The sequence below is a fragment of the Nitrospirillum pindoramense genome, assembly GCF_007827955.1.
Classification (GTDB): domain Bacteria; phylum Pseudomonadota; class Alphaproteobacteria; order Azospirillales; family Azospirillaceae; genus Nitrospirillum; species Nitrospirillum amazonense_B.
Genome location: NZ_VITR01000019.1, coordinates 1 through 57,671 on the forward strand (window position 1 = coordinate 1; position 57,671 = coordinate 57,671).

General features: G+C 67.4%; 38 protein-coding genes, 1 pseudogene and 1 riboswitch (1 of these 40 running past the window's edge). Of the genes and pseudogenes, 6 read left to right on the top strand and 33 right to left on the bottom strand.

Features of this window, described 5'->3' with window-relative positions; all coding sequences use genetic code 11:
* The 10 genes and pseudogenes from FBZ90_RS24455 to FBZ90_RS24495 form a co-directional block, all read right to left on the bottom strand.
* A pseudogene (locus tag FBZ90_RS24455) lies at positions 1-568 on the bottom strand (N-acetylglucosamine-6-phosphate deacetylase); the annotation flags it as partial.
* On the bottom strand, positions 568-1,617 hold the full coding sequence (locus tag FBZ90_RS24460; RefSeq protein ID WP_145735778.1) for an SIS domain-containing protein: 1,050 nt from the start codon (positions 1,615-1,617) through the stop codon (positions 568-570). The gene FBZ90_RS24460 and the pseudogene FBZ90_RS24455, both read right to left, overlap by 1 nt.
* 244 nt (positions 1,618-1,861) lie before the next feature.
* A complete protein-coding gene (bcsD, locus tag FBZ90_RS24465; protein ID WP_145735784.1) occupies positions 1,862-2,413 on the bottom strand; it encodes a cellulose biosynthesis protein BcsD in 552 nt (183 codons plus the stop codon).
* A gap of 5 nt (positions 2,414-2,418) precedes the next feature.
* Positions 2,419-6,105, bottom strand: coding sequence for a cellulose biosynthesis protein BcsC (locus FBZ90_RS24470; RefSeq protein WP_145735794.1), 3,687 nt, complete (start codon positions 6,103-6,105; stop codon positions 2,419-2,421).
* Positions 6,106-6,115: 10 nt separating this feature from the next.
* Positions 6,116-10,558: a UDP-forming cellulose synthase catalytic subunit gene (gene bcsA / locus FBZ90_RS24475; protein ID WP_186456022.1), complete on the bottom strand. Its 4,443-nt coding sequence runs from the start codon at positions 10,556-10,558 to the stop codon at positions 6,116-6,118.
* Positions 10,555-11,370: a cellulose synthase operon protein YhjQ/BcsQ gene (locus FBZ90_RS24480; RefSeq protein ID WP_186456023.1), complete on the bottom strand. Its 816-nt coding sequence runs from the start codon at positions 11,368-11,370 to the stop codon at positions 10,555-10,557. Before FBZ90_RS24480 ends, bcsA begins: the two co-directional genes overlap by 4 nt.
* Before the next feature lie 79 nt (positions 11,371-11,449).
* Complete coding sequence (locus FBZ90_RS27975) at positions 11,450-11,851, bottom strand: hypothetical protein (RefSeq protein ID WP_186456024.1); 402 nt, start codon at positions 11,849-11,851, stop codon at positions 11,450-11,452.
* A gap of 740 nt (positions 11,852-12,591) precedes the next feature.
* On the bottom strand, positions 12,592-13,575 hold the full coding sequence (locus FBZ90_RS24485) for a family 8 glycosyl hydrolase (protein ID WP_145735800.1): 984 nt from the start codon (positions 13,573-13,575) through the stop codon (positions 12,592-12,594).
* Between the two features lie 355 nt (positions 13,576-13,930).
* Positions 13,931-15,823, bottom strand: a complete 1,893-nt coding sequence (locus tag FBZ90_RS24490; RefSeq protein ID WP_145735801.1) for a TonB-dependent receptor plug domain-containing protein — start codon at positions 15,821-15,823, stop codon at positions 13,931-13,933.
* A 149-nt stretch (positions 15,824-15,972) separates the two neighbouring features.
* A riboswitch (cobalamin riboswitch) is annotated at positions 15,973-16,161 on the bottom strand.
* 58 nt (positions 16,162-16,219) lie between these two features.
* Positions 16,220-16,864: a TIGR02466 family protein gene (locus tag FBZ90_RS24495; RefSeq protein WP_145735803.1), complete on the bottom strand. Its 645-nt coding sequence runs from the start codon at positions 16,862-16,864 to the stop codon at positions 16,220-16,222.
* Positions 16,865-17,112: 248 nt separating this feature from the next.
* Between FBZ90_RS24495 and FBZ90_RS24500 the strand changes: the two genes are divergently transcribed.
* A complete protein-coding gene (locus FBZ90_RS24500) occupies positions 17,113-18,366 on the top strand; it encodes a multidrug effflux MFS transporter (protein WP_145735805.1) in 1,254 nt (417 codons plus the stop codon).
* A gap of 12 nt (positions 18,367-18,378) precedes the next feature.
* Here FBZ90_RS24500 and FBZ90_RS24505 read toward each other — a convergent pair whose 3' ends face one another.
* Both FBZ90_RS24505 and FBZ90_RS24510 read right to left on the bottom strand, forming a co-directional pair.
* A complete protein-coding gene (locus tag FBZ90_RS24505; protein ID WP_145735807.1) occupies positions 18,379-18,888 on the bottom strand; it encodes a cupin domain-containing protein in 510 nt (169 codons plus the stop codon).
* Positions 18,889-18,926: 38 nt separating this feature from the next.
* On the bottom strand, positions 18,927-20,072 hold the full coding sequence (locus tag FBZ90_RS24510; protein WP_145735808.1) for an FAD-dependent monooxygenase: 1,146 nt from the start codon (positions 20,070-20,072) through the stop codon (positions 18,927-18,929).
* 212 nt (positions 20,073-20,284) lie between these two features.
* On the opposite strand from FBZ90_RS24510, the gene FBZ90_RS24515 reads away from it, so the two are divergent.
* A complete protein-coding gene (locus FBZ90_RS24515; RefSeq protein WP_145735810.1) occupies positions 20,285-21,490 on the top strand; it encodes an MFS transporter in 1,206 nt (401 codons plus the stop codon).
* A 60-nt stretch (positions 21,491-21,550) separates the two neighbouring features.
* A complete protein-coding gene (locus FBZ90_RS24520; protein WP_145735811.1) occupies positions 21,551-21,871 on the top strand; it encodes a hypothetical protein in 321 nt (106 codons plus the stop codon).
* On the opposite strand, the gene FBZ90_RS24525 is transcribed toward FBZ90_RS24520, so the two are convergent.
* The 13 genes from FBZ90_RS24525 to FBZ90_RS24585 form a co-directional block, all read right to left on the bottom strand.
* The gene (locus FBZ90_RS24525; protein WP_145735813.1) at positions 21,857-22,243 is read right to left on the bottom strand and encodes a response regulator; all 387 of its coding nucleotides are present in this window, start codon (positions 22,241-22,243) and stop codon (positions 21,857-21,859) included. The two genes, FBZ90_RS24520 and FBZ90_RS24525, sit on opposite strands and share 15 nt — an antisense overlap.
* Positions 22,240-23,529, bottom strand: a complete 1,290-nt coding sequence (locus tag FBZ90_RS24530) for a sensor histidine kinase (protein WP_211102296.1) — start codon at positions 23,527-23,529, stop codon at positions 22,240-22,242. The genes FBZ90_RS24525 and FBZ90_RS24530 overlap by 4 nt, the downstream gene beginning before the upstream one ends.
* Positions 23,530-23,669: 140 nt before the next feature.
* Positions 23,670-24,491: a trehalose-phosphatase gene (gene otsB / locus FBZ90_RS24535; RefSeq protein WP_211102298.1), complete on the bottom strand. Its 822-nt coding sequence runs from the start codon at positions 24,489-24,491 to the stop codon at positions 23,670-23,672.
* Positions 24,472-26,448 (bottom strand): alpha,alpha-trehalose-phosphate synthase (UDP-forming), encoded by a 1,977-nt coding sequence (locus FBZ90_RS24540; RefSeq protein ID WP_246130854.1) that lies wholly within the window; start codon positions 26,446-26,448, stop codon positions 24,472-24,474. The genes otsB and FBZ90_RS24540 overlap by 20 nt, the downstream gene beginning before the upstream one ends.
* Positions 26,449-26,642: 194 nt before the next feature.
* Complete coding sequence (locus tag FBZ90_RS24545) at positions 26,643-28,811, bottom strand: amylo-alpha-1,6-glucosidase (protein ID WP_145735814.1); 2,169 nt, start codon at positions 28,809-28,811, stop codon at positions 26,643-26,645.
* A 25-nt stretch (positions 28,812-28,836) separates the two neighbouring features.
* Positions 28,837-29,901, bottom strand: a complete 1,065-nt coding sequence (locus FBZ90_RS24550; protein WP_145735817.1) for a glycosyltransferase family 4 protein — start codon at positions 29,899-29,901, stop codon at positions 28,837-28,839.
* A 400-nt stretch (positions 29,902-30,301) separates the two neighbouring features.
* Positions 30,302-30,829 (bottom strand): winged helix-turn-helix transcriptional regulator, encoded by a 528-nt coding sequence (locus tag FBZ90_RS24555; protein WP_246130855.1) that lies wholly within the window; start codon positions 30,827-30,829, stop codon positions 30,302-30,304.
* A 93-nt stretch (positions 30,830-30,922) separates the two neighbouring features.
* Positions 30,923-31,264 (bottom strand): hypothetical protein, encoded by a 342-nt coding sequence (locus FBZ90_RS24560; protein ID WP_145735819.1) that lies wholly within the window; start codon positions 31,262-31,264, stop codon positions 30,923-30,925.
* Positions 31,265-31,278: 14 nt separating this feature from the next.
* Complete coding sequence (locus FBZ90_RS24565; protein ID WP_145735820.1) at positions 31,279-31,620, bottom strand: hypothetical protein; 342 nt, start codon at positions 31,618-31,620, stop codon at positions 31,279-31,281.
* A gap of 13 nt (positions 31,621-31,633) precedes the next feature.
* Entirely contained in the window at positions 31,634-33,067 is a 1,434-nt protein-coding gene (locus FBZ90_RS24570) for an MBOAT family O-acyltransferase (protein WP_145735822.1), read from the bottom strand.
* A gap of 10 nt (positions 33,068-33,077) precedes the next feature.
* Positions 33,078-34,466, bottom strand: a complete 1,389-nt coding sequence (locus FBZ90_RS24575) for a GDSL-type esterase/lipase family protein (RefSeq protein ID WP_145735824.1) — start codon at positions 34,464-34,466, stop codon at positions 33,078-33,080.
* Positions 34,467-34,471: 5 nt separating this feature from the next.
* Positions 34,472-35,551: an SGNH/GDSL hydrolase family protein gene (locus tag FBZ90_RS24580; protein ID WP_145735826.1), complete on the bottom strand. Its 1,080-nt coding sequence runs from the start codon at positions 35,549-35,551 to the stop codon at positions 34,472-34,474.
* 134 nt (positions 35,552-35,685) lie between these two features.
* Positions 35,686-36,102 carry a lysozyme gene (locus FBZ90_RS24585; RefSeq protein ID WP_330496431.1) on the bottom strand — a complete coding sequence of 139 codons (417 nt, stop codon included), beginning with the start codon at positions 36,100-36,102 and terminating at the stop codon, positions 35,686-35,688.
* A 312-nt stretch (positions 36,103-36,414) separates the two neighbouring features.
* Here FBZ90_RS24585 and FBZ90_RS24590 point away from each other — a divergent pair, with 312 nt between their 5' ends.
* The gene (locus FBZ90_RS24590) at positions 36,415-37,110 is read left to right on the top strand and encodes an SH3 domain-containing protein (RefSeq protein WP_145735829.1); all 696 of its coding nucleotides are present in this window, start codon (positions 36,415-36,417) and stop codon (positions 37,108-37,110) included.
* A gap of 15 nt (positions 37,111-37,125) precedes the next feature.
* On the opposite strand, the gene FBZ90_RS24595 is transcribed toward FBZ90_RS24590, so the two are convergent.
* Positions 37,126-39,447, bottom strand: coding sequence for an endo-beta-N-acetylglucosaminidase (locus FBZ90_RS24595; RefSeq protein WP_186456025.1), 2,322 nt, complete (start codon positions 39,445-39,447; stop codon positions 37,126-37,128).
* Between the two features lie 68 nt (positions 39,448-39,515).
* Entirely contained in the window at positions 39,516-42,494 is a 2,979-nt protein-coding gene (locus FBZ90_RS24600; RefSeq protein ID WP_186456026.1) for a TonB-dependent receptor domain-containing protein, read from the bottom strand.
* A 314-nt stretch (positions 42,495-42,808) separates the two neighbouring features.
* Between FBZ90_RS24600 and FBZ90_RS24605 the strand changes: the two genes are divergently transcribed.
* Positions 42,809-44,395: a sodium:solute symporter gene (locus FBZ90_RS24605; protein ID WP_145735836.1), complete on the top strand. Its 1,587-nt coding sequence runs from the start codon at positions 42,809-42,811 to the stop codon at positions 44,393-44,395.
* 155 nt (positions 44,396-44,550) lie between these two features.
* Positions 44,551-45,579 carry a LacI family DNA-binding transcriptional regulator gene (locus tag FBZ90_RS24610; RefSeq protein WP_145735838.1) on the top strand — a complete coding sequence of 343 codons (1,029 nt, stop codon included), beginning with the start codon at positions 44,551-44,553 and terminating at the stop codon, positions 45,577-45,579.
* A 51-nt stretch (positions 45,580-45,630) separates the two neighbouring features.
* Here the strand turns inward: FBZ90_RS24610 and FBZ90_RS24615 are convergent, their stop codons facing one another.
* The 6 genes from FBZ90_RS24615 to FBZ90_RS24640 form a co-directional block, all read right to left on the bottom strand.
* Entirely contained in the window at positions 45,631-48,033 is a 2,403-nt protein-coding gene (locus tag FBZ90_RS24615) for a glucan 1,4-alpha-glucosidase (RefSeq protein WP_145735840.1), read from the bottom strand.
* 134 nt (positions 48,034-48,167) lie between these two features.
* Positions 48,168-49,802, bottom strand: a complete 1,635-nt coding sequence (locus tag FBZ90_RS24620; RefSeq protein WP_145735842.1) for an alpha-amylase family glycosyl hydrolase — start codon at positions 49,800-49,802, stop codon at positions 48,168-48,170.
* Positions 49,799-51,664, bottom strand: a complete 1,866-nt coding sequence (locus tag FBZ90_RS24625; protein ID WP_145735844.1) for an alpha-amylase family glycosyl hydrolase — start codon at positions 51,662-51,664, stop codon at positions 49,799-49,801. Before FBZ90_RS24625 ends, FBZ90_RS24620 begins: the two co-directional genes overlap by 4 nt.
* Entirely contained in the window at positions 51,661-53,205 is a 1,545-nt protein-coding gene (locus FBZ90_RS24630) for a tryptophan halogenase family protein (RefSeq protein WP_145735846.1), read from the bottom strand. Before FBZ90_RS24630 ends, FBZ90_RS24625 begins: the two co-directional genes overlap by 4 nt.
* A 184-nt stretch (positions 53,206-53,389) precedes the next feature.
* Positions 53,390-56,203, bottom strand: a complete 2,814-nt coding sequence (locus FBZ90_RS24635) for a TonB-dependent receptor (protein ID WP_145735848.1) — start codon at positions 56,201-56,203, stop codon at positions 53,390-53,392.
* Positions 56,204-56,727: 524 nt separating this feature from the next.
* Positions 56,728-57,671, bottom strand: partial view of an ABC transporter permease gene (locus tag FBZ90_RS24640; RefSeq protein WP_145735850.1) — the 3' portion only. The gene runs 1,444 nt beyond the window's last position; the window shows 944 of its 2,388 coding nt (coding positions 1,445-2,388); the start codon falls outside the window, past its right edge — the gene reads right to left on this strand; its stop codon occupies positions 56,728-56,730.

Below are 57,671 nucleotides of genomic sequence, written 5' to 3' on the forward strand. Positions count from 1 at the left end.
GGCCGGCATCGGCCAGGCGGGCCAGGATGCCGTCGTCCACCACCTCCGGCGCCAGGGTCAGCAGGACGCGGCCGCCGGGGAAGCGCGCCGGCAGGCCCAGCAGGAACGCGATGTCCTCATCGGTGGGCGCGCGGACATAGGCCGCCTCATGCACGCCCCGGCGCTCCTTGTTCAGGAAGGGGCCTTCCAGGTGGATGCCGATGACGCCGCCGCCGGGCACCCGCGCCGCCTCGGCCGCCGCGTCCACCGCCAGGCGCCATTTGCCGGCGGCGTCGGTGATGAAGGTGGGCAGCAGCGCGGTGGTGCCGAAGCGGCGATGCGCGGCGGCGATGGCCAGGGCCCCCGCCGCCGTCGGCGTCTCATTGAACAGCACCCCGCCGCCACCGTTCACCTGCGTGTCGACGAAGCCGGGCGCCAGCAGGCTGTCCGGCGCCAGGACCACCTCGGCCGCGCCCGCCGGCGGCTGGGGCGCCAGGTCCAGCACGCGCCCGTCCTCCACCAGGACGCCGGCGTCGGTCACTGTCCGCTTGCCGGTGAAAACGGGGCAGCCGTGGAAGAAGGTCCGCATCACACCGTCTCCGTCACCTTGCGCAGGTTGGGCGGCACGTCGGGGTCCAGGCCCCGGGCCCGCGCCACCCGGTGGATGGCCCTGTAGAAGCTGGCGACCGCCGCCAGGGGGCCCACCTCCGCCGGCAGGCCCGCCACCACGGGCAGGGCCTCGACGCCGTCGATGCCGATCTCCGTCGCCAGGATGGGGGCGCCCAGGGCCGCCGCCCGGGCCAGGGTGTCGCGCGTCACCGCCGCCGTCGCGTCGTCCTGGGTCAGCGCCAGGATGGGGAAGCCGGGGCCCACCAGGGCGAAGGGACCATGCACCACCTCGGCCGCGCTGAAGGCCTCGGCATGCAGGCGGCAGGTCTCCTTGCACTTCAGGGCGATTTCCGCCGCCGCCCCGCTGCCGATGCCCCGGCCCAGGACATAAAGGCCGGTGGCCAGCTCCAGCCGGCGCAAAGCGGGATACCAATCCAGGGCCACGGCCTGGTCCAGCCAGCCGGGAACCTGGGCCACCGTGTCCACCAGGCCCGCATCCTCCCGCCAATGGGCCCCCAACTGCAGAAAGGCGACGCAGGCGGTGAGGTAGGACTTGGTGGCGGCAACGCTCCTCTCCGGCCCGGCGCACAGCGGAATGAAGACATCGGCCAGCGCGGCCAGGGGGGAGGTCTCGTCATTCACGAAGCCCACCACCAGGGCGCCGCCGGCCTTGGCGGCCTCCGCCAGGCGCAGCAGGTCGGGGCTGCGGCCGGACTGCGACACCGCCACGAACAGGGCGCCGTCCACGGCCAGGGGGGCATTGTAGAGGGAGACGACGGAGGGCCCGACGGAGGCGACCGGCACGCCCAGCCGGGTCTCGATGAGGTATTTGCCGTAGGCGGCGGCGTGGTCGCTGCTGCCGCGGGCGCAGGTGACCACCACCTTGGGCTTCAGCGCCCGCAGCCGGACGCCCAGATCGCGGAACAGCGGTGCCGTGCGGGCGATCTGCCGGGCCGCGGCGGCGCCGGACTCGGCCGCCTCCAGGGCCATCAGCGGAACCGTCGGGGACGCGGTCTTGGCAACAACCATAGCCTATCCTGCATCAAATGATGGCGGCGCCCGGTGACGGGCACGCCATAATACCATATAGAAACCAGTCGCCAACCCCCGCACATCCACCTGGCTCGACCGTCTCATAATTCATTGTTATATAACTATCTTTAGCCGCTCTTTCCTGGTGGCGGCGCAAGGAGGAGCTTCACCACGCCAGACCAGAATAACACCATAGGGGGATGACAGGGATGGTCGGGGTGACGCGCCCCCCTGCCGCCTGTCAGCCGTGCCGGCCGAAATCGAAGACCAGGGGCTGGGTGATGGGCACCTGGCGGTTGCGGCACACCGCCAGAAGGCCCGTGCCGCCCAGTTCCCCCATCCAGCGGGTATAGACGCCCTCCAGCATGTAGGACATCCAGGGAGGGGACATCAGAGCCGGCGCGGTGTCACCGGGGTGGGGTGGTCCGGCATGGGGCACGGGGTAGGCGCCGTGGCTGATACGCAGGAATTGCCCCTCATCCACCAACCGGACCCAGCCCCAGTCCAGCGCCGCCCAGCAATCCCCGATGGCACGCTCCAGATCCTCCAGGGATTCGCAGGGCGGCAAAGCCATCCCTTCGGCGAAGCGCAAACCGACCGACCGGTAAAAGGCCTGCGCTGCCGCCGGTTCCACACCGCTTTCCAGTTCAGCGAACAAGGTGTCGATGAAGGCGCGCCACTGAAGGGAGCAGGATTGCCACCGGTGATGGCGCAAGGTGACGGCATCCGGGGATTCCGGCGCGGCGGGCGACGCCTGCAGGGCGGCGAACCGTTCCTGAAACGCGGCAAGCATGGGGGTCAATCTCCAAGAGGGGTTTTCAAGGTGATGCGGCCGGTGCTCTCGGTCCAGTCGGCGGACCGTTTCACGGACAGCGAACCGCCCAGCGTGAGGAAGGAATTGATCCGGTATTCGAAGGCGCCGTTCAGGCCATACCCGATGTTGGTCGTTTCCTGCCCGCCGAAGCGCGTGCGGAACAAGCTGTCAGTGACGCGGTCGGCCGACAGCGCCACCAGCGCCGCCTGGCTGGTCGGATCATCCGGGAACAGGTTCGTCGCCTCCTCCCGGAAATGCTGGACGCCCAGGCTGCCGCCCAGCGAATACCGGAAGTTCGCCCCCTGCACGGTGTAATTGACAGGGAACGTCAGGGCGTAGAACTCCTGCGGGCTGAAGTAGCCGCCCTGACCGTACGTGAAATAGCGCAGATTGCGGTCATAGCCCATGCCCGTGGCGTTCACGCCCAAGGTCAGATCGGACGCGGACGTCTTCGCCAGGTGCATGTAGGCGCCCAACGTGGCCTGGACCTCACGATTGGCCGTGACATGGACACCGCGTAGCTCGCCATAGCCCACGTCGCCGTACAGCCCCAGGCTTCCGTCGTCATAGGCCAGCCCGGCCAGGGCGGCCGTCTTGGTCACCCCGCCCCAGGTCTGGCCGGTGACGGGGTCGCGGGCACCGGCATAGCTCAGCACGCTGTCGGTGACCGCGCGGCGCGACACGTCGAGTTGCAGCTGCGTCACATCGGAAAGCTGGGGCGTCCATCTCAGGCCACCGACCGGGCGCACGACACGGAAGCCAAGCGGCGTGGCGCCCACGTCCAAGGCCACGTCGTCCAGCCGGTACGACAGCTCCGGCGCCGCACCATTGGCGGCCTGCGCCTCCGGCTTGGTCACCTGCGTCGCCGTCAGGAACATGTTGCTGCCGAAGCGGCGGTAGGTGTCGGTGTTGGAACCCATGTCGCCGGCATCCAGGTGCACCCCCGTCAGGGAGGCCTGCACCTGCCCCATGCCGAACAGGGGCATGCTGAACCCCGCTTTGGCCGAGGATGCCACCAGGCGGCTGAGACCGGACTCACCGGAGCGCAGCCTTGCCTCCACCTCAGCCACGAAGCGGGGCATGGACTGTTCCTCCACCGCCGCCGTATCCGCCGCCAGCGTGGCCAGCAGGGGGTCGCCCGAGGGCACCGCGTCGGATGCCTTGGCCGGGGCGCGGAACGGGTTGGCGTCGGGGACGTCAGCGGCGGCCACTTGCATCGGTCCCCGCCCGAGTTGGGCCAGCCGCAACTCTTGCGCCGTCTTCAGCTCCTTGAGAGCCGTACCGCTGTCATCCTCCTTCCGCGCCAATAGCGCCAAGGCCTGGTGCACCTGCGGATCGTCCGGGTGGGCACGGACCGCCGCAGCCAGGATCCGACGTGCCTGCCGCGTCTCGCCGGCGGCGATGGCCGCCTCGGCGGCACCCCGCTGGGCATCCAGGTCGTCTGGATGATCGGCCAGGACGCCGCCCAGCAAGGCGAGCGCTTCGGCCGGCCGGCCGGCGCTGAGGTAGATGCGCCCCATCGCCTGGGCCAGGGCCGGGTCACCGCTGTTCGCCTTGAACAGCGGGGCGATGGCATCGTAGGCGTCGGCATAATCGCCGCGTTGGCGGGCGCTGTCAGCGATACGAACCGCCATGGCCGATTTCAGCCCCGCCAAGCCCTGGCGCTCAGTATCGCTGAGGTCGGCGCGCTGCTCCAACTGGCGCAGCAGGCCCGCCGCCTCGGCCCCACGGTCGGCCTTCATCAGCAGGGCGGTATATTGCAGGAGCGGCGTGGCCTTCACCTGGGCGCCATAGACGTCCGGCTGCAACAGGCTGAGCGCGGCCTGCGCGTCCCCGGCGTCCGCCAGGGCCCCCGCCAGCAAGCCCCGCGTTTCCGCCGTCCGCGCCAGGGGGCGCAGCCCCAGCAGGCGCACCCGGGCCTCGGCAGGCGGCTGCATCTGGGCCAACGTCACCTCGCGCCGCAGGGTCGCCTGCTCCAGCAGGGCCGTCATGGCCGGCGTCAGGGCGGCGGCGGGCACACGCTCCAGCAGGCCGCGCACTGCGGTCCAGTCCTGCCGGTCGGCCTGGAACAGCGCGGCGGCATGCAACAGGTCGACCCGCGTCTCCTCCGGCGTCACCGCCATGATCGATCGCGCAGCCGCATCGTCATGCTGGGCCACCAGGAAGCGGGCATAGTCCAGACGCAACCAGGCGTCATCCGGCGTCAGTTGCCGGGCCTGGACGAACGCCGCCCGGGCGCCCAGCACGTCGCCGGCGGCCACCGCGGCGTTGGCGCGGGCGTGCGCCAAACCACCCTGCAGGACGGTGTAGGCCGGTGATTGGCGCAAGGCCTCGGCCTCCGGGCTGGCCGCCAAGGATTCCGCCTCACGGTCGCGCCGCTGCCGCAGCAGAACGTTGAACAGGCCGGACAGCGCGGTGGGCTGGCCGGGGGTCGCCTTCAACACGGCGCGGTAGGCATCCTCCGCCCCGGCAAGCTCGTCGCGCCGCACCCGCACATCCGCCAGAAGCAGCGCGGCGACCTGCCGGTCGAGGGGGGAGCGCGCGGCGGCTTCCAAGGCTTGGGCCCGATCCTCCGCCGACGCCAGGCGCCCCGCGTCACGGTCTTCCGTCGCCGCCTGCATGTCCCGCCAGAACACGGCGCTGGCCAGCGCGTCGCGCCATTGCGCGGCCCGGGCCGGTGCGGCCTTGCTGGCGCCATCCAGCAGGCTTGCGGCCTCGGCGAAGCGGTTCTGGCGCAAACGCACCAAGCCCAGACCGGCACGGGCCTCCGCATCCGCCGCATTCTCCTTCAGGGCCGATTGGAACTCCGCCTCGGCCACATCCAGCCGTTCGGCCCGCAGGGCGGCGTAGGCCCGCGCCCGTGCGACACCCCGGTTGTCGGCGCGGGCCGCGGGCTTGTCCAAGGCCGCATAGCGCGCCCTGACGGCACCGTCATCCGGATTGTCGGCCAAATACTGGGCATACGCCGCCTTGTCGTCCGCGCCGGCGTTCAGCCACAGCAGCGTGTCATGGCGTATCTTCTTGGCCTCGCCATCGAGCGGCGCCGACTTCGCCATGGCCGCGAGTTGGGACAGCACCTCGCGCCGCGTCGCCTCACGATAACTCAACACCCGCAGATAGCTGATCCGCGCTTCCGCCGGTGCTCCGGGCTGTTCCGCCAGTTCGCGCAGGCCGTCGCGCGCCTCCTCCCAGCCGCTCTCGGTGCCGGCCAGTGTCTGATAATACTCCAGCGCCAGGGGGATGGTCGGCGGGGGCCCCTGGAAGATCTCCTTGTACCGGGCGATGGCGCCGGCCAGGTCGCCCGATTGGGCCGCGCGGCGCGCATCGGCCAGGGTGGCCCGGCGACCGCCGGCCTCCACGGCCCGCACCTCCGCCGCGACACCCGGGCTGGCGGGGCGCAGAGCGGACAGACGGCGCATCAGCGCCTCCGCCTCCGCGCGATGCCCCTGGTCAGCCTCAATCTCCGCGAGGCGGGCCAGCGCCACCGGCTGATTGGGCGACACGGTGAGCACGGCGTTCAGGGTTTCCCGGGCCAGGTCCGGCCGGTCGCGCCGAACCCAGAAGTCGGCCTTCTCCAGCATCAGGTTCAGGGCGTCGGGCATGGTCTCCGCCCAGGCGGCGGAGAGGGAGGACACCAGCAGGAGTCCGGCGAGCGCGACGGTCTTACGCATGCGACGCCCCTTAGGAACCGGTGCGGGCCAGGCGATCCTGGGCCCGGCGGCGCAGGAAGCGGATGGACGGAACGGAAATAAGCAGGATGGCCAGACCGAGGGCGCCGAGCACCAGGATGGGATGGCGTGACGCCCCCCACACCACAAACATCAAGGGCGGCAGATCGCCCACCCAATAGCGGCGCCCAACCTGGAAGCTGGACACCTCGGTGCGATTGAGGATGACCAGATCGCCCTGAATCCTGGGCGCCGTGCGTGGCTGCCGCAGCGCCTCGACCAGGCCTGGCAGCAGGTCGGCGTTCCCCGCCGTCAAGGCCACGACGCTGCGCTTGGGGGTCAGCGGCGACTCAAAGCCCATCATCAAGGCCAGCTGCGTGCCGCTGACCAGGACGCGCTCCGCATCACCATCGGTCAGCACCCCCGCCGATACCGGGTCGGCATCCAGCAACTGGGTCAGCCGCTGAAGGGGCGACAGGGTATTCAGGGCCATGACATCGTTGGTGATGCGCACGGGTGCGGCGGCCGCCCAGTCCCGCAGCAAGGGTTGATGCGCCGTGTCGCCGATCAGCAGCAGGTCACGGTCTTCAAGACCGGCCTTCCCCTCGGACGCCCGCCGCACGGTCACCTGGGTGGCCGGCATTCCCGTGCTGGCGCCCATCAGTCCCATCATGCCCAGATACGCGGTGACATCCCCCGCCTGCGGCCTTTCCGGCAGCACCACCACCGTCTGCGACAGATCGGCCATGCGGCTGTAGGGGAAACCCGCGCTGGCCAACGACGCCATGTTGGGCAGGGCTGCGAAATGGTGGGCGGAGGACAGGTCCAGCGTGCTGTCGGGATCGACGCCCGTGCGCAGATTGTCCGGCGTGGTGCCGTGACAGGCGCCCCGATCCACCGGCTGTAGCGAGTACATGAACTGCAGCTGGTTGCGGCCATAGAAAAGGTAGGGCGGCACCTCCACCGTCCGTTGGCGCGCGGTGTAGTCCCCCAGGGCGTAGGTCCGGAACCAGTCCGTCAGGCCGTCCTCGCGCAGCTTGAGGCTGGTGACATAGGTCCCGTTGAGGGAGACATCGAGGCGGGACTGTTCCATATCCAGCCACTTGCCACCCGGATACCGATAATTGACATGCAGCGGCACACCCCGGTTCTGCCAGACGAACAGATCCGGCGGCAGGCGGAACGGCACCTGCATCGGGCCCGGCGCCATGCCGTTGCTTTGCAGCACGTCGGACCCCACCAGCTCACCCAACCGGACGGACCGGTTCAGGGACAGCCAGCGCGGCGCGTCGTAGGGCTGACGCGGCACCAGCAAAGGCGGGGTCGCCCGCGCCTCCGCGCCGTTGAGCGCGGAGGCACCCAGCACCAGGGTCAGCGCGGCGGTGCGCAGCTCCTCATCATTGCGGCCCATGACCAGCAGCAGGCGCCGGTTGGGGGCCACGGGATTGGACCGCACCGCCACCATCGGGCCGTCCACCACCCCCAGGTCCAATTCAGCCGGGTGGTTGGCCGGCGTCGCGAAGATCACCGCGTTGTCCGGCGGCAGGCGGCGACCCAACGATGGGAAGCGGGCGGGACGATAATCGGCCATGGCGCCAAACCAGGACGCCACGATGCCCGCCGCCCGCAGCACACCGTCCGAAGGCTCATCCCCCAGCAGGAAGGGCAGCGCCAGGGGCCGGCTGTCATGATCGTTGAAAAACGGACGGGGCAGGATGGACAGGTCGGCGGCCACCGGCAGGCGCTGCAATGTCAGCCGCAGGCTGGAATTGGCGCTGAGCAGGGCCCAGAGGCTGGAATGCAGCGGATCCTCGCAGCCGGTAGCGTAGTGGCCGATGAACTGGAAGGTCAAATGGTTGTCCTGCTGGATGAGCAGGGGATTGACCGGCAGTTCCACCACCTGGCCACCGGCCGTGGCGGCGTTGAGGGGAATGGTGGTCAGCAATTCGTCATTCAGCAGGACCTTGAGCTGGCTCAGTTCCTTCAGCAGGGCCGGCGAATTGGTGATGGACAGGGTGAGCTTCGCCGCCGTGACGACATCATCCCGGCGGATGGGGAAATCGACGGTGCGGAAATCCTGCACCCCATGGAAGGTGAGCGCCCCGGCGCCGAGGTCCGTCAGGGTCAGCACCTCGCCGCGCTCCGGCTCCAGCGGCGTCGCATCGGTGGGCTCTCCCTCCGCCACCGCCTCGGACGGCGGCGTCCCCGGGGACGCCGCGGCGGGCGGGGCGGACGTGGCTTTGCCTGGATGGGCTGGCGCGGACATCGCCCGCGCCGCCGGCAGCAGCAAAAGACCCGCCAGACCCAAGGCGACCATCAAGCCGCCGGTCCGCCGGGCACGCCGCCGCGCGGCGATCAGGCCGAAGCCGTTGCACATGATCGCCCACGCGGACCGACGGACCCCCGTCACCGATTGGCCGGTCCAGTCCAGCCAGGCGTCGGCGCGCCCGAAAATGGCGCGCACCAGTTGCCGGTGCTGCCAATCGTCCAGATCATCGAACGCCAGACGCACCGTGCCGTTCCGCTGTTCAATGACCCGCGCCGGCAACAGGACGGGCAGGCCGCGGGCGGTCAACTCCACCGTGACCCTGTCGGCGATGCCGTCGATCGACTGCCTATGATCCATCGCCAGCAGGGCGCCGCCCATGGAGATGTTCCGGGTTTCGCCCACAAAGGCGCGGCCATCCGGCAGCGTCACCGCCATCTGGAGACGGGCGCCGATGCGGACCTGCCGGCGCACCTGCCGTTTTTCCACCCCCGCCGCCGCCGCCGCCGCGAGGATGGCGATGCTGAAGAAGGCCCAGAACAGGTTGGCGACCAAGACCACCACGTCCTGGCCCTGCATGCCCTCATACAAATATCGCCCAATGCCCCAGATATAACCGCCCAGCAGCAGCAGCAACGTGGCCAGTTGCGGCAGTACCGAACGGCCATCGAACTGGTCACGATCAAGGATGTCGCCCTTGCGCGTGACGTTGAAGGCGCCCTTGTAGGGGTTCAGCACCGTGCGCAGCGTTGGCACCAGCAGATGGAACGCCAACATTGTCTCATAGACCTCCGCCATGAAAAGCGGACGCACGGCCCCTTGCAGCCTCTGGTTCACGCCAACGGACAAGATGAGGTGGGGGATGGCGTAGGCCAGGACGACGATCGGACTGGCACCGATGATGTTCATGCCGAACAGCAGGTAACAGAGCGGCGCGGTCAGCACGACAATGCGCGGCAACGCGAAGAAATAATAAAGCATGGCATTGAGGTAGCAGAGACGCTGGGGCAGCGTGAGCCCGCGCCCCAACAACGGACTGTCCAGGCGCGCGATCTGGACCATGCCGCGCGCCCAGCGCGCCCGCTGCCCCAAATGCTGCACCAGCCGCTCGGTCGCCAGGCCCGCCGCCAGCGGCAGACGCAGATATTCGGTGTTCCAGCCATGGCGCTGAAGGCGCAGGGCGGTGTGGGCGTCCTCGGTCACCGTCTCCACGGCGAAACCGCCGATCTCTGCCAACGCCTCGCGCCGCAGCACCGCGCAGGAGCCGCAGAAGAAAGAAGCGTTCCAAAGGTCATTACCGTCCTGGATCAGGCCGTAGAACAGCAGGCCCTCCCCCGCCAGTTCGTGGCCCCGGGTCAGGTTGCGCTGGATGGGGTCCTGGGAATAGAAGTGATGCGGGGTCTGGACGATGGCCAGTTTCGGATCGCGCAGGAAACCGCCCACGGTCATCTGCAGGAAGGCGCGGTTGGGAACGTGGTCGCAATCGAAAACCGCGACCAACTCCCCGTCCGTACGGGCCAGGGCGGCGTTCAGGTTGCCGGCCTTGGCGTGGCGATTGTCGGACCGTGTCAGATAGCCGACACCGTTGCGCGCCGCGAACTCCTTGAACTCCCGCCGATTGCCGTCGTCCAGCACATAGATGCGCATCTTGTCCGCCGGCCAGTCGATGTCCTGCGCCGCCCAGATGGCCTGGCGAACGATCTCCAGCGGCTCGTTATAGGTGGGAATCAGGATATCGACGGTCGGCCACGCGGCGATGTCATCGGGCAACGGGGCCGGCGTCCGCCCCAGGGGCCATACGCTCTGGACATAACCCAGCGCCATGCCCAGCCCGGCATAGATCTCCGCGAGGAAGAGGAGAATGCTGAAAAGTCCTTCGGCGGGATGGGACAGGACGAGCGTGTCCGTCATCCGCCACCACAGATAGCGCGCGGTGTAGATCGACGAGGTGACGCACAGCAGCACCGACACCTCCCGCGACCGGCGGCCATACAGCACCAGCAGCATCAGGACGGCGGCAACCCCCAAGGCGACCTGCGCCTTCAAGTACAGGGGGGTGACGACAACACCAACGGCAAGCAGGCACCCAACGGCCAGCATGACCAGGTGGACGGGCGTGCTCGGCTCCAGCCACGACAAAGCCAGACGCCTGATAGACGGCACCGGCGGCGACGGGGGAGACTGGTTCATCGGGTCCACCATCTCAGGGCGCGGCGGCCGAAGCCGGGCGCTGCTTTGGGAGAGGATGCGGCAGGCGGCGGGACCAGGGCCCGCACCTTGGAGGCGAGGTCGGCGATATCGGCGGCGGCGCGCGACGCGGTCTTGCGGCTCAGGATCGGGCTTTGCGCCGCGGCAGCCTCGGCCACGCATTCATCGCGATGGATCGCGCCGACCACGCCATCCTTGAGCAGGGAACCCAGCAAGGAAGCGACATCGTGGTTGAGCCGCCGGGCCGGATCGACCTGATTCAGGACATAGCGCTTCGCGACGCTGGACGGCAGCCGCCCGGTGGTGAAATGGCCTGATTCGATCTTGGGCACCAGCGACAGCGACACCGCGTCGGCCAACAGCACCACCAATTCCAGATCGGCCGCGCGCCGCATTTCCTCCAGATAGACCGACACGCCCGGGGCTTGGTCGACGACGACATAGGCCCCACCGGAGGCCAGCCGGGCGCATTCCGCCGCCAAGGCCCCCTCGCCCGCCAGGACCCGCGCCTCCAGCCGGGGCAGCTCGACATTCGGCACGTGCCCGAAAGGCAGGACCCGCACACCCATCACCATGTGGGTGGAAAGCTGCGGCCGACCAGCCACGGTCCAGGGCGCCTGGGCGAAGCCGGGCGTGTTGATGGACAGGCCGAAATGCAGGCGCAGCGAGTTCTGGGGGTCGAAATCGAGCGCGACCACCTGCTCACCGGCCTGGGCCAGGGCGAACGCGAGGTTGCCGGCAAGGGTCGTCTTACCGACCCCTCCCTTGGGGGAGGAGACAACAATCAGGGGCATGATCGCCTCGAAAAGATAGGAAAGCCCTAGACGCGCCTTGGACTCACGGCGCTGGCGCCTCCCTCGGCGGAACGAGACCTCAACGGGAACGGGGGCCTGACTCGCTGCCGTTCTGTGGCACCTGCGCCAACCGTTGGAACAGTTCCGCAATCGACGTGCGTCCCGAGGAGGCAGGCCGCCGCGGCGCCGAGGCGTCGGCCGGCCAAGCCGCGATGGCGAAGCTTTCCGGCGCCAGACCCAAGGGCACATAGTCGCCGTGAGAAATGGCCGCATCGCGAGCAACCCGGCGATCAACACTGCGAGCATTTCCATTATTGCTCGCAGTGAAACCACGGGCACTGATTTGGTCATTTTCCTGGAACTCCCGATATGGAAAATCGGGCATGCCGGAATTAACCAAAAGACTCCGAATGTCGTCCTTCATTTTCAACCGCCACTCATCTTCTGAAAGGCGAATAGGGAGAGCGATCAAATCTGTCAAATAATGACAAATTCTTACAGGCCCTTTTTCTGCGCTTTCGTGGTTGATGCCTATCTAAAACTTAAAGCCAGCCACGTCAAAAGGATTCCTAAGCCTTCCAGGCGTATCCTTTCGGATAGATAGCCTAGAAATGAGGTACGAAAAAGTCGACGCGCCCACCTCCAGCGCATTCAAATTTCGCCACACTTATATAAAATTGTAGTTAATGCAACAAAGCCCATCCGCCGACAGAAGCCGCGTAAATAAAAATACTACTTCACAGGGAAATTACTGCAATAATCGGCAGGATATTAACTATTAATCCTATATTAATTCCATATTTAAAAATATTTGCCCACTTTTGTTATTATAAATAACCTCACCTCCAAAATCTTCCCCATAACAGCTCTATCATTCAAAGCCTGCGACATAAAAACACCTCAGCGCCCCTTAAGCCCCTCCGCGGCCCGGAAAGCACCGGCCCGCCATCGCAATGCATAGCCCATGCCAAGTGAATTCCGCGTTAATCCACACGGGTTAGGCCTGTAGATTCAGGTCGCTCCTGGCGCCCCCGGACATGTCGGACACGTCGGACACCATGGACACGTCGGACAGGTCATGGCTTTTGCAGCCAGCGGGACGCCATGGGGCAAGCGGGGGGGCAAGCGGGGGGATGACGTCGATATGCCGCTTTTCGTTCTAAGCGGAACAGTGCCAGGGTTGGAAACCATGGCGGCGCCCGCGTACGGTCGCGCACCGCATTACGCTAGCGGGAGTTGCGCGAACAGCGTCAGACTGGCCGAAAAGTAGTCATCTTCCGCTGTCAGATCTCTGGCGGGCGCAGCGCCGTCAACAATAAGTTTTGCGACCGACAAGTATCCGCCATGTTCAGTATAGGGCGCCACGGCGCCAGTCACCAAATCCACCCAGCCGGGGGGCGGCGCGGTCAGCCACAGGGCACGGAAGGGCGCCGCCAAGTCCGGGGCGAGAAGGCCGGCCAGCGCCAGATAAAGGGGAATGCGTACAGCGTCATACCCGAACCGGGGCGGAAAGCGGGGGTCCGGCACCAGTTCCCCGTCCTGATGCCGCAGGAGCCAATCCGGCGGCAGGGAATGCGCCCCGAACCGCGCCTCACGGATCAGGTCCAGGCCGCCCCTGGCAACGGCCTGCCAGGCCTGGTCCGCGCCCGGTACCGCCGCCATCCGCTCCAACGCCGCAAGTTCCTGGAAGGCCGGAAACACATAATAAGAAAGATTGAGCGTCAGCCCGTCCTCATGCTGGAAGCCTTGGGTGCCGGGCAGCAAAAGCGGCATGCCCCCGCGCCCCCCGGGCACCAACAGCTTTCCCCGGATCGCCGCCGCCATACGCAGCGCGGCGACACGATAGTCCGGCACCGTCCATCGGCGCGCGGCGCGGGCCAGGGCCCAAGCCGTCAAAAGGTCGCCGTCCGCGGCGTTATTGCGATCAGGCACCGACACGGGGCCATCGGGCAACCATCGCCATGCCAGCAGGCCATCGTCACGCCGCAGGTTGGCCTGGGTCCATTCCCAAATGGCGGCGAAGCTGTCACGGTCATCGGCGGCAACCGCGAACAGAAGACCGGTGCCCTGCCCTTCGGAATGACTGATGCCATGATTGCCCGTATCGACAACGCGGCCCGTGGCACGAACGAAACGGCGGCGATAGGCCGCCCAGGCGCTGTTAAAGGGCGCATCCACGGCCCACGCGGGATGAACGACGGACATGCCCGCCAAGCCCGCCAGCACCGCCCTTCGGGTCAGCACAACCGCCCCCGATTTATTATCGCATTAATGAACATGTTAACAATTATTCCGAAGCCAAAGCAATATGTGCCCTAAAATACGGACACAGCCAGTTCACTTTCAACAGACATTTAGAAAAAAAGGGAAATATATGATGAATACATTGACATTAATGTGGAAACATATCCACGCCAGATAAGGTTATCGGATGGTATTGTCTTGCATCCCGATCTCGGTCGTCGGGCCCCGTGCCGCACCATGCGCCCCTGCCGGGGCAAAGCCGGCGTCCCATCCCTCTCTTTAGCCATCGGGATGGCGACGCCGCGCGAATTGCCGATCAGAGCCGGGCCCTGACCCCGCCGAAAATGCCCCGGCCCGGCCGCAGGAAGCCGGTGGGGTTTTGGTAGTCCTTGTCCAACAGGTTGGTGACGCGGCCATAGACCGTGACCGTTTCGCTGAGATCGTAATTGGCCGCCAGATCCACGGTGGCATAGCCGGGCGCCTTCAGCCGAGGGATGGAGAAATCGCGGTTGCCGTCGATGAAGCTGCCCACCGCCACCACTTGGCCGTCCAGTGACAGCCGGTCGGTCGCCTGCCAGCGCACGTCCACGCTGCCCTTGTGTCGGGGCCGGCGCAGCAGTTCCTGGTTCAGCACGTCGTCATAAGCCTGGGTATAGGTGTAATCCAGCCGCACGGTCACGGTCTCCAGCGGCCTTACCGCGACGAAGGCCTCCACCCCCTGGGAGTGGGCCTTGCCGATGTTGGCATAGCTGGTGAAGTTGGCGTTCTGGGTGATCAGGTCGGTGAAATCGATATGATACCAGGTGGCGCCAACCTGCACCCGGCCTGCCGCCATGTCCTGTTCAACCCCCAGGTCATAGCCGGTGCTGCTCTCCGGCTTCAGGTTCGGGTTGCCGAAGAACCCGAAGGCCGGATAGTCCTGGAACATCTCGCTCAGGCTCGGCGCCTTGAAACCACTGCCGACGCTGGCCTTAAGGCGGGTGCCGGTGGCGGCGACCAGATAGGTGGGCGCCACGCGGTAGGTCACCTTGCCACCGAAGCGGTCGTTGCCGTCATAGCGGACGCTGACCGTGTCGTGGAAGTTCTCGAACAGGGTGGATTGCAGCTCGGCATAGCCGCCGTCGAGGGTGGTGTCGGCAGCGACGGGCTGATGAATGGCGTCACGCTGGTGCTCGGCCCCCACCACCAGGGTATGCTGGGCGGACACGGCGTAGTCAGCCTGCCAGTCGACCTTCACCCGATCACCAACATAATAAGTGTCACCGCTGTCGGGCGTGTGGGCGCTGGTCTTGACGCTGCCATAGGCGACGCCCAGCGTCTGGTTCAGGCGGCCATCCAGCAGGCTCACATGCGCCGTGCCCCGGGTGTAATACTGCAGCGTGTCGTTCTGGCTTTGCAGCGCCGCCGGATGGCTGGGGAAGGTGCTGAAATCATCGCCAGTGAAGCGCAGGTCGGTCTTGGTGTAGCGCCCCACCAACCCCAGATCGACAGTGTCGCTGACGTCGTAACCCAGCTTGGCGGATGCGGTGACGTTGTCGTAGCCGTCGTCGTTCCGCTTCTCCCCCGGGGCCAAGAGATCCAACGGCGTCACCGGCGTGGCGCCGGACCGGAAGTGGGCGATGGTCGCGGCGTAATGCAGCGGTCCGGTGGCGCCGCTGACCCCGCCATTCTGGTTGAAGGTGTCGAAGCTGCCGCCCTCGATCCCCGCCGTCAGGCGGGCGGGGCCGTCACCCGCCTTGGTGATGATGTTGATGACGCCGCCGATGGCGTCGGAACCGTAAAGGCCGCTCTGGGGCCCGCGCAGCACCTCCACCCTCTCGATATCCGGGGTCAGGAACTGGCCGAAATCGAAGGCGGCGTTGGGATTGCCGGGGTCGCCCATGTCGATGCCGTCGACCAGCACCTTCACATGGTTGGAATTGGCGCCGCGCATGAAGACATAGGCCTGCCCGCCGGGGCCGCCCGTCTGCACCATGTTCAGGCCGGGCACATCCTTCAGCGCGTCGGGCAAGGTCTGGGCCTGCTTGGCGGCGATGTCGGCGGCGGTGATGAGCGTGACGCTGCTGGCCACCTGCGACACCGGCGTCGGCACGCGGGTGGCGGCCACGACGATGTCGGTGATGGCGTCCCCGTCATCCCCGGCATCGGCGCGGGCGTGCGGCGACAGGGCCAAAAGGGCGGCGGTGGACAGCACAATGGGTAGGCGCATGGATTTCCCCCTCGCGATCAATCACAAGAGGTCGCCCCACAGGCACCGACATCGGCAGCACGGGCAGCTTGGCCACGTCCCGGCGACGACCCCCAAACGGTGTCGTCGCGACGGTTTCCCCCGCAGTCCCCGGCGCACCCCGGCCGGCAACAGGACGACGGCGCGAGGCAGGTCTCCTGGCTTCCGGGTCACCGCTTGCATCCACCTTCCCAGGGCTTGAGGGCCCCAGTGGCGTATCGGATGGTCGCTCACCGGTCACAGTTGCGGGGGCAGCCGCGGACTTGAGATACCGCGTTCCCTTTCGATCCCTTGCGGGAACCTTGCGCCTGGGGCCGGAGCATACGCCAGGCGCCGCGCCGGTCAACCGGGGCGCGCGGCCCCGACCCGCAGGGCAGGTCAGCGCCAGGCGTAATTGAAGCTGAGGGAGATGCGCTCCTCATCGGCGCGGTTCAGCGCCACCTCATGCCGCAGCCAGCTTTCCCACATCAGCAGGGTCCCTTCCCGCGGCTCCACGGCGATGGTGGGTTGCAGGCTGCGGTCGGCCTTGGCCTTGCGCGGCGGCGCGGCCATCATGAAGGGAAGGCGCGGGTCCTCGAACTTCAGGACCGAGGCGCCGGCCGGCACGCGCACGTAATAGGTGCCGCTGATGACGCTGTTGGGATGGATGTGGGACCCGTGGAAGCCGCCCGGATCCAGCACGTTGATCCACAGGGAATCCAGTTCCAGCTTGCGGCCGCCCAGGTCCCAGTCCTGCACCTTGGCGAACGCCTTGGCATGACGGTCCAGTTGGGCCTTCAGCTTCTTCAGGATGGGGAAGCGCCAGATCAGATCGTCCAGCGAGGCGTAGCTGGTGTACCCGGTATAGCCATGCTTATCCGACCAGCGCTGGCCGGCGCCATCGTCCTCCGCCGCCGTCAGGCAGCAGGTCGCCACCTCCTCGTTCAGGGGCAGCATCTCCTCCAGCTCGGCCCGGTAGATGCGGGTGGCGAACAGGGTGTCGATGTGGGCGGCGGAGGCGGTGGTGGGGGTATCGTCGGTCATGCCTGGGCTTTAACGCGCGGGTCCCGGGCCGTCAATGCGGCAGTGAGGGAGCATCGCCCGCGAGCAGCAGCGGGCTGCCCACCGTATGGCCGATACCGCAAAAGCAGTAGGGCGTGGGCCGGTTTCTGCCGGTATAAAGGGAACCCCTGGGGGCGCCCGCCCTTATCACCAGGGTTCGCCTTGAACGACGACCGGCCAGGCACCCACGCGGGCGCCCAGGGCTGGCACCGCCCACGGAACGCGCATCCATGCACTTGGCCCCCGACGCCCTTCCGCCGGACGTCCGCAAGGACGACCCCCACGCCGGCATCGGCTTCACCGAGTTCGTCCTGATGGTTTCGGCCATGATGGCCATGAACGCGCTGGGCACGGATGCCATGCTGCCGGCCTTGGGCCAGATCGGCCGGTCGCTGGGCGTGCTGGAGGAACCGCGCTGGCAGTGGATCGTGACCGCCTTCCTCCTGGGCTTCGGCGGGGCGCAAATCTTCTACGGCCCCATCTCCGACCGCTATGGCCGCCGGCCAGTCCTGCTCTGGGGCATCATCTTTTACGCCCTGGGCAATCTGGCGGCGGCACTGGCGCCCACGTTCGAGGTGCTGCTGGCCGTGCGTGTGGCCCAGGGCATCGCCGTCGCCTCCACCCGCATCGTCGTCGTGTCGGTGGTGCGCGACTGCTACGCCGGGCGGCAGATGGCCCGGGTCATGTCGCTGGCCTTCATGGTCCTGCTGGCCGTGCCCATCCTGGCGCCCAGCCTGGGGCAGCTGATCATGCTGGTGGCCCCGTGGCGCATTATCTTCGCCTGCCTCACGGCCTATGCCCTGGCGGTCGCCCTGTGGCTTTGGCGGCGGCTGCCGGAAACGCTGCACCCGGAATACCGGCGGCCCATCGACGTACCCACGATCATGGCCGCCGCCCGCCAGACGGTGACGGACCGCCAGGCCATCGGCTACACCCTGGCGCAGACGCTGATGATCAGCGCCGTCTTCGCCTACCTCAACAGCATGCCGCCCATCTTTGACGAGGTGTTCAAGGCACCGGCGCTGTTCCCCCTGATCTTCGCCCTGACCGGCATGTCGCTGGCGGTCTCCGCCCTGCTGAACGCCCGCATCGTCCTGCGGCTGGGCACGCGGCGCCTGTCCCACGGCGCGCTTCTGGGCTTCATCCTGTTCACCGGCATCCACACCCTGATCGCCCGGAATGGCGAGGGGCTGGTGGTCTTCACCACACTGCAGATCCTGACCATGTTCTGTTTCGGCCTGGCCGCCAGCAACTTCGGCGCCATGGCCATGGAGCCGGTGGGCGCCATCGCCGGCACCGCCGCCTCCGTCCAGGGGTTCATCAGCACGGTGGCCGGCGCCCTGATCGGTTTTGTGATCAGCCAGCACTTCGACGGCACCACCCTGCCCCTGGTCGGCGGCTTCCTCGCGTGCGGGACCGGCGCCCTGGCCATCGTGCTGGTGACGGAGCGCTTCCGCCTGTTCCACCCGCACATGGGCAAGTGAGGGGGCGAGCCCTCACCGATGCTCGGGCTTGTCCTCCGGCAGGGGCTGGCCGTCGTGCAGATAGGGCGGCGCCTCGATCAGGACGAACACGATGCGGGCCGGCGTGGTGGCACTGGGGTTGCGCCACAGATGCATGGTGCCGCGCTGCACGATGATGCCGCCGGCGCCCACGGTCTTCTTCACCCCGTCGTCCAGCTCCAGCTCCACCTCGCCCGACAGGACGATGCCGTAGTCGATGCTGTTGGTGCGGTGCATGGGGGACACGCCGCCCGGCAGCATGTCCACCACCCGGATGACGGACCCCTGGTTCAGGGTCAGCCCCGCCTCGCGCAGGCGGCCATCCGTCTCATCATTGTTGTCGGCCGGAACGGTCGCCGTGGTCCACAGCAGGGTGAAGGCGGCATCACCGGAGGGGATGCGCCGGGTGGGGAACTCGTCATCCGCCATGAAGACGGCGCGGGCCTGGGCATCGTGCCCCGTCACCACGCGCCGCACAGGCGGCAGCCCGGAATCGCTGATCATGTCGCAAGTCTTTCCCATGGAACCTGAAGCTCAGCGGATCAGATGTCGGCCAGCAAGGCTGCCTGGGCCTTGGCCATCATGGCACCCATGGTCTCGGGCGACACATGGTCCTGCTGGGCCTTGCCGATGGCGACGCTGCTTTCCACCACCAGGCGGCAGCGTTCGAAGCGACGGTCGGTGAACGCCTGGAAGGCGGCCGGAACGTCGGCGTGACGCTGCAATTCCTCCACCAGGACCAGGGCGTCTTCCACCGCGATACCGGCGCCGGAGGCCAGGTGCGGGGTGGTGGCGTGGGACGCGTCGCCGATGAGGATGCTGCGGCCCTTGAACCACTTGTCGCGGGGCAGCAACACGGCCTCAAGCGGACGGACATTGACCCAGGAGTCCGCATTCAGGGCGTCCCGCACCGCGCCGACCGGGCCGCTGAAGGGGGCCAGCAGCGCCGCCAGGCGCTGGTAGGCCGTGGCCTCGTCCACCCGCCGCATCTCCGGCACGTTTTCCAGCAACCACAGGTACATCAGGTCCTGGCTGACCGGCACCAGGCCGCAGGTGACTGGCGCGCCGACGAAGAAGTGGGAGCGGTCGATCTCCGGCGGGCGCTTGGCGACGACGCGCCAGCAATACTGGCCGGTGTAGGCCGGCCGGGGCGCGTCGGGAAACAGGAAGGACCGCGCCTTGGAAAAGGCGCCGTCGGCCGCGACCACGAAGTCATAGGTGCCGGTGCTGCCGTCGCTGAACCGCGCTTCCACCCGGTCGCCCTGGTCGGTCCATTCGGTGGCGGTCAGGCCCAGGCTCACCCGCACTCCCGCCTCGCGCGTCAGGCGCGACAGCAGGGTGTGCAGATCGGGGCGCATGATGCCGCCGGATACCGGCAGGTCGGGCTGAATGGGGCGGTCCTGCAGATCGGCCACGGGCGTGCCGTTGGGGATGCAGATGCGCCCGCCCTCCGTCACGTGATAGCCCTGGGCCTTCAGATCGTCCAGGATGCCCAGGCTGCGGAAGGCGCGGTAGGTCGGGCCGGTCACGGTGATGCCGGCACCATAGACGCGCCAGTTAGGATCGGCCTCCACCACATGCACGGGCCAGCCGGCCCGGCTGGCCAGGATGGCGAAGGACATGCCTCCGATGCCGCCACCGAGAACAAGGATGGGGGCGCGGTCCACGCGCGATGAAGACTGAGACATCGCCAACTTCTCCCGTTTCTTCCCTATGCGCGCCCTCTAAAAAAGGGGTGCGTCAGGGGCGATCCTAAGAGCCGCTCAGCTATTGTTAAAATTGATTTGGAAGATATCTTGGCAGCGGTTCGGCAAATGCCTGGCCGGCAGAAACAACGGCAGCAGGGCGAAAAACGGATGGATTCCAAAGGCATGGCCCAATTACCCGGAACCCTGCGCGTATGACGGCGCCGTCCGCGAACCGTCCGGCCACGCGGCTGGCCACCCGCCTGGCGTTCCTGGCCGCCGGGTTCAGCATGTCCTGCTGGGCCCCGCTGGTGCCCTATGCCCGCGCCCGGCTGGGGGTGGACGATGCCACCCTGGGCCTGTTGCTGCTGTGCCTGGGCATAGGGTCGGTGGCGGCCATGCCGGCGACCGCCCCCTTGAGCGGCCGGCACGGCACCCGGCCGCTGATCCTGGCCGGCGGGCTGGGCATGGCGCTGGCGCTGCCGGCCCTGGCGACGGTCGGCAGCCTGGCCGGCATGGCCGTGGCGCTGCTGGTGTTCGGCGCCTCGCTGGGCACGTTGGACGTGGCCATGAACGTGCATGCGGTGGAGGTGGAAAGCGATTCCGACCGGCCATTGATGTCGGGCTTCCACGGGCTGTTCAGCGTCGGCGGCTTCTGTGGATCCGGCGGCATGACCCTGCTGCTGGCCGCCAGTATGGCGCCCTGGGTCGCGGCCAACCTCAGCGCCGCCCTGGTGCTGGTGATGCTGGCCCTGGCCGCCCCCCGCCTGCTGCGCAAGCGCCCAGCGGGGCCCCAGGCGGCAGGCCAGGCGGCGGGCGGGCGGGCGCCCCTGTTCGTGGTGCCCCAGGGGATCGTCCTCCTGCTCGGAGTTCTCGCCCTGATCACCTTTCTCACCGAGGGGGCGCTGCTGGACTGGGGCGCGCTGCTGCTGACCGATCACCGCGGCGTGCCGCCGACCCAAGCCGGCCTGGGTTACACCCTGTTCTCGCTGTCCATGACGGCAGGGCGCCTTACCGGGGACCGGGTGGTGGCGGCCCTGGGCAGCCGGCGCGTCATGCTGTGGGGCGGGACGGCGGCTATCGCCGGCCTGGCGCTGCTGCTGCTGGCCCCCCAGACGCCCCTGGGGACGGTCCTGGCCTTCGCTGGCTTCCTGCTGGTCGGCGCCGGCGCCGCCAACCTGGTGCCGGTGCTGTTCAGCGCGACCGGGCGCCAACAGGTCATGCCCTCAGCCCTGGCCGTGGCCGGCATGACCGCCATCGGATACGCCGGCATGCTGGGCGGCCCGGCGCTGATCGGCTTCATCGCCCGGGGCTGGGGCCTGCCGGCCGCCTTCGCCCTGCTGACGACGCTGATGTTGCTGGTGCCACTGTCGGCCAGCCGCGTGGGCCGCATCGACGCCCCCGCCAACGATAGCCCCTGAACGCGCGGCGGGACATTATGTCGCGCACCCGCCACCCGCGCCACAACCGGGAATGGTTGATTGCCGCCGATCACCCGGTACACTTCAAGTGACGTGCATGGGGGCGGGGGCGGAATGTCGCGTGCGGAAACGATGTCTCTGAAAATGCTGGTGTCACTGGCGGTGATCCTGACGGCCATATCCGGCATAATGGAGGTTCACAGCCGGCACACCTTCCCCTCTTTCATAGCAAATTCCGGATACTTCCTGTTCTCTTCATTGTTCTATTTTGCGCTTCGGGACAAGCTGACGGACAAGACAGCCCGCTTTTTGATCCGTATCTACCTGCTGATTTGCATCGGTGCGGTCGTGTCCATCGCGGGCACCTTATTCGGCTTCTGACGCCCAGACCTCCCGCACCACCGTCTGTAGCTGTCCGCCCAAGACAGGTTTGTACAGGATGGCGGCGGGGTGATCCGTGTGGATACGTTCCAGGGTCGCCGGCTCGCGCGACGCGGTGATGAAGATGACCTTGGACCCGACGGTGTGGTGTATGGCCAGGGCGGCGTCCACGCCATCGCCCTTGCCCTTCAGCCGCATGTCCATCAGCACCAGGCGGGGGCGCTCCGCCTGCGCCATCGCGATGGCATCGGCCGCGGTGGCGGCGGTGCCGCACACCTGCAGCCCCATGTCCTGAATCTGGATGCTGAGCGTTTCCGCGATCAGGAACTCATCGTCGACGACCAGCACGCAATCCTTCAGGGGGCCGCTCATGGCGCCGCGTCCATTCCCGGCTGCGACGCTGGCCCCACCGGGGGCGCCGGCAAAATGATTTCCACCCGCGTGCCTTGGTCGACCCGCACCGTCATCGTCCCGTCCAACTGTCCCACCAGGCCCTTCATGATCATGCTTCCCACCCCCCGCCCATAAGCGCCAGCCGGTTGCCCCGCCTCCGGCGCGGCGGCCCCGGTGCCGTCATCGGCGATGACCAGCAGCACATCCCCCTCCGCCCGGCGGCACATTTCCATTGTGATGGTCCCCTGTCCATCGGGGAAAGCATGCTTCAGTGAATTGGTGATCAATTCGGTCACCAACAAGCCCAGGGGGATGGCGAAATCAAGATTAACGGTCAGCGGACAGAGGGAAATACGCAGCGATACCCGGTCATCGGCGCCGGATTGCAGGATGTTGCTGGCCAATTCCTGGAGGAAGGGGGCGATGTCGAAGGTTTCCAGGTCTGGCGATGCCATCAACTGCTGATGCACCAGCCCCAGGGCGTAGACCCGGCTGCGCAGCCCCGCCAGCGCCTGGCGCGCCTCCGGGTCGGTCAATTGCAGGCTCTGCATCATCACCAGGCCATCGATGACCTGCAGATTGTTCTTCACCCGGTGATAGACCTCGCGCAGTAGCAGGTCACGCTGCTTCAGGGCGGCCGTGCGCTCGGCCACCATCTCCTCCAGATCCGATTTGGCCGCGCGCAGTGCCGCCGTCACCGCCGCCCGCTCCGCCAGCGCCTGGGTCAGCTGGGCATTGGCGGCGCTCAGTTCCGCCGTCCGTTCCGCCACCCGCCGCTCCAGCTCGGAGTTGGCGGCCAGCACCTTGGCCTCGCTGTCGCGCAGCAGCGCGGCGGTGCGCGACTGCTCCTCGACCGTGCGGGTCAGTTCGGCGTTCAACAGGCTGAGCTGGGCGGGCGTGGGCAGGGCCAGCACCCGGGGCACCACCGGCCACAGCATGACCGCCGTCGCCACCGACAACAGCGCGGTCAGCAGCTTCTCCAATCCCTCCACCCCGTAGGCCGGCACCCACAGCGTCATCACCGCCAGCATGTGCGTCAGGCCGCAGGCCAGGATGAAGGCCATGAACAGATGCCCCACCCAGCGGTAGGCCAGATCGCCGCGCTTGCGCACGAACCAGGCCAAGGTCAGGGGGATGGAGAAGTAGGACAGGCCGATGATGGCGTCGGACCCGGCGTGCAACCAGATGAGCCCCGGCACCCAACTGAGACAGAAGCCATGGGGCGTCAGGCCGGATGGATCCAGCAACCAGTCAGTCACGGTCATATAAGCCGGCCCTCCACCGCCGGGACACCCTGGGTCGTAGGACGACATGTCCCTAAACCTTCGCGGGTGCCGACGGTGGGCCGCGCCGTCGCGGCCGTCAAGTCGCGCGTTGGGGTGAATCCGGTTGTCTGGGCCCCGAGTCAGCCGGCCTGGGCCGCCGCCGTGACCTCACGCCGCACCAGCTTGTCCAGCAGGGGGAACTGGGGATCGCCCAGCCAGGCGCGCACAGCCGCCACGTCGGCCAGCGCGTGCAGCGCCGCCGTCGCCTGTTCCGGACGGCCAACCTTGATCGAGATGCCGTCCAGGCCATGCACGCTTTCGAACGCGTGCTCATCGGGAACGTCATCGCCGATGAAGATGGGCCGGCGTCCCTGGAACGGCGGCGTCGCCATGAAACGGTGGACGGCATCGCCCTTCAGCGCCTGGGCCGGCAGCAGTTCCACGCCCACATTCCCTTCCACCACCCGATATCCCGCAGGCAGGCCGGGCAATGCCGACTTGGCCAGCCGGGTGATGTGCTCCAGGCCATCGGGGTGGGGGCCGGTATGGATGGCCAGTACGGGGCCCTTGCGTTCGATCACGATGTTGGGGGCGTGGCCCAGTTCGGCCTGCGCCCGTTCCGCCAGCGTCGCCAGGGCCGGCGGCTCCTCCGCCGCCACCGCCGGCTCGTCCGGTGACAGGCGCAACTCGATACCGAACAGCCCGCCGGCGCGCAAGCGCAGGGGCTGAAACAGCGTGTCGATGGACGCCAGCGACCGGCCGCTGATCAGCGCCAGCGCCCCATCCAGCTGCCGGTCGAGATTGGCCAGCAGGTCGCGCAACTCATCATCGACCACCACGCCGGTGGGGTCCTTGTGATGTTCCAGCAGCGTCCCGTCGATATCCAGGAACAGGGCCCAGCGGTCCCCGGCGGTGGGCGCCAAGGCGCTGTCGGCCATCGCGTCAGAAGTGGTTCGGCTCAACGCTTTTTCCTTTCCCCATGCTGGTCCCCATGCTGACAAGGCGGACCACGTTGCGACCCAAGGGCGTGCGACCCAAGGCGCCCCGCGCGGAGTGCTGGCGGGCCAGGCGGGCCGTGACGTGGGCGGTGTGGTGGCGTTTGCGCAGGCGGGCGCCGTCCAGCAGCATGTTGCCCGCCCAGCGGCAGATATTGTTCTCGCGCACCGTCTCGCGCATGCGGCGCATCCGCTCGCGCTGTTCCTCCGGCGACATGGTCAGGCCGCGCAACAGGGCATCAGCCGTGCCGCAGGTGTCATAAGGGTTGATGATGATGCTCTCCGGCAGTTCCTTGGCCGCCCCGGCGAAGCTGCTGAGCAGCAGCACGCCCTGCTCATCCTCGCGCGCCGCCACGAACTCCTTGGCCACCAGGTTCATGCCGTCGTGCAGGCTGGTGACCATGCACAGGTCGGCGGCGCGCAACAGGCCATAGACCTCATCCTTGCCATAGGATTCGTTCAGCAGGTGGACGGGCTGATAGCCGTCATGGCCATAGCGGGCGTTCAGCTCATCCACGAAGTCCAGGCATTCGCGCTGGCATTGCTGATAGGCCGGCAGGGCGGTGCGGCTGGGCGCCGCCACCTGCAGCACCACCAAGCGGCCGATCCATTCCGGATGGCGCTTGAACAGCTCCTCCACCGCGCGGAAGCGGTCGATGATGCCCTTGGTGTAGTCGAAGCGCTCCACCCCCACGCACAGCTTGGCCTGCGGCGGCAGGTTGAACCGCTCGAAGATGTCGCGCCGGCAGGACGCCACCGCCGGCTGGCGCGCCAGCGAGGCCGGCGGCCATTCGATGGAAATGGGATGGGCGTGCACATGGGTGGTCAGCCCGCCGCAGGTGATGGCGGCCGAATCCCGTTCGATGCGGCTTTCCAGGAAGCGGTCCACCGTCTCGATGAAATTGTTGCAGTAATACTGGGTATGGAAACCCACCACCGAACTGCCCAGCAGGCCATCCAGGATGCGCTCCCGCCAGGGGCAGATGCCGAAGATCTCGGCGTTCGGCCAGGGGATGTGCCAGAAGGTGATGATGACGGCGTCGGGCAGCCGCTCGCGGATCATGCGGGGCAGCAGGGCGAAGTGGTAATCCTGGATCAGCACCACCGGCCGCTCGTCCCGCGCCTCCTCCACCACCACGTCGGCGAAGCGGCGGTTCACGGCCTCGTACACCTCCCAATCCTCGGCGTTGAAGCTGGGCCGGGTGAAGGCGACATGGCACAGCGGCCACAGGCCATCGTTGGAGAAACCGTAATAGTAATGCTTCTCCTCATGCTCGTTCAGCCAGACACGGCGCAGGGTGTAGGACGGATTGTCCGGCGGCACGGCGATGCGGTCGTCCGCGTCCACCATCAGGTGGTCGGCCGAGCCGCTGCCATGCGCGATCCAGGTGCCGGAGCAAGCGCGCATCACCGGATCCAGCGCCGCCACCAAACCCCCGGCCGGCGCCCGCAGCTTGACCGCGCCGTCCTCTTCCAGGTCATGGATGAAGGGTTCGCGGTTGGACACCACGATGACCTGCGCGCCCGTCAGCTCGGTCTTTAGAAGATGCCGCAGCGTGTCGGGCGTCCAGGTACCCAGCCGGTCGGTGGCCACGCCCTCGCTCCGGGTGGAGCGCAAGGCGCGCTGGGCGGCGGCGTGGGCGTCGCGGGCGTGGGCCACCGGGCCAGAGGCAATGGGGCCAGAGGCGATGGGGGTGGAGGTGATGGGGGAATGACCCGTCCGGCCCCGGCCATCGCCACGCGAAAGATCCTCGCGCAGGGAAATGGTGGCGTCATCCACCGCCGCCGACCGGCCGCGTCCCCAGCGCAGCAACACCGCGCACGAGACGGCAAGGGCCGCGGCGGATAAAAATAGGCTGGCCCCCACCAGGTAGACGGTGGCGGAGTCCTGCGAGAACAGTGCCCCCGGATCGATGTCCATCATGGTGATACACCCATACCCTATCGGTTGGAAGACTATGACCTGGTATTATCATTGTTAGGACCAGGACCTATAACGCGTCGCTTGGATGAATATCTTCGCTCACGCCTTTCCATTGGCAGAGATGAAGTATTCACCTATCAATCCCGAACCTTGGATTGTAGTTCCCTAGACGACAGGCCGAACGCCGATGGCGCTCACGAACGGACGATGAGGGGCACCAGGCCTTCCTCATGGTCGGAGATGGAGGCGATGACCTGCCCCCCCATACGCTGGAAAAATAGGTCGACGGTGTGCTCACCCACCGTCAGGCGCCGCACGGTCAGCTGATCGATGCCGATGGGCAGCTTGGGCCGGTTCACATGGATTTCGCCGCGCCAGCCGTCGACCTGGATGCCGAGGCAAGCCTGCAGCAGCATGAAGACGGAACCGGCGGCCCAGGCCTGGGGCACGCAGGCCACCGGGTAGGCGATGGGCGTTTCCCCCTGCTCGCGCGGGAAGCCGCAGAACAGCTCGGGCAGGCGCATGCCGAAGCGCACCGCCGCCTCGAACGTGTCGCTCATCAGCTTGACCACCCCGCCGCGCACGCCGTAGCGCGCCAGGCCGGCGGCGCAGATGGCGGTGTCGTGCGGCCAGACGGACCCGTTGTGATAGGACATGGGGTTGAAGCAGACCTCGGTATCCGCCAGCGTGCGGATGCCCCAGCCGGTATGGAAGGCGCCGGCCAGCAGCTGGTCGGCGACGCGCTGCGCCCGTTCGGGCGAGGGCAGGCCCACGAACAGCAAATGGCCGACGTTGGAGGCGCGCACGCGGCAGGGCCGGCCCTTGCCATCCAGCGCCAGGGCGTAAAAGCCCATGTCCTCCATCCAGAAATGGGTTTCCACCGCCTGGCGCAAGGCCTCCGCCCGGTGCTGCCAATAGGCGGCCTGCGCGTCCTCCCCCCGGCGGGTAGCCAGGCGGGCCAGGCCGCGATAGGCGGCATAGACATAGCCCTGGACCTCGACCAGGGCGATCGGCCCCTCGGGCAGGCTGCCGTCGGCGTGCTGGATGCTGTCGAAGCTGTCCTTCCAGCCCTGGTTGGCCAGGCCGGATTCCTCCGCGCGCTGGTAATCGACGAAGCCGTCACCATTCTGGTCGCCCGCCCCCTCCATCCAGGCGGCGGCGGCGCAGAGGGAGGGCCATAACTGGTCAATGAATGCCATGTCCCCCGTGCGGTCGGCGTAGACGGATGCCAGGTAGATGTACAGCGGGGTGGTATCGACGCTGCCGTAATAGCGGCCGAAGGGCAGCTCACGCAGCACCGCCATTTCGCCCTTGCGCGTCTCATGCAGGATCTTGCCCGGCTGGGCGTCGCTGAAGGGCGCCGTCTCGGTGGCCTGGTGGGTGGCCAGGAAGGCCAGCACCCCCCGCGCCAGGCGGGGGTTCAGCCACATCATCTGCAGGGCGGAAATGATGCCGTCGCGCCCGAAAGCGGTGGAGAACCAGGGGATACCGGCATAGGGATAGGGGCCGGTCGCCAGCTCGGTCGTCAGCAGGGCGGTGTCGGCCTGGGCCCGGGCCAGCCAATCGTTGAACACCCGGCCGGAGCTGTAGACGCTGGCGCCCCGCCGCCGCTTGGTGCGCATTTCCAGCCGCGCCCGTACGGCGGCGGCGCGAAAGCGCACGCGGCTGGGCGTGGCCGTGCGCTCCGTCCCCACCTCGATATACAGGACGTGGCCGCCGCGCGTGGGCAGGTTGACGTTGAACACGGCGCGGTCACCCTGAAGGCGGTCCGGCGCCTGGCTGAAGGACAGGGTGGCCTGGCGAGTGACCTGGTCCAGCCCCTCATAGCTGAGCGTCACGCCATCGCCGGACAGCTGGGCCTCATGCGTGCGGCCGCGCAACTGGCGGGTGGAGCCGCGCACCTCGAACATATCGCGGAAATCGGCGGCGAAATTGAGGGTCAGCGGCACGACGATGTCGCTGCCGCCGAAGTTGGACAGGGTCACCCGCTCATACATCCGGTTTTGCCACAGGATGCGCGTGCGCTCGATATGGATGACACCCCACAGGGTCATCCCGCCGCCGGGGGCGGGCATGGGCACATTGGTGCTGTTGGCCGTGAACAGGATGTTGTCCTCGCTGAGCGAGGCGCCCAGCAGCGACGGCTCCTTGTCACCGATGCGCAGTTGATAGCGGGACAGGATGCGGGTGTCGTCCACGAACAGGCCATCCCCCTGCCCCTGGATGTCGCCATGGGCGTCGGCCACGACGAAGCAATCGCCGTGCTTCAGCGCGAACAGGCGGAAGGTCTCACGCGGGCCGCTGCCATCGGGGCCGGCAAGGCCGATGGCCGGGTCCAACTGTCGTTCGTCGAGGGCTGCCATGGAGGTCTGGTCTCGCTCGCGGGGGTCAGGAGGACGGGGCGGCGGCGCGCCCCCGCAGCAGGTTTTCGTAGGCGGCGACGTAGTTGCGGGCCATGGCGGCCACGGAGAAGCGTTCCTCGAACACCTGGCGGATGCGGGCGCGATCCAGGCGGCGCGCCTTTTCCACCGCGTCCACGGCGTCGGCGATGCTGTCGACGACGAAGCCGGTGACACCGGGGTCGACGATCTCGGACATGGCGCCGTTGTTCCAGGCGATGACCGGCGTGCCGCAGGCGAAGGCCTCGATCACCACCAGGCCGAACGGCTCCGGCCAATCGATGGGCATCAGCAGGGCGGCCGCGTCGCCCAGGAAGCCGGGCTTACCGGCGTCATCGATCTCACCGACATGCTGGATGGCGCGGCCATCGATGCGCGGTTCGACATGCTCCCGGAAATAGGGACCATCATCGTCGCCCACCTTGGCCGCCATTTTCAGCGGCAGACCAGACTTTTCTGCGATCTCGATGGCCCGATCCGGCCGCTTGTCCCGCGAAAAGCGGCCCAGGAAGGCCAGGTAGTTCCCTGTGCCACCGGGCCCGTCGGCGGGCGGGCGGTACAGGTCCAGCGGCAGGCCATGATACACGGTGGCCAGCCAGTTCGCCTCCGCCAGCGGCTGTCGCTGCCGGTCGGAGATGGAGATCATGGGGTAGCGCGGCCACAACCCGTAGGACGGTGCCAGGTCGACATAATCCAGACGGCCATGCGGGGTGGTCACCGTCTTCCCCGGGCAGTCCTTGAAGAAGGGGAAATGCATGAAATGGCTGAGGTGGAAGTGCAGCACGTCGAAGTCGTCGGCACGGGCCCGCACCCGTTCCAGCATGGCCAGGTGCGCCGCCACCGGCGATTTCAGCGGCGCATCGTCCAGCCACAGGGCCTTGGGCCGCATAGGGACCACGGTGGCCTTGGTGCCCGACTCCCCGCTGGCGAAAAGGGTGACGTCATGGCCAAGATCAACCAGCGCATCCGTCAAATAAGATATAACCCTTTCAGTACCACCATAGTATGTCGGCGGCACCGTCTCATAAAGCGGAGCGATTTGCGCAATCTTCATTGACGACAGTTCCCAAAATCGCTGATGGAAATTGGCGTCCGCGACACAGAAGTATTGATTGTGCGGCGCCGAAGGGACCACGACAACCGTATCACCACGGGGGGAGGGTAACCATAATTCTTAATGAATAGGGCATGGGGGCGAAGCCGGCGGCCATTCTTGCACCGCCGTCGCACCCTGGGCCTTTTGGACTATGACCGGCGCTTGGCCCTTCAGGGAATTATGGCAGCGGCACGAGATGGAGACTCGTGCCGCTGTAGGCCCCGACTGGGGCCGCCGGAGCGAGCACCGCCCAGTTAGTGTAAAGGGGGGCGCAGCGAGGACAAGCCTAGGCGGACGGATGTCCGCCGCCCGGCGACTGAGGGAGCATTTGAACGGCCACGTTCAAATGCCGCGCGTATTAGGCGGCGGGCTTGGCCTTGGTCGCATAGCGCTGGCGCACGCCCTCATCGGCGGCGGGGCCGGGAACCAAGCGGAAGTCGCGGCTGATGGCCGGCTTGCCGCTGACGCGGTCCACCAACATCAGGTCGGCGGGCAGGCCGGTCTGGGTGTCCACCAACTGCACCGACGGCCCCTCGGGCGCGAATTGCCGGTTGCCCCAGGCCAGAAGGGCCAGCATCACCTCGCGGAAATCGCGGCCACGGTCGGTCAACACATATTCGTAGCGGGGAGGCCGTTCGCTGTATTGCCGCTTTTCCATCAAACCGGCCTCCACCAGCGCGGTCAGGCGGCGGGTCAGCATGTTGGGGGCGATATCCAGGCTTTTTTGGAATTGGTCGAAGCGCGTCATGCCGTGGAAGGCGTCCCGCAGGATCAGGATGCTCCACCACTCCCCCACCCGTTCCAGGCTGCGGGCGATGGGGCAGGTCAGGTCTTCGAAACTCTTGCGCTGCATGGCGGGGCACACCAGGGATGGCGGATCACGCATCCGCGACTTTCATGGTGCAAGTGTAGGGCCGCCGCAGTGGACTGCGCAAGGGGTTGCAACCAGGAACTCACTGTCAAGGCCGGTGGAGCGACATCATTTCCAGTAGGCCTTATATGCATCATATGATGAGAAGAAGGTTTCGTAGTCTGGATACGGAATACCCAGCAAAATTACCTCTATGCCTTCCATCATGCCGCGGAAGTCTTCGATGCCGACTCCGGCACACTCGATGGCACCGAACTTATCTGAATGTGCGGTCAGTGGCGGAGTGACAGTACGATCAGCATGAGCCTCATCCACGAAGTATGCATGACGCTGAGAGTCATAGGCAGATGTAGGTTCAAATTTTCCCGATGCGACCCCCATTGGCGGGTCGGTCGCATCAAGGATGGCATATCCGATTACAACATCACCTTGCTGGATTGAGACTTTCATATCCTAATCCACTTTCAGAAATGCAGCCCCTGGAACCAGCGGAACAGGGCCTGGAGGCCGGTGTAGAGATGCCCGGCGCCGATGGCATCCATCCAGTCCTGCCAGGCCTGCACCCAGCCGGACAGCCGGTCGGTCACCGGGTTGATGGGCAGGCCGTTGACCCAATCCGCCAGCGGGTGGGCGCCCAGCGCCAGGGCCACCAGGGTGGCCACCGCCAGCGAAAGGGCCACGGACCGCAGACGGGAGGGGGACGCCCCCTCGATCACCTCGACCGGGTTGTAGCGGGGGCGCACCGGCGGGGGCACGGGGGTCACCTCTGCGGCGGCTGACAGGCGGCGGGTCGGGATGGCGTTCATGTCTCGGCCCCCGTCAGAACTGGAAATAGATGAAGGGGGCGACGCCCTCTGGCGCGCAGGCCTGGATGAGCACCACGGCCAGGCCCACGGCGGCCCCCATGGCGGGCAGCGGCACACGCCGCACCCAGTCCTCCACCCGGGCCAGCCGGTCGCCCGGCAGGAACTGGCTGGCCAAGGTGCCAATGATCAGCAGCAGGGTCAGTGGCGTCACAGCGGTGGGCAGCACGTCCCAGCGGCCGAACCCGGCCAGGAAGCGCCCGGCCAGATCCAGCGTGGGCGCCCGGAAGAAAATCCAGGTGAAGCAGACGAAGTGGAAGGTGGCGACGATGGCCGCCACCCGCTGCCAGCCGCGCAGGCGCGGCGCCTCCCATTCGCCCAGAGTGATGGCGCGCAGGCGGTTCACCAGCAGCTCCGCCACCAGCATGCCGCCATGCAACGCCCCCCAGATGACGAAGGTCCAGTTGGCGCCGTGCCACAGGCCGCCCAGCAGCATGGTGATCATCAGGTTGCGGCAATGCGCCCACAGGCCGCCCCGGTTGCCGCCCAGGGGGATGTAGAGATAGTCGCGCAGCCAGGAGGAAAGGGAGATGTGCCAACGGCGCCAGAATTCCTGCAGCGAGCCGGACCGATAGGGCTGGTTGAAGTTCTGGGGGAAGCGGAAGCCCAGCAAGGCCGCCAGGCCGATGGCGATGTCGGTGTAGGCGCTGAAATCGCAATAGATCTGCATGGCGTAGCCGTAGGTGGCCAGCAGCAGATCCAAGGCGCCATAGCGGTCCGGGTCCATGAACACGGCGTCCACCAGATCGGTCGCCAGGTAATTGGCCACCACCACCTTCTTGAACAGCCCGCCGATGATCAGCAGATAGGCGCGCGTGGCGCGGATGTCGTCCGGGTTGGGGCGTTCCCCGATCTGCGGCAGGAAATGGGACGCGCGGACGATGGGCCCCGCCACCAACTGGGGAAAGAAGGAGATGTAGAGCACCAGATGCATCAGGCTGGCCGGCCGTCGCAGGGTGCCGCAGTATAGATCCACCAGATAGGAGATGCCATGGAAGGTGAAGAAGGAGATGCCGACCGGCACCACCATGTCCAGGAAGCCCAGGCGCACGGGCAGGCCCAGTACCGTGGCCGTGTCGTTGACCGCGTGGCTGGTGAAATCCGCATATTTGAAAAAGGCGAGGACGGCCAAATTCACCGCCACGGCCAGGGACACCGCCAGCTTGGCGCCGCGCGGCGTTTCCTGGCGCACGATGACGTGGCCCGCCAGGTAATTGAACAGCGTGCTGCCGCCCAGCAGGAACAGATAGCGCCAGTCCCACCAGCCATAGAAGACGTAGCTGGCGGCGGAAAGGAAAGCGATACGGCCCTGCGGCCACCGCACCAGCGCCCAGGCGAGGGCGAAGACGATGAGGAAGAACAGCCCGAAATTCAGGGTGGGGAACAGCATCGGGCGTTCCTCACCGGCCGGCCGCGACGCCAGTATCGCCAGCCACCACCGAGCGCGGCGGGGCGGCCCCGGGCTGGATATAGCCCTGGTACTGGTCCATCAGCCAGGCGAAGAAGGCGTTGGCCGTCAGGGTGTAGCCCTCCGGCGTCAGATGGACATGGTCGGCCCGGGCCAGCGGCACGGCCTGGCGCACCCACCGGTCCATGCCGCAGGCTCCCGGCATCAGCTGCGACCAATCCCAGAACACATAGTCGCCGGACTTGGCGCCCTGGGCCTGCAGCGACCGCACCCGGCCCAGCATGGGCGGCGTATACCAGGCGCACTTGCCCAGAGGCGGCGGCGTGTCCTGGCAGGGGAACACGGCATCCTTGTTCGCCACCTTTTTACAGGCGGCGGACTCCGCCTGCCCATCCAGGGGGCCCAGCACGATGACCGCCACCGGGCCGGCGTTCAGCCGGCGCAAGGCCGCCTTGAACCGGTCCTGATAAGCGGTCATGTCCAGATCGCGGTCGAAGCCCTCATTGGTGCCGTAGGCCAGGATCACCAGGTCCGGCTTGCGCTTGGCCAATTCCAGCGCGACCGTTTCGGGATTCCAGCGGTCCATGGTGGTCAGGCGGGCACCGACCACGCCGGCACTGTCGAACACCACGCCGGGCTTGGCCCGGTCCAGCGACCAGCCGGCGATGTCCACCGGCCGGCCGTCGGCCGCCACCAGCTTCAGCTGCTGCGCCTGGCCGGCGGTGGGCAGGGTGATCCAATCGGCCTGGCCGGCGGGGCCCTGCGTCGCAATCTGCTTCACCACCCGGTCGTCGATCAGCACCAGCAGGTCACCGCCGCCCGGCTGGCGCACGATGGTGACGCCGGCGATGTCGAAGCCCAGCCCATCCTTTGGGGTGACGCTGATGGCCGCGCCGCGCGCGCGGCTGCGGGCGACGAAGCCGGTCATGCCCCAGCCCGGTGGCGGCGTGTCGCTGAGGCTGTTGAAATACTGCCACTTGCCTTCCTGGGTCACCGCGACATCCGGCCGGCGCGACCCGATATAGGGCTTGCCCGCCGGCATGTAGCCGGGGCCGGCCGAACCAAAGCGTTCCTGCAAGGCGTCGCGCAGGCGGGTGGTGAAAACGCCGCCGGCGGTGTGGCTGTCCCCCAGTTGCAGGATGTCGACCGTGCCGCCGTGGCCGGCCTCGATGGCGGCCAGACGCTGGAAAAGCCGTTCGAAGCCCGGATTGCCATCATAGGGGGAGAATACACGCGCCGGCAGCGCCGACGGCGGGGCGACACGCCCCACCGCCGCCGGGGTCGCCTTGGGGGTGCTGGAAGCGGTGCGGCCCGCAGGGGCGGCGCTGCAGGCCGCCACTGCGGCCAGCATCAGACTGAGAGACAGGAAACGTCGGCGCATGGGGATCAAAGCTGCCGTGCCGGCGTGCCGATGAGCGCGCGGCCATGAGAACCGATGGAAGAGCCGGCGGCGGCCCCGGTGGCGGCACCCGGGGGCTGACCCGACGATGGCGTGACGGGCAGGTCAGCGGGGGTAACGTGGGGGGACGCAGCCGGCAGCGCAGCGGCGGGGACCGTGGCGGCAGGGGCCACGGCGGCGGGAACTCCGGCTGATGTCGTGGCGGCCGACGCCGGCGTGGCAGGCGTTTCGGCGGCGGGCGCGGGGGAGGCGACGGCCGGGGTCACGGCGGGAGCGGCGGCGGGGGCCGGGCGGGCGGGGACGTCCGCCGGCTTCGGCGCCAGCTTGGCCACGGGCGCCGAAGCCATCTGCAAGCGGGTCAGCACCTTGCTTGCCACCAGTTGATAGCCATAGCCGGTGAAGTGGATGCCATCGTCGGAGCGCAGCTGCTGGCTTTTTTGCCGGCTGTCATCGATGCGCGCCATGAAGTTGCCGTCGGCATCCAGGTAGTCCTGGTAGAGGGGCAGGAACACGGCGCCGTACTTCTTGGCCTCCGCCTCATACAGGCCGGTCATGAACTTGGCGTCCTCGTTCGTTTCCGGCTTGCGCATGACGGGAAGCCCGATCCACACCGTGGTGACGTGGTGATCCTTCAGCGTCTGCAGCAGCCAATCGATGCGCTGGGTATAGACGTTGGTCCAGCCGGGCGACTTGAACAAGTAGCCCTTGCGGTTCTCATCCCGCACGCCCTGCATGTCGTTGGCGCCGAACATGACGATGGCGTAGCCGCCCTCCCCCGCATCGTCGATCTGCCGGGCGGTTTCGGCCTGCCAGTTGGCATAATCGGGACGGGTCAGCCCGGCGCCCAATTGCGAATGCCGCACCAACCGGGTTTGCGGCTGGGACTTCAGCCGGTCGTACAGGCCGCTCCACACCCCGTCGGCCAGGGAATCGCCATAGACGGATATGGTGGTCTGAACCGGAGCGGCAGGGGGCGGGAGCGTCGCGGGTGGGGCGACCGGCTCAGCGCTGGCGACAGCGGACAGACAAAAGAAAGCGCCAAAAACAATAACTAACCGGCGGTTCATCGAGCGCCCCTGACTGCCGAACCTAGTTAACCAATACACGACACGGACGGCGCCATTACGACCGCCCGCACCGTCATACCGGGAGTCCCGGCGCCTGTCACGCGCCGGCTAGGGATAGCTCCACCGCCTAGGTGTCACGCCGTGAGGAACAGGGCCTGTTCCTTCTGCCGGCGGGCCGCCAATCCCGGCAGCGTGACCAGCTGGCCATTCACATGCGCCTTGTCCCAAACCAGGAATTGGGCGGCGGCGCCTTGATAATCGCCCTGGTTCAGCAGGCGCAGCAGCGTGGACTGGGTCAGGGCGCCGACCCCAAGGTTGAAGGCGAAATCCGTGAGGGCCGCGTACTGGTTATCGGTCAACGGCACGGTCACCGCCGCCATAACGCCATTGCCGGCGGTGGCCAGGTCTTGGGCCAGCAGATCCTGGGCCTGGGCCTCGGTGATGGTCATGCCCTCCGTGACATCGGGGCCCGTGTGGCCGTAGCCGATGGTCAGGTGCCCGGCCGGGCAAAGATAGGCGGTCAGGTTCAGGCCCTCGGACTCCTCGGTCAAGGCAATCCCCGCTGCGTTCACGGCCCTGGTCATTCGCTGCTTGATCTCCTCTTCGTGGCGCCACGCAAAGGTGGCGCAATTCAGGATTGCCTTTATAGGTCCGCTCTACCCGCGACCGAACCGGAAAGCCGATCCGGCCGACGTCAATTTGACCAAAGGGCCGGGCGTCTCCATCTTTCGTCCGCCCTCCTTCGTCCGCGTTGGGCGTACGGTATCTCCATTGTATTGTCGGATTCTTAAGGTCCGCCGCCCTGGCTGCGCCCCCAACGGGGTAATCCAGGAATTGGCCTTAGCAAGAAAGGTCCGCCCGCGATGATCCGTCTGCCGCTCCCCCGCCCGCGTCTGCCCCGTTTCCGCCGGGCGCATCTGATCGCCGCGGTGGTGTCCACCCTGGTGGCCCTGCCCATGGCGGCCAAGGCGGAATATGCCTACACCGCCAGCGGCACGATCCTGCGCGCCGGTCCCGGCGGCGGCTATCCCGCCATCGCCAGCCTGCCGCCCGGGGTGTCGTTGAACGTCTATGGCTGCCTTGCCGGCTGGTCGTGGTGCGACGTGGATTTCCAGGGCTACCGCGGCTGGCTCTATGGCGGCAGCCTGCTGTATCCCTACCAGGGTCAGCGGGTTTACCTGCCGCAGTTCGGCGGGGTGATCGGCCTGCCCGTCATCACCTTCTCGTTCAATGAATATTGGGGCCGCTACTACCGCGACCGCCCGTGGTTCGCGGATCGCCACCGCTGGGAACGCCTGCCGCCGCCCCGCCCCATCTATCGCCCTGGGCAGGACTTCCGCCCCGGTCCGGGCCCCGGCCGGCCTGGGTGGGAGCATCATGATTGGGACCGCCACGACGGCCATCCCGGCCCCGGGCCCGGCCGCCCTGGTCCGGGCGACCGTCACGACGGCCCAGGCCGGCCCGGCCCCGGAGGTCCCCCCGGCGGGCCGGGTGGCGACCATCGCGGGCCCGGAGGCGACGACCATCGCGGCGACGGGGACCACGGCCCCCGTCGTTGAAACCAGGGTCCGGCGTCAGCCAACCGCGACGACGATATCGGCCGGCATCCCCGGCCGGGTCGACAGGCCCGGCGGGGAGGCCACAAGACGCAGGCGCACCTTGCTATCGCCGCCAACCGGAACCGCCACCGCGTGGTAGGCCGTTCCCGTGACCCGACCCTGCCAGACCCAGCGGCCCTGCCCATCATCGGCATACACATCATGATGGGCCGCGGCGGGATCGGGTGCCCAGCGCAGGCGCACCTCCGCCCGGCCGCTGCCGGTGCCGGTTGACCGCGCCTGGGCCATAAGGCCGCGCGGCGCCGGCATCGCGGCGTCGCCCGGCGCGGCACCGATGTACATTTCCCCGATACGGACATCCATCACTTCACCAGACCCCTTGGCGCTCGTGCCCTTGGCGGCGGCACCCAGCAGCAGGGCCGCGATGGTGCGCCCGTGATAGGGGTCCAAACGCAGCGTCAGGCGGGACCAGCCGTCGGCCAGGTCCTGCCGGGGTGCGCCGGCCAGGGGCAACCAGACGGGCGCCGCCGGCCTATCGGCGAACAGGAGGCCCAGGCGCAAGGCATCGGCCCCCTGCCCCTTCACCACCAGCTGAACCACGGGGGTGATGGCCGCGTCCACGGTCAGCGCGGTCTTGTACAGCCATACCCGCGTCGCATTGGCGGGCCCCAGCGTTCCCGTGACGCCCAGGGAGGAACCGCCGTTGAACGCCGTGTCATAGGCGTAATCGACCGCAAGCAAATCCGCTGCCGACGCGCCGGCAGCCCCTGCCAGCGGCTCAATCCGCCATTGCCAGGTGGGCAGGATGTCCTGGATGCCCAGGTTGTACCACGGCTGCTCCGCCACGACCGCGCCATCGACATGGAAGCGGTCGCCCTCGCCCGTGTTGAACCGGGTGACGAAAGGGAAGGCGCCGATCACCGAACGCTCGGCGATAAAATTGGCGACGCCATAGGTCATGGGCAGGTTCAACTGGTCCGTGGCCTTGGGGGCCGCCGGGTCATAGTCGGTATAGCGGTGGCGCCCCCGGGCGGCGTTGGGAAGATAGGCCTGCGCCTGGGCCGCGTCCGGCGCGTTGTCGGCGGCGGGGTTCTGCGACTGCCCGCTGAAGAACTGGCGTTCCAGAATGCCCAGGATGCGGCGGTCGGAGTGCGCGCCCGGCGGCTCGCCGGGAAGCGCCCGCTGGGTCCGCACCACGCGCAGCACGTTGCGCAGCCCATCCTCCACGCTGTAGACCTGAAGGCCGCCATAGGCGTAGGCGCCGTCGTTGGGGTGGATGACCTGCGGGGCGGCGGCCCCCAGATAGCCGGGACCTGGATAAAGCTGGAGGCCGAAATAGGCCACGGCGCGCGGGTCGAACCCATTGCGCAGGTAATAGGCGCGCACCTCCAGCGGCGCCACCGGCGCGCCGGAGCAGCAGCTGCCCGGCCCGCCATACCGGCTCCACCCTTGATCCAGCATGGTGCTGTCGGCGTACGCTTGGCCCGGCCGGTCGCCACGGCGGCGCATCAGCCAGTCCATATCGGTGCCGCCGTCATAGAACTGGATATGGAAATCGGTGAGGCCGCGCCGCTTCGCCTCGTCGCGCATGGCGGCGACCCAGTCCAGGACCTGGGCCTCCGCCTCCTCCGTCCCATTCTCGAAATTCACGAAATAGCCGTCGAAGCCGAAATACGCCGCCAGGTCCACCAGCTTGCGGGCGACCTGGGGCATGGGCACGGCGCTGCCGTCGTAATGGCGGCGGTCGGGCTGGAAAATGGTGCCCAGGGCCAGGGCGCCGTTGCGGTGTGCCACGTCGACCAGCGCCGGGTTGGGGATCATGCCGGTGCCGCGCCAGCCCACGACGATGTCGTGGTAGGTAAAGATGCGCGGCACCTGCACGCCGCCCGGAAGCGGGGTGCCGTAACGCCGCCGCATCAGCGTTTCCTCGGAAACGCCCGCCGCCAGGGGGCCATAGCAGTCGGACAGGCTGGCGACACCGGGCACCGTGTCCAACGCCGGATGGGCCTGGGTGGCGGCAAACGGCGCGATGCGGTGGGCGCGTCGCACCTGGGACTGGAAATAGGGCGCGTCCGCGTCCGCCTGGGGATCGTACTCCATCAGCGCCTGGAAAGCGTCCCACCCGGCTCCATCCGGTGTCGAGGGGACGGGCGTCAGGGGATAGCGTGGGGCCCAGGCGCCCCCATCCGGTAGGGCATCCGCCGCGCGGGCGGACAAGGCGGACGGCGGCGCCATGCTTCCCGCCGCCAGCGCCGCCAAGGCCAGGGAAGCGAAATCCCGGCGCGACAGCCGGGATGGACCGTAAGGCCGGGATGGACCGTAAGAATGTGCCGACACGGGTGTCCCCCACGCTGCGGATAGAAAAAGCCCCGCGCGGCGTATACCGCGCGGGGCCATGACCGGCATCAGAACGAGACGGTGAAGCCCATCTGCACCATGCGGCCCAAGGCGTCATAAACCTGAGGGATGGTGTTCGAACGGGCCAGCGAGATGTTGTACGAGTTGGCCACGATCGGCGGCATCTTGTCCGTCAGGTTGTTGACGGTCAGCCGCAGGCTGATCTGCTCGTTGACCATGTAGCCCACCGCCACGTCGAAGTAGTCGTACGACGGGATGGAGGTGAAGGTGGTGACCCGCGTGGAGGCGCTGGCGCCCAGCGCCGGGTCGTTGCTGTTGGCGGCGTTGGTGACGCCGGAGATGTGGCGCCAGTTGAGGGAGATGCTGTAGGCGCCGCCATCGCGCATGTAGGTGCCGCGCAGGTTGTGCGTCCAGGCCGGGAACGGCTGGTTGCAACGCGGGCCGAAGTAACCGACGCAGCTGGCGGCCAGCGAGTTGGGCGTGTCCTGCCCACCGGTGCGGGTGCTGAGCGAGCCGTTGAAGTCGAAATCGAGATGACCGCCCAGCTCGGCCACCGGCAGCAGGTACTGGGCCTGGAAATCGTAGCCCTCGGCGAAGGTCTTGTAGTTGTTGGTATTGCCGTAGGTGACGAAGCCGGCGCTGGGCGTGCCGCCGCGCACGGTGTCGTAGCTGGTAAGCGAGCCGTCGGGGTTGCGGTTGAAGTGGCTGCAATAGTAGGCGGTGGCGAACAGCGCGCAGCTGCTGCTGTAGAAGTCGTCGTAGTTAAAGCCGATCGAGCTGTCGATCATGATCAGGTAACGGTCGGCCGACAGGGTCAGGCCCGGCAGGAAGCTGGGCTTCAGCACCGCGCCATAGGTCAGGGTGTGGGCCGTTTCCGGGTCCAGCACGAAACCGCCCTGGCGCGCCAGGCAGGCGTTGTCGTCGCACTGCTTGATATGACCGTACTGGGCGGCGGTGACACCGGTCAGCTGGCAGGCGGCGAGGCTGGCCGTGGGGTTGCTGCCGGCGCAGATGTCGGGGCCGCCCGAGGTGAAGTCGATGGCTTGGTTGTTCTCATAGATGTTGGGGGCGCGGGCCGCCTTGTTGTAGCTGGTGCGCAGGGTCACGTCCGGCACCGGGGCGTAGGTGCCCTCGATCTTCCAGGTGGTGAAGGTGTCCGGGTTGGTGTCGTACTTGGACCAGCGATAGCCGCCCTGGGCGGACAGCAGATGCACGAAGGGCTTGTCCTGGACCAGCGGCGCCTGGACCTCGATATAGCCTTCCTTCACGCTCTGGCTGGCCTTGAAGTTACTGCCGTAGCCCGCGTTGCTGACGAAGGCGGCGTCGACGGTGTTGTTCTCCATGTCCTTGCGGTATTCACCGCCGAAGGCCACCGCCACGCCCTCACTGGCCAGCGGGCTGGTGACACCGTACCGTCCCAGGTCGCCGTTGACGTTGACGGTGGCGTCCCACAGGGTGCCGATCTGTTCCTGCGTGCCGCCGTAGCCGCCTTCATAGAAATTGACCAGGGCCGAGCTGCCGCCATTGGCCACGAAGATGTTGGCCGGAACGCAGTTGGGGCTGGTGCCCGCCACCTTGGCGGCGCAGGTGGGCGTGCCGTTGACGTTGACGACGTTCAGGGAGTCGGCCTGGGTCTGGTAGACCGGGTTCTCGAAAGCCGGCTTGTAGGTCTTGTCGAACCGGGCGTACACGCCGCCGACGTCATAGTGCCAGGCGTCAAGGACCTTGCCGCGGAAGCCGGCCGTGACGCGCTGGTTTTCATTCAAATAATAGTCCTTCAGCTGCGCCGTGCTGTCGAACTGGTAACGCACCTCGGTCGGCATCAGGGTGTTGGTGCCCGCCAGGGAACCGCACAACGCCTGCTGTTGCTGCGCCGACATCAGGGGGTTGTTGCAATTGATGTTGTAGGACGACTCGCCAAAAGTTGAAGGCGAGTAAAGCCGCGATGTGCGGAACTGGTTATAGGAGGTGTCGCTGGAGATCAGGTAAGAACTGTAGAACTCGACCGAATCGGTAAGATCATAATTCAGGAACAATCCGCCATTGATGCGCTCATCCTGACGCTGCAGATAATAATCCTGGTAGGAATTGTATCCATAAGTCTGGTCGCGGGTGACAAAGGTCGGCGACCCGTCCTTGGCGTTGGAGAAAACCTTGCCGGCGTTGTCGCCGGACTGCGGGCTGAAATAGCCGTACTTGGAGTAGGTGGAGGTCTGGCAGGATAGCGGGCCGTCGGTGCTGGCCTGGATCAGGCCGCAGGCGGAAAAGTCCCGGTCCTTGTACAACACAGGTTCCGTCCGGCGATAATCGGCGAAGGCGCGGACATTAAGCCGCCCATCGGCGAACGAATGGCCCCAGGCGGCGCTGAAATCGCCACGCCCGCCGTCCCAGGCCTGGCCGTTGGGCGAGCCGATACCGTAACGGTCGGCCACCGGCTGCACGATGGTGCGCTGGTTGTAATGGTCGTAAAGGCTGTAGTTGCCGCTGACCTGGAAGCCGTTGAACTCCTTCTTCAGCATGAAGTTCACCACGCCGGCCACCGCGTCGGAGCCATAGGCGGCGGACGCGCCGCCGCTCAGCACGTCGATGCGCTCCAGGAAGGCGACGGGGATGATGTTGACGTCCAGGCCGATGTTGGTCGCCACCCGCTGGCCGTCGATCAGGGTCAGGGTGCGGCCGAAGCCGATGCGGCGCAGGTTGATCTTCTGCGCGCCATCGCTGTCCTGATAGGTCTGCTGGTTGTCAGGCGACACCTGCGGCAGGCGGTTCAGGATGTCCTCGACGTTCAGGGCGCCCGACTGCTGGATTTCCAGCGCCGTCACCGACGTGATGGGCGCCGCCGAGGTCATGTTGGGCCGCGCCGCGATGTGCGAGCCCACGACCACCACTTCCGCCAATTCATCGGCGCCGCTATCCGCGCCCTGCGCTGTTTGATCCGCCGCCCATGCGGACTGGGCCCCCGTCAGGCCCATGGCGCCAAGGGCAATGCCCAGCGCCACGGTGGATGGGACATATCGTGAAACCATAGTGCGCCCCCTGTTTTGTTTTGTTGCCAGTTTGCCGGCATAAAACGCCCGTGACGCTAACCATAACACTTCTGAAACCAGTTTCAATGCATATATGAAACTGGTTTCACTAATGGCGCAACGATGCAGCCCCGCCATCCGGACCATGACCAGCGTGGGGGCGGGCGCCACGGCATCCGCCGCATACGAATTCTTGTTGTGGTCGGCCCCCCTTCCTGTGCCATGAAGGACGCACCGGCTGGATTTGCGGCCGAGGCACGAAGCCGGCGCGACAAAGCAGCGCGGGGAAAATCAAGGGATCGGGAGGGGATTGCATGGTGCCGGTTGCAGGCATGGCCTGGGTCGACTACGCCATCGTGGCGCTGTATCTCATCGGCATCGTGTCATTGGGTCTGTACCTGGCCCGCCGCCATTCCTCGACCGAGGATTTCTTCCTGGCGTCGCGCGGCACCACCTGGCCCGTCATCGGCCTGGCGCTGCTGGCCTCCAACATCTCGTCCACCACGCTGATCGGGCTGGCGGGCGCCGCCTACGGCACCGGCATCTCTGTCTACAACTACGAATGGATGGCGGCGGCCGTCCTGGTGTTCTTCTGCGTCTTCTTCCTGCCCTTCCTGCTGCGGTCCAAGGTCTACACCCTGCCGGAGTTCCTGGAGCGGCGGTACAGCGGCCTGGCGCGCAGCTATTTCTCAGGCCTGACCCTGTTCCTGAACCTGGTGGTGGACACGGCAAGCGCCCTCTACGGCGGCGCCCTGCTGTTCAAGCTGCTGCTGCCCGGCGTACCCCTGTGGCAGATCGTGATCGTGCTGGCCGTCTCGGCCGGCATCTACACCATCGCCGGCGGCCTGCGCGCCGTGATCTATACCGAGACCATCCAGGCCGTGCTGCTGCTCACGGCGTCCGCGATCATCGCCGTGCGCACCTTCCTGAAGGCCGGCGGCTGGGACGCGGTCATGGGCGCCGTCGATCCCGCCAAGCTGTCGCTGATCCGGCCCTTGAGCGACGCGGCCGTGCCCTGGCCCGGCCTGCTGACCGGCGTGCCCCTGCTGGGCTTTTACTTCTGGTGCACCAACCAGTTCATGGTGCAGCGCGTGCTGTCGGCCAAGGATGAGAACCATGGCCGCTGGGGCAGCCTGTTCGCCGGGGCGCTGAAGCTGCCCGTCCTATTCCTGATGGTGCTGCCCGGCACCGCCGCCATCCTGCTGTACCCCAACCTGAAGTCGCCGGACCTGGTGTTCCCCACCCTGCTGTTCGGCCTGCTGCCCGCCGGCCTGGTGGGCCTGGCGGTGGCGGGCTTCATGTCGGCGCTGATGTCGTCCATCGCCTCCACCTTCAATTCCGCGTCCACCTTGTTCACCATGGACTTCGTGCGCCGCTGGAAGCCGGAGATGCAGGGCGCGGCCCTGGTCCGCGTCGGCCGGATGGCCACCCTGGTCATGGCCGTGGCCGCCATGGCCTGGGCGCCGCAGATCGAGCATTTCGGGTCGCTGTGGCAATACCTGCAGGTCATCATCGCCTACGCCGTGCCGCCGGTGATGGCGCTGTACCTGGTGGGCATCTTCTGGCGCCGGGCCAACGCCGCCGGGGCCGCCGCCTGTATCGCCGCCGGCGTGCTGGGCGGGGCGGCCCTGTTCGTGGCCAACACCGTGCTGGACGTGGTCAGCATCCACTTCCTGTATGTCGCCCCGCTGCTGTTCGTGCTGTGCGCCGCCGTGCTGGTGGTCGTCAGCCTGGCCACGGCCCCCGACGCGGCGGAGAAGTCCGCCGGCCTGGTGTGGACCCCGGCCTTCTTCCGCGAGGAGAGCGCCCGTCTGGCGCATGAACCGTTCTGGCGCAACTACCGCGTGCTGGCCGGCCTGCTGCTGGCCGCCACCGCCGCCATCGTCTACACCTTCCGCTGAGAGGCGGGCCCATGGGCGATCCGCTGCGCGTGTTGCCGGCCGGCACCAGCCGCCCGGATCTTAAGGAGCCGGAGCCGCGACGCGCATTGCGGGGACGCGCGGCCGATTGCTATCATCCGCGCCCAGGGGAGCACCAAGAGGCCGGAATCAAGGGGATGCGGGTCAAGCGTCCGACATCGTTCGACATCGCCGAACTGGCCGGCGTGTCGCAGTCCACCGTGTCCCGCGCCCTGCGCAACGACGCGATGGTCAGCGAGGACACCCGCCAGCGCGTGGCCCAGGCGGCCCGCCTGCTGAACTATAAGGTCGACGTCAACGCCCGCAACCTGCGGTCGCAGAAGACCAACACCCTGGCCCTGCTGCTGTACGAAGACCCGGTCACCAGCCAATCGCTGATCAACCCCTTCTTCCTGTCAATGCTGAGCAGCATCACCAAGGCATCCGCCCGGCGCGGCTATGACCTGCTGATCAGTTTCCAGCAGTCCAGCGACGATTGGAGCGCCGACTACGCCGCATCCAAGCGGGCCGACGGCCTGATCTTCCTGGGCTATGGCGACTATCTGCGCTACGTCGACAAGATCAGCCGCCTGGATGAGGTCAGCACCGCCTTCGTCACCTGGGGCCCGGTGGTGCCGGGACAGCCGGGGCACTTCATCGGGTCGGACAATGTTCACGGCGCGAGGGAAGGCGTGCGCCACTTGATCGCGCGCGGCCGCCGGCGCATCGCCTTCCTGGGGGACATCTCGGAACACTGCCCGGAGTTCCGCGACCGCTATCGCGGGTATGTCGAGGCGCTGGGTGAGGCCGGCCTGCCGGTCATCGAGGCGCTGTACGCCGATGCGGCCGCGTCGGAAGAGGTCGGGCACCAGGCCATCCTGGACCTGATCGACCGCGAGGGGCCCATCGACGCCGTATTCGGCGCCTGCGACCTGCTGGCCATCGGCGCCATGAACGGGCTGCGCGAGCGGTCCCTGCGGGTGCCGGAGGATGTGGCCGTGGTGGGCTTCGACGACATCGTCGCCGCCCCCTTCACCTCCCCGCCCCTGACCACCCTCCGCCAGGACACGGCGGCGGCGGGTGAGTTGCTGGTGGAGAATCTGCTGCGCCTGATCGAGGGCCGCCCCATCGAGACGACGCAGATCGCCACCAGCCTGGTGGTGCGGGGCAGTTGCGGCGGGCTTTGACACCCCGCCCGCCATCCCCGGGGCCTCGAGGGCCCCGGGGTTGATCCTCGCTTACGGCCTGGTCGCGTAGCGCACCGCCACAGGGGCGTAGAGGTCCCAGACCCCGCCATCGTGCAGCGACCGCAGCAGCTTCACATACTCCGCATGCGCCCACGCCAGGGGCGTCGCGCTGTCGGTGCCAGCGCCGGCCTTGTAGCCGCGGCCGCCGTCGCTGCCCACGCCGTCCCACACCTGTTCCGGGATCATCAGGCCCTGGTTGGCGAAGCGCTCCAGGGCACGGACATAGGTGGTGCGGATGGCCTCAATCTCCGCCGGCTTGGCACCGCCAGCCTTGGCCGCCGCCAGCGCCAGCTCGTAATGCCCACGCTCCCCCGTGAGCAGGGGCCAGACGCGGCCGCGCTGGGTGGGGGTCATGGTGCCGCTGACGGCGTAGTTGGCGCCGGTCGCCCGGTCCTCGCCATAGCCATCGTTGCCATAGCGGCGCCAGCCGGGATAGGCGGTGGGGTCGCCGGCGAAGTGGAACGTGTATTTGACGCGCAAATTCTCCGGCAGCGCCTCGTCATCCAGAACGGCCAGGCTGGCCTTGATGATGGGATCGCTGGGGGCCCGCACGCCATAGCGCACCAGCTCCAGGAAGCCGCCGTCGACATAAGCGTCCTCGGTCAGCGCCTGCTGCCCGTTGCGCACCGCCAGCGGCGTGTGGGCGTTGGGCTGGCCCGTGGGCGCGATGCGCAGGTAGTAGCCGGCCCCCTTGCCCGCCACTGGGGAACCCTTCGGTGCCAGTTGGCCGTTGGTGGTGACGGTCGCGGCCTCCAGCCCGGCGGAGTATTTGTCCGCGGCGGCGTAATAGCGTTTCACCGCCGCCTCGTCCCCCGCCACGTCCGCCAGCTCCGCCGCCACCGTCAGGCCGGCGATGACCGCCGCGGTGGTGGAGGGCGAATTGCCGGCCTGTTCCTCCCAGCGCTCCTGCTGGGTCACCGGCGGGCGGATGGTTTCCTTGTTCCAGCCGATGCCCACGGTGCCGCCCTTGACCAGGAAGTCGGCGGCGGGCTTCACCATGCCGTGGTAGAGCGCCGTCACGTCGGCGTCGCTGATGACGCCGTTGCGCCAGAGACGCCAGGCCAGCATCAAGGGCATGGCCGTCTGGTCCAGTTGCACGCCCACCCATTCCGGCGTGCCGTCCACGTGGGTCTTCTGCAGGAACCAGCCGCCATCGCCATGGTTGCCCGGCGTCTTCGGGCCCACCTGGATGGTCTTCAGGTAGTTCAGCGCCGCCTTGGGCGTGTCGGTGTCACCCAACGCCAGCAGGGCCATGGCGCACTGGTAGAAATCGCGCGGCCACACCGCCTTGTAGCCCGTCTCGGGCTTGTCGGCCTTCTGCGTGTCGCCCCAGGGCGCGGAGAGGGAGGCGATGAGCGCGCCGGGATGGGTCTTGTCCTCCTGAGCCTTCAGCACCAGGGCGCTGGCATACAGCAGCTTGCCGCCATCCATGGCCACCTTGGCCAAGTCCGGCAGGGGCGCCAGCTTGGCCTGATACCCTTCCCAGCCGGCGTCATACGCCGCCAGCACGGCGTCGTGCCCGCGCTTCAGCGTCGCCGTGGCGGCGGCATCCGCCGCCTTGGCGCTGTCGCCGAAGCCGACGACGATGTCGAAGGTGGCCTCCCCCGTCACGGGCGCCAGGGCGCCGGCCAGCGCCACATTGCCGGCCTTGTCGCCGGTGGTGGTGTAGTCAACGTCCAGCTTGCCGGCCTTTTGCAGCTGGGTCAGCCCGTCGGAGGCGCCGACGAAGCCCACGCTGACGGCCTTGAAGCCCTGGGCGGCCTTCACCACCAGGTGGCGGTTGCCCTCATAGGCGTGCAATGCGCCCTCTGCCACATCGGCCTTATCGCCGCCGCCGGTGCCGGCCATCTGCGGGTCCACCAGCAGGTAGGGGGTGACGGTGCCACCTTTCAGCGCCCGCACCGTCACACGCACCATCAGGGTGTCGGCGGCGGGGTCGGTGAAGACCTGCTTCTCGATCTCGTACTTGCCGTTCCTGGCCTTGTTCACGAGCTTGTAGGCCAGCGAGCGGGGGCGGCCGGCGGCATCCACGTCCAGATAGCTGGTGGTGCTGTCGGTGTCCTTGTCCTCCACATCCAGGAAGCCCTCGCCCTGGATGGCGAATTTCAGCTCACGCAGCTGCACCTCATGGATCAGGCCGTACATGGTCTCGGTGACCACGCCCTTGGCCAGGGAGAACCAGACGCGCGACGGCACGGCCTTGCCGGGCTGGGCGTCATACGCATGATACGCCGTGCCGATGCCGGTCTTGCCCGCATAGGCACCCGTGGCCGCCTGCCCCGGCGCGCCCGGCGCCACACCGGCCAGCGCCGCGCCCCCCATCATGCTGCCGGCCAGCAGCACCGCCATCAGCGCCGCCGCCCGTTTCCGTCCCATCGTCTTGTTGTTCGTCATTCCATCACCAGGCTCGTAAAGAAACAGGCCATCACTGTCCCCCGCAGTGCGCTGCACAAGGCTTTGAATACGTATGGAAAGCCGGGGGTGGAAGGGGGAAATACGTATGGGCATGCGCCCCAAAGCCACACCGATCACGGCCGCGACAGCACTAGGCCGCCGAAGGGCGGCAGGGTCCAGCCCTGGGTGCCCGATTGCGGCGCGCCCACACTGTCCACCACCGGCCAGTTCGCCCCCTCTGGTGTTGTCCATCCCTCTGGGCCAAAGTTGAACAGGCACAGCAGCGTCTCGTCGCCATGGCTGCGTTCGAAGGCCAACACGTGCTCGCCCGCCTCGATGAAGCGCATGTCGCCCACGGCCAGCGCCGGGTGCGCCTTGCGCAGGCCCAGCGCCCGGCGGGTCAGCGCCAGGTGGGACTGGGGGTCGGCCTGTTGCCGGTCTACCGCCATGGCGTCATGGTCGGCGCCCACGGGCAGCCAGGGCTGGGCCGAGCTGAAGCCGGCGTTGGGGGCGCCGGACGTCCACGGCATGGGCGTGCGCGCGCCATCGCGGCCCAGGGTCAGGGGCCAGTTGGCGATGGCCTCGGGGTCCTGCAACTGCTCGAACGGGATGGCCACCTGGGTCAGCGCCAGTTCCTCCCCCTGGTAGAGGAAGATGTTGCCACGCAGGGTGACCAGCAGCAGCGCCGCCATGCGGGCGAAGGCCGCGCGGTCCTGGGGCTGGGCCCAGCGGGAAACGCAGCGCGGCGCGTCGTGGTTGGAGAAGGCCCAGCTGGGCCAGCCCAGGCCGGGTTCATCCGGCCACAGCTCCAGCGCCTTACGCACCAGGGCCGGGGTCAGGGTGTCGGCATAGAGGAAGCTGAAGTCATAGGCGCTGTTCAGCCGTGTGTTGCCCGCGGTGAAGGCCTTCATCTCGCGGTCGGCACCGGGGCCGCCCACCTCCGCCACCGTGAAACGGTCGCCACCGTAGCTGTCCAGCACGCCGCGGATACGCTCCAGGAACTTCGGGATGTCCGGGTGGGACATGTTCTTGGTGTGCAGTTGGAAATCGAAGGGTCGGGTGCGCAGCGCATGCGGGTCGGGGTTCACCGGATTGTCAGTGAAGGCCGGGTCGTGCATGGAGAAGTTGATGGCGTCCAGGCGGAAACCGTCCACCCCCCGGTCCAGCCAGAAGCGCGCCACGTCCAGCAAGGCGTCCTGCACCACCGGATTGTGCACGTTCAGGTCCGGCTGCTCGGTCAGGAAGTTGTGCAGGTAGTATTGGCCCCGCCGCGCGTCCCAGGTCCAGGCCGGGCCGCCGAAGACGGATTGCCAGTTGCAGGGCGGGCTGCCGTCGGGCTTGGCATCGGCCCAGACGTACCAGTCCGCCTTGGGGTTGGCGCGGTCCTGCCGGCTTTCCTGGAACCAGGCATGCTGGTCCGATGTGTGGGAATAAACCTGGTCGATGATGACCTTGAGGTTCAAGTCATGCGCCCGCGCCACCAGGGCGTCGAAGTCCTGCAGCGTACCAAACAGCGGATCGACATCGCGGAAATCCGACACGTCATAGCCGAAGTCCCGCATGGGGGAGGTGAAGAAGGGCGACAGCCAGATGGCGTCCACCCCCAGGCTGGCGACATGGTCCAGGTGCCGGGTGATGCCGGGCAGGTCGCCCACCCCGTCATTGTTGGCGTCGGCGAAACTGCGCGGATAGATCTGGTAGATCGCCGCCCCGCGCCACCAGGGTCGGGGGCCGCCCGGTCCGGTATGGGTGGGGTGTTCCATGGTCATGAAGCCTCTCCAGATGCGCAGACGACGTAATCAAGCGGGGCCAGGTGGACAGCATAGCTGCCAGGGGCCGTAGGGGCAGGGCCGCATCGGCCATGCAGGGCGGTGAAACTGGTCCATTGGCTGCCAACCTCGACCTGGGCGGTCACCGGCTGGGTGCCGGTGTTGACAGCCACCAGCACTTCCCGCCCCGTGGCGGGGTCGATACGGGACACGGCGAACAATCCCGGCTTTTCGCTGGCAAAGCGCACGACGCTACGACCGTGGCGCAGGGCGGGCTCCGCCTCGCGCAGGCGCGCCATCTCGGCCAACGCCTTGTACAGCGGGTGGTCGGGGTTGAAGCTGGGGGTGGCCGTGGTGGTGGTGGTGCCCACCAGGCGCTCGGCGTTGTAGGATGCGACGCGGCTGCCGAACATGTCCTCGCGCCCCGCGCGATCCTCCCCGCCGCTGAAGCCCTGCTCATCCCCGGCATAGACGACGGGCACGCCGCGCTGGGTGAACATCAGGGCGTTGGCCAGGATGACGCGCTTCAGGATCTCATCCTCGCCCGCCTGGGGGAAGGCCTTGCGGGCGAAGTAGGCGAAGCGGCCGTGGTCATGATTGCTGACGAAGGTGGGCAGTTGGCGCGCCGCATCCTCGCCCCCCTCATACAAAGCGTCGCCGTCCAGCATCAGGGCCAGCCTGTCAGTGCCCCTGGTCCCCGCCACAGTGTCGATCACGGCACGGCGGAAGGCGAAATCCAGCACGGCCGGCAGCTTGTCCACCCGCGTGTGGCGGGCCAGGACGGCGACGCGGCCATCGGTGTCCGCCACCTCGCCGAAGATATGAAAATGGGGGATGCCCCGGGATTTGGCGCGCTCCAGCATAGCGGGCACGAAGGCCTGCCAGAATTCCGGATTAACATGGCGGGTGGTGTCGATGCGGTAGCCATCGATGCCGTAGCGGTCGATCCAGGCGCCATAGATGTCGATGAAGCCGCGCACCACGGCCGGGTGCTCCGTCATCACATCGTCCAGGCCGCCGAAGTCGCCGTAGAGGGAGCTTTCGCCCTTGAAGGTCGATTCACCGCGATTGTGGTAGTAGCGGGGATCGTTCAGCCACTCCGGCGCCTTAACATGCCGTTCGGCCTCGGGCACGATGGGGGTGTAGGCATAGGCCGGGTCCGTCAGCCGGGCGAAGTTCTCCGCCGTCTGAACCTCATCGCCCATGAAACCGGCGTTGATGGACGGGCCGGTGGGGCCGCCCTTGCGGGTGTAGGGATAGTCGGCCTTGGAGCGGTAGGGGCAGGGCTTGGCCCGGCCGTTCCCCGGGGCGCATTCCTTGTACTGGATGACATCGGCCGTGTGATTGATGACGATGTCCAAGTAGACCTTCATGCCGCGCGCGTGGGCCGCGTCCACCAGGGCCTTGAAGTCGTCATCCGTGCCGAAGTGCGGATCGACGTGGGTGAAGTCGGTGATCCAATAGCCGTGATAGCCGGCGGACTGGTGGCCGGGCGCCCCCTGCACCGCCTTGTTCTTGAAGATCGGCCCCACCCACAGGGCGGTGGCCCCCAGGCCCTGGATATAATCCAGTCGCCGGATCAGCCCCTTGAGATCGCCGCCGTGATAATAGCCGCTGTCCGTCGGGTCATAGCCGGTCACCGACCGGTCGCCAGTCAGCCCGCCGCCCAGACCACCCGTGTCGTTGGCGGGGTCAGCGTTGTCGAAGCGGTCGGGCAGCAGGAAATAGACCACCTCATCCTCCGCCAGACGGTCGCGGTAGTCCGCGGCGCGCACCGGGGTGGGCCCGGCCGACAGCAAGGCGCCGGCGGCGATGATCAGGGTGGTGGAAAGCAGCGCCAGGCGGCGGCTGAGGGGTGTCATGCGGTCCTCGTCAGGCTGTCGGGCTGGCAGTGGCGGGCGATGAAGTCGGCATGGGTGGGCATGGCGTCCACTTCGCGCGCCACCGCTGCTTTGATGTCGTCGAGGAAACGGCGCAGGTCCTCCTCCGACAACTGGTCGGCCAGGGGATGGTGATCGCGCGGCCAGACCCCCTGCCCCAGGAAGACGTGCAGCCAGCTGACCTCGCTGAACAGTTCATCGTGATCGCGGGCGACACGGCCCAGCGCCCGGAAGACGCGCATGCGGCGAGCCAATTCCTCAGGCACCGGCCGGTCCCGGCACTCCCGCCAGAAGGGGCTTTCGCCGCGGTCCGTGGCTGCATAGTGCAGGATGATGAAGTCGCGGATGCGCTCATACTCGATGGCCGAGGCGCGGTTGAACTCCTCCACAACAGCGGGATCCAAAGTGTGGTTGGGTAGCAGGGTGATGAGCCGGGACAGGGCCGACTGCACCAGGTGGATGCTGGTGGATTCCAGCGGTTCCATGAAGCCGGCCGCCAAGCCCACGGCCACGACGTTGCGGTTCCAGAAGCGCCGGCGCCGGCCGGCGGTGAAACGCAGCGGACGCGGGTCGGCCAGCGCCTCCCCCTCCAGGTTGGCCAGCAGGGTGGCGGCCGCCTCGTCATCGCTGACATGGCGACTGGAATAGACGTAGCCGTTGCCGGTGCGGTGCTGCAGCGGAATGCGCCATTGCCAGCCCGCGACCCGCGCGGTGGAGCGGGTGTAGGGTGTCAAGGCGCTGGCGGTGCCGTCATGCGCGCTGGGCACGGCCCAGGCGCGGTCACACGGCAGCCAGTGGGACCAATCCTCAAACCCGGTGTTCAGCGCCTGCTCGATCAGCAGGCCGCGAAAACCGGAGCAGTCGATGAACAGGTCGCCCTTGACGCGCGTGCCGTCCGCCATCTCCACCGCGTCGACGAAACCGTCGTGGGCGCGCAGGATGGTGCGGACGATCCTGCCCTCCGTTCGCCGCACGCCGCGCTGTTCCGCGAACCGGCGCAGGTATTGGGCGTACAGCCCCGCGTCGATGTGGAAGGCATAGGCCAGCGGCTCCAGCGGGCTTTGCCGCCGCGGATCCGGCGGGGTGAAGCGTCCGCGCCGGGCCGCCACGCTGTTCAGGATGTAGGGTTCCCAGTCATCCGTCATGCCCAGGCGGTGGGCGCGCAGCCAGAAGTCCTGGAAATGCCCCAGCCCCAGCGCGTGGCCGAAGGCGCCGAAACTGTGCAGGTAGCGGTGGCCGGGCCGCAGCCAGTCCACGAACTCGATCCCCAGCTTGATGGTGCCCTGGGTCTGGCGCAGGAAGTCGTTCTCATCCAGGCCCAGGGCGCGATTGAACACGCCGATGGGGGGGATGGTCGCCTCGCCCACACCCACGGTGCCGATCTCTTGCGATTCCACCAGGTGGACGCGATGGCCCCCGGAGCGGCCGCCGGGGCCGAGGATGTGGCTGAAAAGGGCGGCCGCCATCCAGCCGGCGGTGCCGCCGCCAACGATGACGATGTCACGGAGGGGGGCGAACGTCATGGCCTGTCTTCCAGGTCGCTGTTGCCGGTACCTCCCCGCCGGGGCGGGGAAAAGGGTGAGGCGGGCCCTGGTTCACCTGGATCTGGGTGCAACCATGGCCTGGGCCCGCCTCACGAGGGCTCGGGGAGAAAGGCGAGAAGCGCCCGCCGGCTGGGAGGCCGGCGGGACACCTCACCCTATCGGCTCAGTACTTGTAGGAAGCACCGAGCAGATAACGAACGCCGTACTTTTCGTACCGCCAATTCTGCGTGGTATCGCCGTTGTAGTAGGTGATGACCGGCTCATCCGTCAGGTTCTGGGCCTGCAGGACGATGGACAGGCCCTTCAGGGCGCCTTCGCCGAAGTCATAGCTGACCTGGGCGTCGACCAGGGTTTCCGGCACCGCCATGTCGAACTCGCGGCCCTGGCCGAAGCCCGTCTGTTCCGACAGATAGCCGGAGCGGTGGGTGACCGAGACGCGGGCGCCGAAGCCGTGGTTCTCGTAGTAGAGGGTGCCCTGCTCCGTCCACTTGGAGTAACCGGCCACCGGCAGGCTGCTGTTGCCGGAACCCACACCCTGCGACCCGGCCTGCAGGTCTGTCTCAGTCCAGCCGGCGGCGCCGTTGATGCCGAAGCCCTCCAGCTTGGACCACACCATGTCCAGCGGCACGGCGAACGCGGCTTCCACACCCTCGATCATGCCGCCGGTGCCGTTCACCGGCACGGTGACATAGCCGAAGTTGGTGGCCGGCGTGGCGGCGGAGTAGGTGTTGATGCCGGTGAAGTCGGTCAGCGTGCTCTTGTTGTAGATGTTGTTTTCCAGGTGCTTGTAGAACGCCGCCAGCGACAGGTAGCCGGCCTTGTTGAAGTAGTATTCGTAGGACAGGTCAACGGCGTCGGCGTACCAGGGCTTCAGGTAGGGGTTGCCGCCGTTGCCGCTCCACGGGCCATTGTTGGGATTGGAAATCCCGGCCTTCGAAGCGTCAAAGCCGTAGGACAGGTTGGCCTGCATCTGGTCCATGCGGGCCCGCATCATCTCACGGGCGGCGCCCAGGCGGATCTGGTGGTCCGGGTTGGGCAGGACGAAGGCCAGGTTCAGGCTGGGCAGCAGGTCGGTGTAACCGACGCCCAGGGTGCGGTCCTGGTACTTGTTGGCGGCGACGATGGCGACACCGGTGGACGACTGGTCGGTATGGACCAGTTGCAGGCCGACGTTGCCCATGACCTTCACCGCCCCGACATTCCCATCCAAGTCCGCCTTGACGAAGCCGGTGGTGACCTTCTCGGTCACGGTGTAGTGGCTGTCGCTGGTGCAGTTGGCGCGGTACTGGGCGCAGGGCACCAGGCTGTAGACGCCGCGGGACAGCAGTTCCACCGGGTTGTAGGCGACGGTGTTGCCCAGGCCGATCCAGCTGAGGTCGGCGGTGCCCACCATGGCCCAGGACGGGATGGCGGCGCTGGCACCCTTCACGCCGGTCAGCGGATCGACCGCCGCGGTCAGGTTGGACGTCAGGGTGACGTACCATTCCGGCTGGTAGTATTCCTTGTTGCGCTCGGTGTAGTTCACGCCGATGTCGATGTCCTTGAGGAAGGCGACTTCGTGGAAGTCCTTCTTCAAATCGCCCCTCAGCGAGAGCAGATCGTCGTGCACCCGCGGCTTGTTCAGATAGCCGTTCTGGGCATAGGGGGTGGTGCCGCCGTTCCAGTTGTTGGGATCGGTCAGCTTGATCAGGTTGGGGTCGGCGTAGTTCAGGTTGTGGGTGTACTGGTACCCGGCCTCATTGGTGCCGACATTGGTGAACCCGATGGTGTCGGTGGCGCCGGACGACCCGCTGGAGCCGGTGCCGAAATAGGATTCGAAGCGGGTGGTGGTGCGATCCGCCAGGCTGTAGCCGGCGTCCAGGGTACCGGTCCAGTCGCCCTTGGTGTACTGGCCGTTCCAGCCCATGGAGTACAGATCGGACTGGGTGGAGCCCACGTCGCTACGGCCCACGCCCTTCACGCCGCTGAACGCGCCGCTGGTGATCATGTTGCCGACGGTGGTGTAGCCGGGCAGCAGCGCCACGGCCGGCTGCGCGCCGTTGGCGGAGCCGTTGCCCCACTGCAGCGGCATCTCGATGCCGCGCTGCCACTGATAGTCCTGGTAGTGGGTGTAGAAGAAGTCCAGCGACGTGGTGAAGTTGTCGGTGGGCTTGTACTGCACCGTGCTCATGATGCCGGTGCGGTTGAACTCTTCGGAATTGGCGCGCACCTCGTCACCGCCGATGACATAGCTGCCGTTGGACAGCTGCGGGTAGCCCCAGACGCGGGAGGTTTCCTGCTGGGTGGGGGAGTTCAGGTGCGCGATGGACAGCGACACGCCCAGGGTGTCATGGGCGAACTGGTCGATATAGGTGGCGCTGGCGCGGTAGCCCTTGTCCTCGCTGTCGGAGTTCAGCTTGCCGATGGAGGTCTGCTCATACCGGGCGGAGGCGGACAGCACCCGCTTGCCGTAATCCAGCGGGCGCACGGTCTGCAGATCCACGGTGCCGGCCAGGCCCTGGGCGGTGAAGCCGGCCTGCGGGGTCTTGTAGACCACGGCGCTGCTGATGATTTCCGAGGGGTACAGATCGTATTCGACGCTGCGGTTGTTGCCGGTCGACACCTGCTCACGCCCGTTGAGGGTGGTCAGGGTGAAGTCCGGGCCCAGGCCGCGCAGGCTGATGACCTGGGCGCGGCCGTCGACGCGCTGGGCGGCCAGGCCGGGCAGGCGGGCCAGCGATTCCGCGATGGAATTGTCCGGCAGCTTGCCGATGTCTTCGGCCGAGATCGCTTCCACGATCTGGCTGGCGTCGCGCTTCGCCTCGATCGCCGATTCCAGCGAGTGGCGGAAGCCGCTGACGACGATTTCCTGCATGTCATCGGTGGTGGCGGCATCCGCCGGCGCGCTTTGCGCCATCGCGGTGCCGTGCATCAACAGCACCGCGGTGCTGACGCCCAGGGCCAGCCTGGCGGCCAGCGCGATCTTCGTGTCCTTCATGGCACCCTCCCCTTAAGTCTCGCCTTCGAGCGGGCCGTTACCCGGCCCAGTTGCTGCTGTTTCTTGAAAGCGCCCACCCCCGCGGATGGACACCCCCCGGGTCGCCCCGGCATGAACGCGGGCCTTGACGCCCCCGGTCGACGGGGCGCCACGCACGACGTCATGAATGTCACGGTGTGGATCGGCGATGCCTCAGTGGGGACGCTGCCAAGGCCTTCGCGGCGCCCGGTCCGTCCTGTCACCCTGATCGCGCATCATCCTGGATGGGACGCCTTGGCGCCCGGCCCCGTATCCTCCCGAATTTGTGACGATCATAGTGGGGGCCGGATTTTTGTAACATAGCCCGCATACGTATGTGCAACGATGCAGTAACGGGTGCATACGTATTCAGAATGCAAGGTTTGCTTAACCAATTTTGCTTTTGTCGGGAAAGTAATCGCCTTCGCAGGCGCGCAACGAGAAAGGCCGGAACCTTCTGGCTCCGGCCGAACGCTTACAGACTGGCAATCAAATGAGACGTATTCTCATTCCACCCGCAGGGTCTTGGCGACGGTGGCCCGCACCGCCGCCTGGGCCGGAACCAAGGTCGCCAGCACCGCGATGAGAATGGCAACGCCCAGGCCGGCGGCAGCGCCCCAGGCGCAGGCCTGATAGTCGAAGGGGTATTGGATGATCCTCTGGCCGAAGCGGGCCACCACCGGGCGGCTGATGAGCGGTGCCCATGCCGAGGCGATGGCCCAGCCCAGGACGGCGATCACCACCGCCTCATAGATGAAAAGGCGCACCAGGGCGGACCCGCTGGCGCCCATCGCCTTCATCACGCCGATTTCGCGTATGCGCTCCGCCACGCTGACGCCGATGCAGGCCGCAAGACCCAGTACGCCCGTCAACAGCGCCAAGACGGAAATCGCCAAGAGGATGAAGGTGATGAAGTCCAGATGGCCGTCGATGATGGCCCTCAGCATCCCCGCCGTCTCCACTTCTCCCACCTGGATGCCGGCGGCGGTGAGATCGTCCTGCAATGCCTGGGCGGCTTGGCGCTGGTCGGTGCCCGGGGCCAAGGTCAGGTAGACCAGGTCGGCGTCCGCCGGGGACGGGCGCAAGGCATCCATCACCGCCGCCGGGGCGTAGACCCGCCCCGGTCCGAATTCCCGCACCACACCGATGATGGTGACCGGTGCGACGCGGTCACCGGCGCGCAGTTGATAGGCACCACCCAACTGGATGGCCGGCATGTCGGCCAGCAGCTTCTGCGTCACGACCACACCGCCGGACATACCGTCCAACGCGCCCTCGGCCAGCCATCGCCCGGCCAGCAGATCGGGGCGCAGCAGGCGGGTGTCCGCCGGCGCCGCCACCACGGGAATGGCGTTTCCCAGGCGCCCCCCGCCGGTACCCAGCGGTATGGCGGTCACCGCCCGCCAGTATTCCGCCACGCGCACCTCCGGCCGGCCGGCCAGCAGGAAGC

What these genes read in the sequence shown, in the direction of transcription:
- FBZ90_RS24590 (WP_145735829.1), top strand. Translation starts at nt 36,415, where the DNA reads ATGATCCGTCTGCCGCTCCCCCGCCCGCGTCTGCCCCGTTTCCGCCGG.
- FBZ90_RS24635 (WP_145735848.1), bottom strand. Translation starts at nt 56,203, where the DNA reads ATGAAGGACACGAAGATCGCGCTGGCCGCCAGGCTGGCCCTGGGCGTC.
- FBZ90_RS24610 (WP_145735838.1), top strand. Translation starts at nt 44,551, where the DNA reads ATGCGGGTCAAGCGTCCGACATCGTTCGACATCGCCGAACTGGCCGGC.
- bcsA (WP_186456022.1), bottom strand. Translation starts at nt 10,558, where the DNA reads ATGAACCAGTCTCCCCCGTCGCCGCCGGTGCCGTCTATCAGGCGTCTG.
- FBZ90_RS24605 (WP_145735836.1), top strand. Translation starts at nt 42,809, where the DNA reads ATGGTGCCGGTTGCAGGCATGGCCTGGGTCGACTACGCCATCGTGGCG.
- FBZ90_RS24555 (WP_246130855.1), bottom strand. Translation starts at nt 30,829, where the DNA reads ATGCGTGATCCGCCATCCCTGGTGTGCCCCGCCATGCAGCGCAAGAGT.
- FBZ90_RS24545 (WP_145735814.1), bottom strand. Translation starts at nt 28,811, where the DNA reads ATGGCAGCCCTCGACGAACGACAGTTGGACCCGGCCATCGGCCTTGCC.
- FBZ90_RS24540 (WP_246130854.1), bottom strand. Translation starts at nt 26,448, where the DNA reads ATGATGGACATCGATCCGGGGGCACTGTTCTCGCAGGACTCCGCCACC.
- FBZ90_RS24620 (WP_145735842.1), bottom strand. Translation starts at nt 49,802, where the DNA reads ATGACCATGGAACACCCCACCCATACCGGACCGGGCGGCCCCCGACCC.
- FBZ90_RS24525 (WP_145735813.1), bottom strand. Translation starts at nt 22,243, where the DNA reads ATGAGCGGCCCCCTGAAGGATTGCGTGCTGGTCGTCGACGATGAGTTC.
- FBZ90_RS24495 (WP_145735803.1), bottom strand. Translation starts at nt 16,864, where the DNA reads ATGACCGACGATACCCCCACCACCGCCTCCGCCGCCCACATCGACACC.
- FBZ90_RS24625 (WP_145735844.1), bottom strand. Translation starts at nt 51,664, where the DNA reads ATGACACCCCTCAGCCGCCGCCTGGCGCTGCTTTCCACCACCCTGATC.
- FBZ90_RS24490 (WP_145735801.1), bottom strand. Translation starts at nt 15,823, where the DNA reads ATGCGCCTACCCATTGTGCTGTCCACCGCCGCCCTTTTGGCCCTGTCG.
- FBZ90_RS24580 (WP_145735826.1), bottom strand. Translation starts at nt 35,551, where the DNA reads ATGAACCGCCGGTTAGTTATTGTTTTTGGCGCTTTCTTTTGTCTGTCC.
- FBZ90_RS24515 (WP_145735810.1), top strand. Translation starts at nt 20,285, where the DNA reads ATGACGGCGCCGTCCGCGAACCGTCCGGCCACGCGGCTGGCCACCCGC.
- FBZ90_RS24560 (WP_145735819.1), bottom strand. Translation starts at nt 31,264, where the DNA reads ATGAAAGTCTCAATCCAGCAAGGTGATGTTGTAATCGGATATGCCATC.
- FBZ90_RS24500 (WP_145735805.1), top strand. Translation starts at nt 17,113, where the DNA reads ATGCACTTGGCCCCCGACGCCCTTCCGCCGGACGTCCGCAAGGACGAC.
- FBZ90_RS24550 (WP_145735817.1), bottom strand. Translation starts at nt 29,901, where the DNA reads ATGAAGATTGCGCAAATCGCTCCGCTTTATGAGACGGTGCCGCCGACA.
- FBZ90_RS24630 (WP_145735846.1), bottom strand. Translation starts at nt 53,205, where the DNA reads ATGACGTTCGCCCCCCTCCGTGACATCGTCATCGTTGGCGGCGGCACC.
- FBZ90_RS24565 (WP_145735820.1), bottom strand. Translation starts at nt 31,620, where the DNA reads ATGAACGCCATCCCGACCCGCCGCCTGTCAGCCGCCGCAGAGGTGACC.
- FBZ90_RS24485 (WP_145735800.1), bottom strand. Translation starts at nt 13,575, where the DNA reads ATGTCCGTCGTTCATCCCGCGTGGGCCGTGGATGCGCCCTTTAACAGC.
- FBZ90_RS24470 (WP_145735794.1), bottom strand. Translation starts at nt 6,105, where the DNA reads ATGCGTAAGACCGTCGCGCTCGCCGGACTCCTGCTGGTGTCCTCCCTC.
- FBZ90_RS24600 (WP_186456026.1), bottom strand. Translation starts at nt 42,494, where the DNA reads ATGGTTTCACGATATGTCCCATCCACCGTGGCGCTGGGCATTGCCCTT.
- bcsD (WP_145735784.1), bottom strand. Translation starts at nt 2,413, where the DNA reads ATGCTTGCCGCGTTTCAGGAACGGTTCGCCGCCCTGCAGGCGTCGCCC.
- FBZ90_RS24460 (WP_145735778.1), bottom strand. Translation starts at nt 1,617, where the DNA reads ATGGTTGTTGCCAAGACCGCGTCCCCGACGGTTCCGCTGATGGCCCTG.
- FBZ90_RS24505 (WP_145735807.1), bottom strand. Translation starts at nt 18,888, where the DNA reads ATGATCAGCGATTCCGGGCTGCCGCCTGTGCGGCGCGTGGTGACGGGG.
- FBZ90_RS24480 (WP_186456023.1), bottom strand. Translation starts at nt 11,370, where the DNA reads ATGCCCCTGATTGTTGTCTCCTCCCCCAAGGGAGGGGTCGGTAAGACG.
- FBZ90_RS24575 (WP_145735824.1), bottom strand. Translation starts at nt 34,466, where the DNA reads ATGCGCCGACGTTTCCTGTCTCTCAGTCTGATGCTGGCCGCAGTGGCG.
- FBZ90_RS24570 (WP_145735822.1), bottom strand. Translation starts at nt 33,067, where the DNA reads ATGCTGTTCCCCACCCTGAATTTCGGGCTGTTCTTCCTCATCGTCTTC.
- FBZ90_RS24510 (WP_145735808.1), bottom strand. Translation starts at nt 20,072, where the DNA reads ATGTCTCAGTCTTCATCGCGCGTGGACCGCGCCCCCATCCTTGTTCTC.
- FBZ90_RS24615 (WP_145735840.1), bottom strand. Translation starts at nt 48,033, where the DNA reads ATGACGAACAACAAGACGATGGGACGGAAACGGGCGGCGGCGCTGATG.
- FBZ90_RS24530 (WP_211102296.1), bottom strand. Translation starts at nt 23,529, where the DNA reads ATGACCGTGACTGACTGGTTGCTGGATCCATCCGGCCTGACGCCCCAT.